At 69.9% G+C, this 57,344-nt stretch carries 53 protein-coding genes and 1 tRNA gene (1 of these 54 running past the window's edge); 25 read left to right on the top strand and 29 right to left on the bottom strand.

Annotated elements, in window-relative coordinates:
- Positions 1-853: the 5' portion of an ATP-dependent chaperone ClpB gene (gene clpB, locus AB0C36_RS09830; RefSeq protein WP_358351872.1), read on the bottom strand. 1,766 nt of this gene lie to the left of the window's left edge; the window shows 853 of its 2,619 coding nt (coding positions 1-853); it begins with the start codon at positions 851-853; its stop codon lies beyond the left edge, outside the window.
- 231 nt (positions 854-1,084) lie between these two features.
- Here clpB and AB0C36_RS09825 point away from each other — a divergent pair, with 231 nt between their 5' ends.
- On the top strand, positions 1,085-1,651 hold the full coding sequence (locus tag AB0C36_RS09825; RefSeq protein WP_358351869.1) for a pyridoxamine 5'-phosphate oxidase family protein: 567 nt from the start codon (positions 1,085-1,087) through the stop codon (positions 1,649-1,651).
- Between the two features lie 166 nt (positions 1,652-1,817).
- The gene (locus AB0C36_RS09820; RefSeq protein WP_358351866.1) at positions 1,818-5,264 is read left to right on the top strand and encodes a hypothetical protein; all 3,447 of its coding nucleotides are present in this window, start codon (positions 1,818-1,820) and stop codon (positions 5,262-5,264) included.
- Between the two features lie 88 nt (positions 5,265-5,352).
- On the opposite strand, the gene AB0C36_RS09815 is transcribed toward AB0C36_RS09820, so the two are convergent.
- The 5 genes from AB0C36_RS09815 to AB0C36_RS09795 form a co-directional block, all read right to left on the bottom strand.
- Positions 5,353-5,856, bottom strand: coding sequence for a heat shock protein transcriptional repressor HspR (locus tag AB0C36_RS09815; protein ID WP_358351864.1), 504 nt, complete (start codon positions 5,854-5,856; stop codon positions 5,353-5,355).
- Between the two features lies 1 nt (position 5,857).
- Positions 5,858-7,027 (bottom strand): molecular chaperone DnaJ, encoded by a 1,170-nt coding sequence (gene dnaJ, locus AB0C36_RS09810; protein WP_358351862.1) that lies wholly within the window; start codon positions 7,025-7,027, stop codon positions 5,858-5,860.
- Between the two features lie 55 nt (positions 7,028-7,082).
- Positions 7,083-7,718 (bottom strand): nucleotide exchange factor GrpE, encoded by a 636-nt coding sequence (grpE, locus tag AB0C36_RS09805; RefSeq protein ID WP_358351859.1) that lies wholly within the window; start codon positions 7,716-7,718, stop codon positions 7,083-7,085.
- Entirely contained in the window at positions 7,715-9,580 is a 1,866-nt protein-coding gene (gene dnaK, locus AB0C36_RS09800) for a molecular chaperone DnaK (protein ID WP_358351856.1), read from the bottom strand. The genes grpE and dnaK overlap by 4 nt, the downstream gene beginning before the upstream one ends.
- Before the next feature lie 304 nt (positions 9,581-9,884).
- On the bottom strand, positions 9,885-11,633 hold the full coding sequence (locus tag AB0C36_RS09795) for a hypothetical protein (protein ID WP_358351854.1): 1,749 nt from the start codon (positions 11,631-11,633) through the stop codon (positions 9,885-9,887).
- A gap of 242 nt (positions 11,634-11,875) precedes the next feature.
- Between AB0C36_RS09795 and AB0C36_RS09790 the strand changes: the two genes are divergently transcribed.
- From AB0C36_RS09790 to AB0C36_RS09780, 3 genes are all read left to right on the top strand, one after another.
- Entirely contained in the window at positions 11,876-14,176 is a 2,301-nt protein-coding gene (locus AB0C36_RS09790; RefSeq protein WP_358351852.1) for a (Fe-S)-binding protein, read from the top strand.
- A 245-nt stretch (positions 14,177-14,421) separates the two neighbouring features.
- Positions 14,422-15,444, top strand: coding sequence for a Yip1 family protein (locus tag AB0C36_RS09785; protein ID WP_358351849.1), 1,023 nt, complete (start codon positions 14,422-14,424; stop codon positions 15,442-15,444).
- A gap of 304 nt (positions 15,445-15,748) precedes the next feature.
- The gene (locus tag AB0C36_RS09780; RefSeq protein ID WP_358351846.1) at positions 15,749-16,390 is read left to right on the top strand and encodes a bifunctional DNA primase/polymerase; all 642 of its coding nucleotides are present in this window, start codon (positions 15,749-15,751) and stop codon (positions 16,388-16,390) included.
- 261 nt (positions 16,391-16,651) lie between these two features.
- Here the strand turns inward: AB0C36_RS09780 and AB0C36_RS09775 are convergent, their stop codons facing one another.
- Together AB0C36_RS09775 and dcd are read right to left on the bottom strand one after the other, a co-directional pair.
- Complete coding sequence (locus AB0C36_RS09775; RefSeq protein ID WP_358351843.1) at positions 16,652-17,149, bottom strand: phosphoribosyltransferase; 498 nt, start codon at positions 17,147-17,149, stop codon at positions 16,652-16,654.
- A gap of 83 nt (positions 17,150-17,232) precedes the next feature.
- Positions 17,233-17,808, bottom strand: a complete 576-nt coding sequence (dcd, locus tag AB0C36_RS09770) for a dCTP deaminase (protein ID WP_358351841.1) — start codon at positions 17,806-17,808, stop codon at positions 17,233-17,235.
- A 135-nt stretch (positions 17,809-17,943) separates the two neighbouring features.
- Here dcd and AB0C36_RS09765 point away from each other — a divergent pair.
- Positions 17,944-18,017, top strand: a tRNA-Gly gene (locus tag AB0C36_RS09765).
- 51 nt (positions 18,018-18,068) lie between these two features.
- Here AB0C36_RS09765 and AB0C36_RS09760 read toward each other — a convergent pair.
- The 14 genes from AB0C36_RS09760 to AB0C36_RS09695 form a co-directional block, all read right to left on the bottom strand.
- Positions 18,069-19,232: a tyrosine-type recombinase/integrase gene (locus AB0C36_RS09760; RefSeq protein WP_358351951.1), complete on the bottom strand. Its 1,164-nt coding sequence runs from the start codon at positions 19,230-19,232 to the stop codon at positions 18,069-18,071.
- 35 nt (positions 19,233-19,267) lie between these two features.
- On the bottom strand, positions 19,268-19,480 hold the full coding sequence (locus tag AB0C36_RS09755) for a helix-turn-helix domain-containing protein (RefSeq protein WP_235050738.1): 213 nt from the start codon (positions 19,478-19,480) through the stop codon (positions 19,268-19,270).
- 315 nt (positions 19,481-19,795) lie between these two features.
- Positions 19,796-21,424 (bottom strand): YfjI family protein, encoded by a 1,629-nt coding sequence (locus AB0C36_RS09750; RefSeq protein ID WP_358351838.1) that lies wholly within the window; start codon positions 21,422-21,424, stop codon positions 19,796-19,798.
- A complete protein-coding gene (locus AB0C36_RS09745) occupies positions 21,421-22,434 on the bottom strand; it encodes a bifunctional DNA primase/polymerase (protein ID WP_358351836.1) in 1,014 nt (337 codons plus the stop codon). The genes AB0C36_RS09750 and AB0C36_RS09745 overlap by 4 nt, the downstream gene beginning before the upstream one ends.
- An 11-nt stretch (positions 22,435-22,445) precedes the next feature.
- Positions 22,446-23,279 carry a deazapurine DNA modification protein DpdA family protein gene (locus AB0C36_RS09740; protein ID WP_358351834.1) on the bottom strand — a complete coding sequence of 278 codons (834 nt, stop codon included), beginning with the start codon at positions 23,277-23,279 and terminating at the stop codon, positions 22,446-22,448.
- A 162-nt stretch (positions 23,280-23,441) separates the two neighbouring features.
- A complete protein-coding gene (gene ssb, locus AB0C36_RS09735) occupies positions 23,442-23,906 on the bottom strand; it encodes a single-stranded DNA-binding protein (RefSeq protein WP_358351831.1) in 465 nt (154 codons plus the stop codon).
- 34 nt (positions 23,907-23,940) lie between these two features.
- Positions 23,941-24,192, bottom strand: coding sequence for a hypothetical protein (locus AB0C36_RS09730; RefSeq protein WP_358351830.1), 252 nt, complete (start codon positions 24,190-24,192; stop codon positions 23,941-23,943).
- A gap of 97 nt (positions 24,193-24,289) precedes the next feature.
- Positions 24,290-24,559: a hypothetical protein gene (locus AB0C36_RS09725; protein WP_358351828.1), complete on the bottom strand. Its 270-nt coding sequence runs from the start codon at positions 24,557-24,559 to the stop codon at positions 24,290-24,292.
- Between the two features lie 45 nt (positions 24,560-24,604).
- Complete coding sequence (locus AB0C36_RS09720) at positions 24,605-24,886, bottom strand: hypothetical protein (RefSeq protein ID WP_358351825.1); 282 nt, start codon at positions 24,884-24,886, stop codon at positions 24,605-24,607.
- A gap of 153 nt (positions 24,887-25,039) precedes the next feature.
- On the bottom strand, positions 25,040-27,211 hold the full coding sequence (locus tag AB0C36_RS09715; RefSeq protein ID WP_358351822.1) for an FtsK/SpoIIIE domain-containing protein: 2,172 nt from the start codon (positions 27,209-27,211) through the stop codon (positions 25,040-25,042).
- Between the two features lie 78 nt (positions 27,212-27,289).
- A complete protein-coding gene (locus AB0C36_RS09710; protein ID WP_358351819.1) occupies positions 27,290-27,667 on the bottom strand; it encodes an RRQRL motif-containing zinc-binding protein in 378 nt (125 codons plus the stop codon).
- The gene (locus AB0C36_RS09705; RefSeq protein ID WP_358351818.1) at positions 27,664-29,025 is read right to left on the bottom strand and encodes a hypothetical protein; all 1,362 of its coding nucleotides are present in this window, start codon (positions 29,023-29,025) and stop codon (positions 27,664-27,666) included. Before AB0C36_RS09705 ends, AB0C36_RS09710 begins: the two co-directional genes overlap by 4 nt.
- A complete protein-coding gene (locus AB0C36_RS09700) occupies positions 29,022-29,447 on the bottom strand; it encodes a DUF3307 domain-containing protein (RefSeq protein WP_358351815.1) in 426 nt (141 codons plus the stop codon). Before AB0C36_RS09700 ends, AB0C36_RS09705 begins: the two co-directional genes overlap by 4 nt.
- Positions 29,444-29,713, bottom strand: coding sequence for a hypothetical protein (locus tag AB0C36_RS09695; RefSeq protein ID WP_358351813.1), 270 nt, complete (start codon positions 29,711-29,713; stop codon positions 29,444-29,446). The genes AB0C36_RS09700 and AB0C36_RS09695 overlap by 4 nt, the downstream gene beginning before the upstream one ends.
- Before the next feature lie 447 nt (positions 29,714-30,160).
- Here AB0C36_RS09695 and AB0C36_RS09690 point away from each other — a divergent pair, with 447 nt between their 5' ends.
- The 6 genes from AB0C36_RS09690 to AB0C36_RS09665 all read left to right on the top strand — a co-directional run bounded on the left by AB0C36_RS09690 (position 30,161) and on the right by AB0C36_RS09665 (position 35,398).
- Positions 30,161-30,493 carry a putative quinol monooxygenase gene (locus AB0C36_RS09690; protein WP_358351810.1) on the top strand — a complete coding sequence of 111 codons (333 nt, stop codon included), beginning with the start codon at positions 30,161-30,163 and terminating at the stop codon, positions 30,491-30,493.
- Positions 30,483-31,721, top strand: coding sequence for a helix-turn-helix domain-containing protein (locus AB0C36_RS09685; protein ID WP_358351808.1), 1,239 nt, complete (start codon positions 30,483-30,485; stop codon positions 31,719-31,721). The genes AB0C36_RS09690 and AB0C36_RS09685 overlap by 11 nt, the downstream gene beginning before the upstream one ends.
- 209 nt (positions 31,722-31,930) lie before the next feature.
- On the top strand, positions 31,931-32,854 hold the full coding sequence (locus AB0C36_RS09680) for a hypothetical protein (RefSeq protein WP_358351805.1): 924 nt from the start codon (positions 31,931-31,933) through the stop codon (positions 32,852-32,854).
- 197 nt (positions 32,855-33,051) lie between these two features.
- The gene (locus AB0C36_RS09675; RefSeq protein ID WP_358351803.1) at positions 33,052-33,633 is read left to right on the top strand and encodes a hypothetical protein; all 582 of its coding nucleotides are present in this window, start codon (positions 33,052-33,054) and stop codon (positions 33,631-33,633) included.
- Positions 33,634-33,868: 235 nt separating this feature from the next.
- Entirely contained in the window at positions 33,869-34,282 is a 414-nt protein-coding gene (locus AB0C36_RS09670) for a hypothetical protein (RefSeq protein WP_358351801.1), read from the top strand.
- 144 nt (positions 34,283-34,426) lie between these two features.
- A complete protein-coding gene (locus AB0C36_RS09665; RefSeq protein ID WP_358351799.1) occupies positions 34,427-35,398 on the top strand; it encodes a DUF6602 domain-containing protein in 972 nt (323 codons plus the stop codon).
- Positions 35,399-35,680: 282 nt separating this feature from the next.
- Here AB0C36_RS09665 and AB0C36_RS09660 read toward each other — a convergent pair whose 3' ends face one another.
- Both AB0C36_RS09660 and AB0C36_RS09655 read right to left on the bottom strand, forming a co-directional pair.
- Positions 35,681-36,859, bottom strand: coding sequence for a tyrosine-type recombinase/integrase (locus tag AB0C36_RS09660; protein WP_435839014.1), 1,179 nt, complete (start codon positions 36,857-36,859; stop codon positions 35,681-35,683).
- A gap of 19 nt (positions 36,860-36,878) precedes the next feature.
- Positions 36,879-37,412, bottom strand: coding sequence for a hypothetical protein (locus tag AB0C36_RS09655; RefSeq protein ID WP_358351795.1), 534 nt, complete (start codon positions 37,410-37,412; stop codon positions 36,879-36,881).
- 389 nt (positions 37,413-37,801) lie between these two features.
- Here AB0C36_RS09655 and AB0C36_RS09650 point away from each other — a divergent pair, with 389 nt between their 5' ends.
- Complete coding sequence (locus AB0C36_RS09650; protein ID WP_358351792.1) at positions 37,802-38,482, top strand: chaplin; 681 nt, start codon at positions 37,802-37,804, stop codon at positions 38,480-38,482.
- A gap of 287 nt (positions 38,483-38,769) precedes the next feature.
- Here AB0C36_RS09650 and AB0C36_RS09645 read toward each other — a convergent pair whose 3' ends face one another.
- Positions 38,770-39,660 (bottom strand): DUF4394 domain-containing protein, encoded by an 891-nt coding sequence (locus AB0C36_RS09645; protein WP_358351790.1) that lies wholly within the window; start codon positions 39,658-39,660, stop codon positions 38,770-38,772.
- 569 nt (positions 39,661-40,229) lie between these two features.
- On the opposite strand from AB0C36_RS09645, the gene AB0C36_RS09640 reads away from it, so the two are divergent.
- The 6 genes from AB0C36_RS09640 to AB0C36_RS09615 all read left to right on the top strand — a co-directional run bounded on the left by AB0C36_RS09640 (position 40,230) and on the right by AB0C36_RS09615 (position 46,015).
- On the top strand, positions 40,230-41,021 hold the full coding sequence (locus tag AB0C36_RS09640; RefSeq protein ID WP_358351787.1) for a ferritin-like domain-containing protein: 792 nt from the start codon (positions 40,230-40,232) through the stop codon (positions 41,019-41,021).
- Positions 41,018-41,857, top strand: coding sequence for a ferritin-like domain-containing protein (locus AB0C36_RS09635; RefSeq protein ID WP_358351784.1), 840 nt, complete (start codon positions 41,018-41,020; stop codon positions 41,855-41,857). The genes AB0C36_RS09640 and AB0C36_RS09635 overlap by 4 nt, the downstream gene beginning before the upstream one ends.
- A gap of 184 nt (positions 41,858-42,041) precedes the next feature.
- Positions 42,042-42,482: a cupredoxin domain-containing protein gene (locus AB0C36_RS09630; RefSeq protein WP_358351781.1), complete on the top strand. Its 441-nt coding sequence runs from the start codon at positions 42,042-42,044 to the stop codon at positions 42,480-42,482.
- Between the two features lie 43 nt (positions 42,483-42,525).
- A complete protein-coding gene (locus AB0C36_RS09625; protein WP_358351779.1) occupies positions 42,526-42,963 on the top strand; it encodes a hypothetical protein in 438 nt (145 codons plus the stop codon).
- Between the two features lie 104 nt (positions 42,964-43,067).
- Positions 43,068-44,891 (top strand): alkyl/aryl-sulfatase, encoded by a 1,824-nt coding sequence (locus tag AB0C36_RS09620; protein WP_358351776.1) that lies wholly within the window; start codon positions 43,068-43,070, stop codon positions 44,889-44,891.
- 704 nt (positions 44,892-45,595) lie between these two features.
- Positions 45,596-46,015: a TOBE domain-containing protein gene (locus AB0C36_RS09615; RefSeq protein ID WP_358351773.1), complete on the top strand. Its 420-nt coding sequence runs from the start codon at positions 45,596-45,598 to the stop codon at positions 46,013-46,015.
- Positions 46,016-46,060: 45 nt separating this feature from the next.
- On the opposite strand, the gene AB0C36_RS09610 is transcribed toward AB0C36_RS09615, so the two are convergent.
- Positions 46,061-47,611: a hypothetical protein gene (locus AB0C36_RS09610; protein WP_358351772.1), complete on the bottom strand. Its 1,551-nt coding sequence runs from the start codon at positions 47,609-47,611 to the stop codon at positions 46,061-46,063.
- A 377-nt stretch (positions 47,612-47,988) separates the two neighbouring features.
- Here AB0C36_RS09610 and AB0C36_RS09605 point away from each other — a divergent pair, with 377 nt between their 5' ends.
- On the top strand, positions 47,989-48,510 hold the full coding sequence (locus AB0C36_RS09605; RefSeq protein ID WP_358351769.1) for an ATP-binding protein: 522 nt from the start codon (positions 47,989-47,991) through the stop codon (positions 48,508-48,510).
- Positions 48,511-49,065: 555 nt separating this feature from the next.
- Here AB0C36_RS09605 and AB0C36_RS09600 read toward each other — a convergent pair.
- Positions 49,066-49,548 carry a nuclear transport factor 2 family protein gene (locus tag AB0C36_RS09600; RefSeq protein ID WP_358351766.1) on the bottom strand — a complete coding sequence of 161 codons (483 nt, stop codon included), beginning with the start codon at positions 49,546-49,548 and terminating at the stop codon, positions 49,066-49,068.
- 143 nt (positions 49,549-49,691) lie between these two features.
- Here AB0C36_RS09600 and AB0C36_RS09595 point away from each other — a divergent pair, with 143 nt between their 5' ends.
- The 3 genes from AB0C36_RS09595 to AB0C36_RS09585 all read left to right on the top strand — a co-directional run bounded on the left by AB0C36_RS09595 (position 49,692) and on the right by AB0C36_RS09585 (position 51,317).
- Complete coding sequence (locus tag AB0C36_RS09595) at positions 49,692-50,696, top strand: helix-turn-helix transcriptional regulator (protein ID WP_358351764.1); 1,005 nt, start codon at positions 49,692-49,694, stop codon at positions 50,694-50,696.
- A gap of 280 nt (positions 50,697-50,976) precedes the next feature.
- Positions 50,977-51,117, top strand: coding sequence for a hypothetical protein (locus tag AB0C36_RS09590; RefSeq protein ID WP_358351761.1), 141 nt, complete (start codon positions 50,977-50,979; stop codon positions 51,115-51,117).
- The gene (locus AB0C36_RS09585; RefSeq protein WP_358351758.1) at positions 51,117-51,317 is read left to right on the top strand and encodes a TRIC cation channel family protein; all 201 of its coding nucleotides are present in this window, start codon (positions 51,117-51,119) and stop codon (positions 51,315-51,317) included. Before AB0C36_RS09590 ends, AB0C36_RS09585 begins: the two co-directional genes overlap by 1 nt.
- 309 nt (positions 51,318-51,626) lie before the next feature.
- Here AB0C36_RS09585 and AB0C36_RS09580 read toward each other — a convergent pair whose 3' ends face one another.
- Positions 51,627-53,975, bottom strand: a complete 2,349-nt coding sequence (locus AB0C36_RS09580; RefSeq protein WP_358351756.1) for an arylsulfatase — start codon at positions 53,973-53,975, stop codon at positions 51,627-51,629.
- Between the two features lie 105 nt (positions 53,976-54,080).
- On the opposite strand from AB0C36_RS09580, the gene AB0C36_RS09575 reads away from it, so the two are divergent.
- Together AB0C36_RS09575 and AB0C36_RS09570 are read left to right on the top strand one after the other, a co-directional pair.
- Positions 54,081-55,109: a formylglycine-generating enzyme family protein gene (locus AB0C36_RS09575; RefSeq protein WP_358351754.1), complete on the top strand. Its 1,029-nt coding sequence runs from the start codon at positions 54,081-54,083 to the stop codon at positions 55,107-55,109.
- Positions 55,110-55,195: 86 nt separating this feature from the next.
- Positions 55,196-55,555 (top strand): nuclear transport factor 2 family protein, encoded by a 360-nt coding sequence (locus tag AB0C36_RS09570; protein ID WP_358351752.1) that lies wholly within the window; start codon positions 55,196-55,198, stop codon positions 55,553-55,555.
- A gap of 71 nt (positions 55,556-55,626) precedes the next feature.
- Here AB0C36_RS09570 and AB0C36_RS09565 read toward each other — a convergent pair whose 3' ends face one another.
- Positions 55,627-57,165: an acyltransferase family protein gene (locus tag AB0C36_RS09565; protein ID WP_358351750.1), complete on the bottom strand. Its 1,539-nt coding sequence runs from the start codon at positions 57,163-57,165 to the stop codon at positions 55,627-55,629.
- Positions 57,166-57,344 lie beyond the last annotated feature (179 nt).

Raw genomic sequence — 57,344 nt, 5'->3', positions numbered from 1 at the left:
CCACGGTGTGCAGTTCGTCGATGAAGGTGACGACCTCGCCGTCGCTGTCCTTGATCTCGGTCAGGACGGCCTTGAGCCGCTCCTCGAACTCGCCGCGGTACTTCGCGCCCGCGACCATCGCACCGAGGTCGAGGGCGATCAGCCGCTTGCCGCGCAGCGATTCGGGGACGTCGCCCGCCACGATGCGCCGGGCCAGACCCTCGACGACGGCGGTCTTGCCGACGCCGGGCTCGCCGATCAGGACCGGGTTGTTCTTGGTCCGCCGGGACAGCACCTGCACGACGCGGCGGATCTCCGCGTCGCGCCCGATGACCGGGTCGAGCTTGCCGTCGCGCGCCTCCTCGGTCAGGTCGCGGCCGTACTTCTCCAGTGCCTGGTACGTGCTCTCCGGGTCCTGGGACGTCACGCGCGCGCTGCCGCGCACCTTGGTGAACGCGTCGAGCAGCGCCTGCGGCGTGGCCCCCTGCGCCCGCAGCGCCTCGCCCACCGCACCGCCCGTCTCGGCGATGCCGACGAGGAGGTGCTCGGTGGAGACGTACGCGTCGCCGAGCGCCTGCGCGCGCTCGCCCGCGTCGTTCAGGGCGGCCAGCGTCTCGCGCGCGAGCTGCGGCGCGGCCACCGTCGAGCCCTGCGCCCGCGGCATCCGGTCGAGCACCTGCTCGGCGGCGACCTTCACGCGCGACGGCTCGACGCCGAGTGCGGCGAGCAGCGGAAGCGCGGTGCCCTCGGGCTGTTCGAGCAGGGCCAGCAACAGATGCGCGGGCTCCACCTGGGGGTGCCCGGACGCCGCCGCCTTGCGTACGGCAGTGGAAAGACCCTCCGCGGCCTTCGTGGTGAGCTTGTTGGCATCCATGTGCGCGCTGCGACTCCTTCGCTACGACGGTTCTCTGCTACTTCTCTGTGCGACTGCGACGTTCCTACGGCATTTCCCGGGGCGTTCCGGCGCGGCGGCATGGTGCGTTCGCTTCCCGGGCGGCCCACCGGAGTCAACGGTGACAAAGTTGAGTCTATTCCACTCAACTTTCCGCAGGGGCGATTCGACCCCGCAGATCAGGCCCGGTTTCACGGCGGCTACCGTCGGGGCATGACCGCTGCCGGCCCCACATCGACACCGCTCACCAGCCCGCGCCCTGTCATCCCGCGCCCCGTCACCCCGCACCCGGTCGCGCCCGCGGCCCCCGTGACGGCGCCCGTACGGATACCGGCGGCGGGTCCGACGCTGCTGCCGACGCCGCTGCCGGACATGCCGCCGAGCGCATTCGCCGCGACGCTCGACGAGGCGTACCTCGCTTTCTGGCGCGAATACCACCTGTGCACGCTCACCACACTCCGTCCCAACGGCACCCCGCACGTGGTCCCGGTCGGCGCGACCTTCGACCCGGAGACCGGCATCGCCCGGGTCATCACCGGCCGCGACAGCCGCAAGGCGCGGAACATACGGGCGGCAGGCCCGTCCGGCATGCGCGTCGCGCTGTGCCAGATAGACGGGCGCCGCTGGGCGACGCTGGAGGGTACCGCCGTGCTGCGCGACGACCCCGCGTCGATAGCCGACGCCGAGCGCCGGTACGCCGCCCGCTACCGCCCGCCGTCCGCCAATCCGCTGCGCGTCGTGATCGAGATCCGCGTCGACCGCACGATGGGACGCGGCTGACCGGCACGAGCCCCGGCGCCTCGGCCTGAGCCTCGAACTGAGCGTTGGCGTGGGCACGCGCGGCGGCCCGGGCGTGCGTGCCGGCCCGGACCTGAGCATGCGCCTCGGCCTCTGCCTGAGGGAAAATCCCCGCGACCGCGCGCGGCCCGCTGCGGATACTTGGCCGATGGCACCCACCCAAGCGCAGTCCTCGGCCGACCATGTCAGGCAACTCCTCGAGGCACTCGACGCCCTGCCATACGCCGGACGGCGCGGCCTCGCCCGCGACACCGCGCGGCAGCTCGCCCGGACCGGCGAACTCACCGACGTCCTGGCCGAATTGTGGGCCATGGACCGCTTCGGGCGCGAGACCGCCCTGCACATGGCCATCTCGGTCGCGGACACCGCGTTCGTGACCGCCGCCCTGCACGCCCCCGAACCGGACCTCGCGCGCTGGGCCGTCCGCTCCGCCGCCAAGATGCCGGTTCCGGACGACGCCCTGGCAGAACTCCTCGACGACGCACCCCAGATACTCAGGTCCGAGGTGTACCGCGCGATCCGACGCGGCCGGCGTACGGCTCTCGCCGACCGCATCGTGGGCGACATCGCGGCGGCCTACGGCCCCGACGAGGCCGCGGTGCTGCTGCCCGCCTGCTCGCCCGACGCCGCGGCGGCCGTCCTGCCTGTGCTCCCGTTCACCCCCACGCTCTCGCGCGCGCTCGCACGGCGTACGCCCGACCTCGTCCTCGACGCCGCCGACCGCGAACTCTCCGACCTGCCCGCCTCGTTGCGCGCGGCGTGGTGGCAGCGGCACGGCCAGGCGGTGGGAATCGCCGCGGAGAGCCGACCGCTTCGCGTACTGGATCTGCTGGAACGCCATACCCGACAGGGCATGATGCCTTGGGGTGTCGCCCCCCGGCTGCACCTGCTCGTCGCCGCCGACCCGCGCCGCACGGTCGACGTGCTCATCCGCGCCGGCCACCACGGTCCCGCCCTGTCCCGCGGCGTGGCCCACCGCCTCGCCGCCGCCGCGACGGAGAACCTGGCCGACCTCGGGCGGGCCGTGCGCGACAACGAGGCCCTGTTCACATCCCTGCTGCGCGCCTTCCCGCCGAGCGCCCGCGAGGCGTTCTTCGACGCGGTCCACGCGGATGTCGACCTGTCCCAATGGGAGATCGACGAGGACGTCCTCGAACTCCTGCCCACCGCACGGCGCATCGCCGAGGCACGCCGCATGCTCGCGGTGGCCGAGGCAGAGGACGACACCGACGCACGGCAGCACATGCTCGCCCAACTGCCGTACGACGAAGTGCGCGGGGAACTGCTCGCCGAGTGCCGCCGCCCCGACGCGTACGACCGCGCGAACGGGTACCGCGCACTGATCGGGTGCGCCGCCCGCACCCGCGACCCCCGGCGCTTCGCCGCGGCCCTCACCGAGGACCTCGAACGGGTGCGCAAGGACCAGGACCCGGTGCGGTCCGCGGTGTTCGACGCGCTCGACGACGTCCCGCGCTGGTTGTTCACCGACGAGGCCGCAGATGCCCTGGACGTCCTCGGCCACCACGCGTTCGAGGCCGTCGACCTGTCCTGGGCGACCCGCACCAGGCTCCAGTCACTGGCCGCCGAGATCCTGGCAGACGTGACCAGGCGTGCCGGGGCCGCCGACTCCCGGCGGGCGGCCGACGGCGACCGGCAATCGCCCGGAGCCGACCGTCGGTCGGCCGAGGGCGACTCGCAATTGGCCGAATGGGCCCGGCGGACCCTGGGGCAGCCCTCGGTCGCCAAGGACTTCTGGGTCCCGAACGAATGCCTCCGCGGCATCGAGACACAGGTCTTCGACGCCCTGCTGCCGGCCGTCCGGGCCGCCGCCGACCGGCGCGACTACGCGCCCACCCTCGCGCTCGCCGGCCAACTCGGCCGGAAGGGCTGGGAGATCGACGCGCTCCAGGACCTGCTGGAGGAGGCCGTACGGCTCGGCGACACAAGCGTCGTCTCGTCCGCGGTCCCGCACCGGCTCGCCGACCCGCGGCACCGCGACGCGCGCACCGCGGAGGTCCTGGCCGCCGATCCGTCCACGTTCACACTGCCTTCGGTACGCGACGCGGTGCTGCGCCGCCGCACCGACCTGCTCGACCCCTACCTCACCGGCCAACGGCCGCAGGGCCGCTTCGCCCCCGCGTCCGACGTCTGGGTACCCCGCATCGGTCGCGACACCGCACGCCTGCTGCCCCGACAGCGCGAGGCGTACGCCCGGCTCGCCGCGGCGCAGGTCACCGACGAGACCCTGCCCGCCACCGAACGCGCCGCCTGGCTCGCCGACCTGGCCCACGTGCCGGGCGCCGGACGGGCGCTGGTGCTGCCCCACCTCGACTCCCCCGACGCCCTCGTGCGCGACGCGGTACTCGCCGGCGCGGCCCGGGTGGAGGGGCACGCCGAGATCCTTCCGGTGCTGCTCGCCCGGGTCTCCGGCGACGACACGCACGCGGCGATGTACACCGCCAGTCGCGTCAGCCGCTACGTCGCCCCCTCGCAACTCGGGCCGCTCCTCGACGCGTTGCTGACCGCACCGGCCGGCAAGGTCACCGTGCGCAAGGAAGCGGTGCGGCTCCTGGTCGAGCGCGGGGTGCCGGACGGCGTCGAGCGCGTCGCGGACACGGCCACGCGCGACGACGTGCACCGCGACGTCCTGCGCGCGGCCCTGGTCGCCCTGCTGTCGCGTCTGGATCGGCCGAGCTCCTGGGCGGTCGTCGAACGCGCCGTCGCCGGGCCGCGGGACGTCGCCACCGTGCCCGTCGCCGTGCACCCGCTCGACCTTGCCGCCGGTGACCGTGCGCGGTTCGCGACCCTGGTGGTCACCACGTGCGGGCACGAGCACGCCGCCGTGCGGCGGGCCGCGTACCAGGCGTTCACCCGGTGGTCGCCGTGGGCGCCGGGCGAGGTCGAGCGCGTGCACGCCGCGGTCCGCGACCTGACCGTGCGCAAGGGGTGGAAGGACGCCGCCGAGGCGATCCAAGGGCTCGTCAGGGACGGCTTCGCGGGGGACGAATTCCTCGCCACCGTCGACGTGTTGGCCGACGCGGCACACGCCGAGGCGGGCGGGCCGCTGGACGCCGTGGCGGGTCGGGACCGGCCCGCCACGCGGCGGCTCCGCCACCTCGTGAAGCTCACGCGCGCGTGGGCACGGCAGCAGCCGCCGTCCGTCACCGCGGCGGAGGTGCGGCGCCTGGCCGAACACCTGGCCGACAACCGCGGATTCCCGTACGAGGGTGTGCAATTGCTCGCCGAGGCCGTGCCGTTGCACGGCGACGAGGACGTGATCACCGCAGGACTGCGCGCGGTCGCGGTCCGGTGCGCCGACAGCCCGCTGCTGGCCTTCCGGGCGGGCCGCCGCCTACGCGCCCGGGTCACGAGCTACGTCGCGCCGGTGACACCGGACGAACTCCTCGCCCCGGTCGCCGCGTTGGCCGCGGACCGAACCGTGGCGACCGGGCTGCTCGCCCTCGCGCTGGCCGGCGAGACCGGCCCGCTGACCGGGTGGTCGTCCGAATGGCGCGCCCTGGTACGCGAATTGCGCGCGCACCCCGCGCCGGACGTCAGCCACGCCGCCCGAGCGCTGGCGACGGCGCGCGAGTAGCCGCCAAGGGCATCGAAACGTGTGTGGGCCCCGTACCGGTCCGGTACGGGGCCCACACACGTGCATGCCTGTTCGGGTCGTTTCCGCGTCAGTCCTGGCGGCCGCGCTTGGGCCGCCACACCACCAGGGCGGTGCCCTGCGGCTGGACCCTCACCAGGTCCCGGCGGTACGACGCGTGCACCGCGGCCTCGCGCTGCGCCTGGACGGCGCCCGCCTCGGCCGCGGCGGCCTCCAGTTCGGCGACGCGCATGCGCAACGCCTCGACGTGGTTCTCCAGTTCGAGGATGCGCTTGATGCCGGCGAGGTTGATGCCCTCCTCCTGGGAGAGCCGCTGCACCTCGCGCAGTTGCATAATGTCGCGCGCCGAGTAGCGGCGCCCGCGCCCGGCCGTGCGGTCCGGCGAGACCAGGCCGAGGCGGTCGTACTGGCGCAGTGTCTGCGGGTGCAGGCCGGAGAGCTGGGCCGCCACCGAGATGACGTACACGGGTGTGATGTCGCTCAGTTCGTAGCGGCGCCCGGGTGACCGGCCTCCGGAGGGGCCGCCGGGGAACCCGCCTGGCAGGCCTCCGGGGAGACCTCCGTCCGCTCGCATGTCACGCTCCCTTCGCCGCTTCCATCAGTTTGGCGCGCGGGTCCACTGATGCGGTCGCGGCCCGGTACGCCTCCAGCGCCTCGAGCGCCTTCGGGTCCAGGTCCTTCGGGACGGTGACCTCCACGGTGACCAGCAGGTCGCCGCGCGAGCCGTCCTTCCGTGCCGCGCCGCGGCCCCGCACGCGCAGGGTCGCGCCGTTCTTCGTACCGGCCGGGAGTTTGAGCGTCACCGGGGTACCGCCCAGGGTGGGCACGGTGACCTCGGCCCCGAGCACCGCCTCGGGGAATGTCACCGGGGCGGTGACGGTCAGGTTGTCGCCCTTGCGGCCGAACACCGGGTGCGGACGCACGTGCACGACGACGTACAAGTCCCCGGCAGGACCCCCGCGTTCGCCGGGGGCGCCCTTGCCCTTCAGGCGTATGCGCTGGCCGTCCTGCACGCCCGCGGGCACCCGCACCTGCATGGTGCGCGCGCTGCGGGCCCGCCCGGAGCCGTGGCACACGATGCACGGGTCGTCGACGAGCAGCCCGCGCCCCTTGCAGTCGCGGCACGGCTCGGAGAAGGCGAACCCGCCCTGGTTGCGGCTGGTCTGCCCGGTGCCGCTGCACGTCGGACACGCGCGCGGCATGGTGCCGGCCGCCGCGCCCGTGCCGTTGCAGTGGTGGCACGGCTCCGAACTCGTGAGCCTGATCGGCACGGTGGCGCCGTCCACCGCGTCGGAGAAGTTGAGGGTGACCTCGGACTCGACGTCCTGGCCGCGGCGCGGCGGAGCCTGCCGCGCACCGGCGCGGCCGAAGAGGCCGCCGAACAGGTCGCCGATGCCCCCGGCACCGCCGGGCGGCTGGCCCGGCCCTCCGGGCTGCCCGAACAGGTCGCCCAGGTCGAAGGGAAAGCCGCCGGCACCGGCCCCGCCCGGCGGGCGGAAGCCGCCGTTGCCGAACAGGGTCCGGGCCTCGTCGTACTCCTTGCGCCGCTTCTCGTCGGCGAGTACGTCGTAGGCCTCGGAGATCTCCTTGAACCGCTCCTCCGCCTTCGCGTCACCCTTGTTGGCATCGGGGTGGTACTCGCGGGCGAGCTTGCGGTACGCCTTCTTGATCTCCGCGGTCCCGGCGTCCTTCGGGACGCCGAGGACCTTGTAGAAGTCCTTCTCGAGGTAGTCCTTGGTACTCACGGCGTCCCGCCTCCCTCCGGTCTGGTCAGTCTGTCGCGTGCGGCCGTGCGCGGGCTCAGCTGCTGTCCGCTTCCGAGGCCGGGGCCTCGGTCGCCTCCGCCGGCTCGGCCACCGCGACGCGTGCGGGACGGATGACCCGCTCGCGGAACTGGTAGCCGGGCTGGAGGATTTCCACACAGGTCGGCTCGGTCACGTCCGGGGCGTAGCTGTGCAGCAGTGCCTCGTGGACGACGGGGTCGAAGGGCTCGCCCTTCTTGCCGAAGCTCTGCAGGCCCATCTTGGCGACGATGGACTCCAGCGACTCGGCCACCGACTTGAAGCCGCCCGCCAGTTCGCCGTGGTCGCGCGCGCGGCCGATGTCGTCCAGCACCGGCAGGAGCTCGGTGAGCACCTTGACCAGGGCCACCTCGCCCACCGCCTGGCGGTCGCGGTCGACGCGCTTGCGGTAGTTGGCGTACTCCGCCTGGAGCCGCTGCAGGTCGAGCGTGCGCTCGGCGAGCGCGTTGCGGACCTCGTCCAGCTCGGCCGAGGAGCCGCCGCCGGCCGCCGCGGTCTCGGCGGGGGCGGGACCGCCCTCGCGGGCGGCCCCTTCCTGCGCCGCGGTGGATCGGACCTCACCGGTCTGGGGATCGATCCGTCGCTTGTCGCGGATCACCGGCTCCTCGGGGAAGCCGTGCGTCCCCTCCGTCACGCAGCACCACCCTCACGCTTGTCCTCGTCGACGATCTCCGCGTCGACGACATCATCGTCGGGAGTCCCCGCAGTGTTACCCGCGGAAGCGCCCGCCGCACCCGCGGCCCCGGCCGCGTCGCCCGCCTGCGCGCCGGCGTACATCGCCGAGCCCAGCTTCTGGCTCGTGGTGGCGACCTTCTCGGCGGCGTCGCGGATCTTGGCGATGTCCTCGCCCTTGAGCGCGTCCTTCAGCTCGACGAGGGTGGCCTCGACCTCGGTCTTGACGTCGCCCGGGACCTTGTCGCCGTTGTCGCCGAGGAACTTCTCGGTGGTGTAGACGAGCTGCTCCGCTTGGTTGCGGGTCTCCGCGTCCTCGCGGCGCTTCTTGTCGTCCTCGGCGTGCTCCTCGGCCTCGCGCATCATGCGGGAGATGTCGTCCTTGGGCAGGCCCGAGCCGCCGGTGATGGTCATCGACTGCTCCTTGCCTGTCCCGAGGTCCTTGGCGGACACGTGGACGATGCCGTTGGCGTCGATGTCGAAGGTGACTTCGATCTGCGGCACGCCGCGCGGCGCGGGCGGCAGGCCGGTCAGCTCGAACATGCCGAGCTTCTTGTTGTACTGGGCGATCTCGCGCTCGCCCTGGAAGACCTGGATCTGCACGGACGGCTGGTTGTCGTCCGCCGTCGTGAAGATCTCCGAACGCTTGGTCGGGATCGTCGTGTTGCGCTCGATCAGCCTCGTCATGATGCCGCCCTTGGTCTCGATGCCGAGGGACAGCGGGGTGACGTCGAGCAGCAGGACGTCCTTGACCTCGCCCTTGAGGACACCGGCCTGGAGCGCGGCGCCGATCGCGACGACCTCGTCCGGGTTGACGCCCTTGTTGGGCTCCCGGCCGCCGGTCAGCTCGCGCACGACCTCGGCCACGGCCGGCATCCGGGTCGAGCCGCCGACCAGGACGACGTGGTGGATCTCGGAGAGCTGGATCCCGGCGTCCTTGATGACGTTGTGGAACGGCACCTTGACGCGGTCGAGCAGGTCCTGCGTCAGCTGCTGGAACTGCGCGCGGGTCAGCTTCTCGTCCAGGTGCAGCGGGCCCTCGGCCGACGCGGTGATGTAGGGGAGGTTGATGGTGGTCTCGGTCGAGCTGGAGAGCTCGATCTTGGCCTTCTCCGCCGCCTCGCGCAGGCGCTGCAGCGCCATCTTGTCCTTGGCCAGGTCCACGCCGTGGGCGTTCTGGAACTGCTTCACCAGGTGGTCGACGACGCGCTGGTCCCAGTCGTCGCCGCCGAGGTGGTTGTCGCCGTTGGTCGCCTTGACCTCGACGACGCCGTCACCGATCTCCAGGAGCGACACGTCGAAGGTGCCGCCGCCGAGGTCGAAGACGAGGATGGTCTGCTCGTCGCCCTTGTCGAGGCCGTACGCCAGCGCGGCGGCGGTGGGCTCGTTGACGATGCGCAGGACGTTGAGCCCCGCGATCTCGCCGGCCTCCTTGGTGGCCTGGCGCTCGGCGTCGTTGAAGTACGCCGGGACGGTGATCACCGCGTCGGTGACCTTCTCGCCCAGGTACGCCTCGGCGTCGCGCTTCAGCTTCTGCAGGATGCGGGCGCTGATCTCCTGCGGGGTGTACTTCTTGTCGTCGATGGCGACGGACCAGTCCGTGCCCATGTGACGCTTGACCGAACGGATGGTCCGGTCGACGTTCGTGACCGCCTGGCGCTTGGCGACCTCGCCGACGAGCACCTCACCGTTCTTCGCGAAGGCCACCACGGACGGTGTGGTCCGGGACCCCTCCGCGTTGGTGATGACGGTCGACTCGCCGCCTTCGAGAACGCTGACGACAGAGTTCGTCGTACCGAGGTCGATTCCGACCGCACGTGCCATGTTGGAGCCTCCAGGGGACTGCTCGGGGAAGTGTTGAGTGATACGCGCTCAAGGATGAACGCCCGATACAACGGCGTCAAACCGCTTGAGTATTCCTGACTCAACTTTACTGCCTGTAGCAGCGTCATACACGTAGGCGAACCAGGTCAAGCACCATCAACCCGACGCTCCGGGCCGCCCCCGGACCGACCGGAGGATCGGGTCGGATCCTCAGGGTCGGCTCCAGGGGCGGCCCTTGGAGTCGGCGCTCGGAGTCGGCGCCCGGAGTCGGTACTTGTGATCAGTTCTTGTGATCAGCTCTTGATCAGCTCGCGCCGTACATCTCCACGGGACGGGTCGCGTCGCTCGTGGAGAACTGCAGCACGCGGTTGTCCGGAAGGACGACGGCCAGGCCCTCGGGGTCCACGACGACGCCTTCCTTCGGGTCCGCCGCGCGCGTGGGGCCGGTTCCCGTGGCTCCGCTTCCCGATGCCGCGCCCGATCCCGCGCCGGGTCCCGCGCGCAGCACGTGCACCGTCGTCGGCTTCCCGTCCGCGGCGGCGAAGCGGATCACCTTGCCCTCACCGCCGTCGTACTTGCTGCCGCCGACGAGCAGGGTGAAGCCCTTCTCGTCCGCCTCGAGCATGCGCACGTAGCCTTCCATCCCCACGGACGCCGACCAGATCAGCTTCCCGGTGGTCAGGTCGAATGCTCCGACCTTCCCCTCGTCCTCGTCGGTGCCCATCTGCGTGTACAGGACGTTCCCGTGCACGAGGACGCCGCCGAGGTTCTCGTTGGGGTCGATGAAGTCGAAGCCGCGCTCGTCCAGTACCAGGCCGTCCTTGCCGACCGGGATCTCCGCGGTGGGCTTCGCGGTGCCGTCCAGGACAAGGGCCTTGGCGAGGTTGCTCGCACCCTCGTCGGCGTTGGGGTCGTCGTACTCGTCGAGCACGACGAGCGGCGCGGCCGAGAGCAGGGTCGGCCAACTGTCGTTGCCGTTGGCCAGCTGCGTGGATCCGCGGGTGGTGCCCTTGGCCGGGTCGAGCACCGCGACGCCGCCGATGTACTTGACGGCTCCCGACGCCGACGACTGCAGGGTCAGGGCCACCTGGTCGGCGCTGACGGCGAGGTCGGAGATGTCCCAGCCGGAGCCGCCCCTGGGGGGCGTGGCGGAGCTTGCCCGCCACCGCCAGCGTTCGCCGCCGGTGCGGAGGTCGACGGCGACGGCGGTGTCGTCCGCCCCGAGGACGGCGAGGTCACCGTAGGCGCCGATCGCCACCTCGAAGGAAAGGCCCTCCGAGAGGTCCTTCGCCGTCCACAGCACCGTGTTCTTGGCGAGGTCCACGGCGGTGACGTTGGCGCAGCCGCCGTCGGGCGATTCCCAGGCGAAGAGCCCGACCCCCTCGACGGGGGTGTCCTTGACGCTGCATATCTCCTCGAAGCCGGCCGGCATGGCCACCTTCGCGGACTCGGCACCGGTCGCCAGGTCGTGGACGGTGATGTCCTTTTCGCGCAGGACGTACACCTTGTCGCCGCCGACCCAGCCGCCGCGCAGCGACGTGTCCGACGTCGCCGCGGGCAGGGCCCACAGGCGGGTGAGGTCGACCTTGGCCTCCGACTCCTTGGGCGGCGTTCCACCGGAACCGGTGGTCTGCTGCCCTCCCGGGCCGGCGGTCGAACCGCCGCCGGTGGCCGACGCCTTGTCGTCGTCGTCCCCGGCCAGCGCGAACCACGCGCCGAGACCGGCGACCAGGGCGAGCGCGACGCCCGCCGCGACCATGGCGATCACCTTGCGGCGGCCGCCGCCTCCGCCCTGGGGTGGGGGCGGGCCGTAGCCGGGGGCGTACTGGTTCGGGTACGTGCCCGGATACGCGTTCGGGCCGGGAGGCGGGCTCGGATACGGGTTCGCATGCGGGTCCGGGGCGTACCCCGGATGGCCCTGGGGCGCGGTCTGCCCCGGGTATGGCGCAGGCGGTTGCGGGTACCCGGGCTGGGACTGCGGCGGCGGGCCGGGCGGGCGCTCGGGCTGCGGCGGAGGGAACGGCGGCGGTGGAGGAGTGGATCGGTCGGACATGTGCGGATGGTAGGTGGGCTCGGATATCCGCGATCGAGCAGCACCTGCCGGGATCCCGCGCAAGGACGTCCGACGCGGCATGGCAGCATGAAGTCAGGAAAACTGACGGGTCGTCATATGACAGTGATGGAGATCATCCGTTCAGCCGATAAGTTACTAGTCGGTAAGATCTACGCACGGCCGTACGCTGACGGCCGATACACGCCCCGGAAGGGACGTCCCACCGGAGGAGCAGAACCGCGATGCAGCTCGCCGCCATCGTCATAGCGCTGGTCATCAGCGTTGTCGGCTTCGCCCTGCTCGGGCGAGCCGCCGCGTACATCTATCAGTACGTCAAGCTCGGCCAACCGGTTCTCGGACGCTCGGGACCCGTCGGCAAGCGCCTCACCACCATGCTCACGGAGATCCTGGGTCACACCCGGATGCTCAAGTGGGGCATCGTCGGAGCCGCGCACTGGTTCGTCATGGTCGGCTTCGGCGCGCTGATCCTGACGCTCGTGAACGCGTACGGACAACTCTTCGACGCCGAGTTCCACCTGCCGATCATCGGCCACTGGGTGGTCTGGAACTTCTTCGAGGAGTTCATGGGCCTCATGACGATCCTGGGCATCCTCGTCCTGATCGTCATCCGCCAGCTCAACCACCCGCGCCTGGCCGGCCGCAAGTCGCGGTTCTCCGGCTCGACCTTCTGGCAGGCGTACTTCGTCGAAGGCGTCGTGCTCGGGGTCGGCCTGTGCATCATGACGCTGCGCGGCCTGGAGGGCGCGCTCAACGACGAGTCGTCGTGGAACGCGCACTACCCGTTCTCGTACCCGCTGGTGAAAGCGTTCGAGGGACTGTCGGTCGACAGCCTGGAGAACCTGATCTACATCGTCGCGATGATCAAGATCGTCATCTCGATGGCGTGGGCCGTCACCATCGGCGTCAACCCGAACATGGGTGTCGCGTGGCACCGCTTCACGGCGTTCTTCAACATCTACTTCAAGCGCGACCCCGACGGCGGCGTGGCGCTCGGCGCGCTCATGCCGATGACCTCCGGCGGGCAGCAGATCGACTTCGAGGACCCGAAGGACGACGACATCTTCGGCGTCGGCCAGGTCGAGCACTTCTCGTGGAAGGGCCTGCTGGACTTCGCGACCTGCACCGAGTGCGGCCGCTGCCAGTCGCAGTGCCCCGCGTGGAACACCGGCAAGCCGCTGTCCCCGAAGCTGCTCATCATGTCGCTGCGCGAGCACGCGTTCGCGAAGGCGCCGTACCTGCTCGCGGGTGGCGGCAAGGACATGGGCGGCGACGAGAAGGGCACCTCGGAGCAGCTGGCCAAGGTCCCGGCGGCGGCACTCGCCGAGGCCGAGCGTCCGCTGATCGGCACCGCCGAGGACGGCGGCATCATCGACCCGGACGTCCTGTGGTCCTGCACCACGTGCGGCGCGTGCGTCGAGCAGTGCCCCGTCGACATCGAGCACGTCGACCACATCGTCGACATGCGCCGCTACCAGGTGCTGATCGAGTCGGCGTTCCCGTCCGAGGCCGCCACGATGCTCAAGGGCCTGGAGAACAAGGGCAACCCGTGGGGCCTGGCCCCCAAGGCACGCCTCGACTGGGTCAAGGAGCTCAAGAAGGCGACCGGCATCGAGGTGCCGATCATGGGCGAGGACATCGAACCCGCCGAGGTCGACTACCTCTACTGGGTCGGCTGCGCGGGTGCGCTGGAGGACCGGGCGAAGAAGACCACCAAGGCGTTCGCCGAACTGCTGCACATCGCGGGCGTCAAGTACGCGATCCTCGGCAAGGAGGAGTCCTGCACCGGTGACTCCGCCCGCCGCCTGGGCAACGAGTTCCTGTTCCAGATGCTCGGCGCGCAGAACGTCGCGACGCTGAACATGGCGTTCGGCGAGGACGACGAGGACGAGTCGACCAAGCTCCCGGCGTCGAAGAAGCGGATCGTCACCACCTGTCCGCACTGCTTCAACACGATCGCGAACGAGTACCCGCAGCTGGGCGGCAAGTTCGAGGTCATCCACCACACGCAGCTGCTGCAGCACCTCGTGGACGAAGGACGTCTGGTGCCGGTCGGCCCCGTCGAGGGCCTGATCACGTACCACGACCCCTGCTACCTCGGCCGGCACAACAAGATCTACTCACCGCCGCGCGAGATCATCGCCAGGGTGCCGGGTCTGCGGAACGAGGAGATGCACCGCCACAAGGAGCGCGGCTTCTGCTGTGGCGCGGGCGGTGCGCGCATGTGGATGGAAGAGCGCATCGGCAAGCGCATCAACAACGAGCGCGTCGACGAGGCGCTGTCCCTCAACCCGGACATCGTCTCGACCGCGTGCCCGTTCTGCCTCGTCATGCTGTCCGACTCGGTCACCGGCAAGAAGCAGAGCGGCCAGGCGAAGGAGTCGACGCAGGTCGTCGACGTCTCGCAGCTGCTGCTGCAGTCGGTGAAGGTGCCCGAGCTGGTCGGGGCACCGGCGGAGGCGCCCGCGGGCGGGGCGGCCGGCGGGGCCGCGAACGAGGAGGCTGCGAGCGAGCAGCCGTCGTAGTCGACGCGCGGACGTCGCTGTTGCCTTGGGCGTCGCTGTTGCCTTGGGCGTCGCGGATGTCGTTTTCACCGCGGTTGTTTTGGTTGTCGGGTGATCCGGAGCGCCGGCGGACCTTCTCGGTCCCCGGCGCTTCGGCGTCCGGGCCGGGCGCGTCGGCGATGTCTCCAGATCTACCAATCCGTCCCGCGAAATTACGTCAGTCCTACGACAACACCACCCGGCGCACACCCGGTACCGTCAGGGGTGTGACCGGCAACGACCGCTACCCCTACGGACCGCAGTACGGCCAGGGACCGCAGTACGGCCAACCCGACCAGTACGACGAGTACGGTCGGCCGCTACCGCGCCCGCAGGACCCCTCGCCGTACGCGCAGCAGCAGCCCGCACCGCATGCGCGGCAGGCGCCGCCTCAGCAGCAGCCGCAGTCGCAGTCCCAGCACGGGCACTATGCGCAGCCGCAGCAACCGCAGCAACCGCAGCCGCGCCCCCGGCAGGCACAGCCGGGCGGGCAGCAGTCGGCGTACCCCGGTGGTCCGCTCTCGCTGCCCGACGAGACGAGCATCTACGTCTACGGCGAGACCCCCGACGGGTACACGCAGGTAGCCCCGGCCGTGCCGCCGCCCGCGCCGCGCCGGAGCGCGCAGAGCACGGTGTACCGCAACGGGCAGCCGTACGACCCCAACGCCCAGGCGGCGTACGCCCCCTACGCACCCACGCCGTCCCGCCCACTGACCTGGCAGGAACTGTTCGGCGGCCTGCTCAGCCGCCCGTTGTCGACGCTCGAACGGGCGCGGGACCAGGCGTTCTGGTGGCCCGCATTGATCGTCTCGGCGATCTGCGGCGTGCTCGCCATGGTCGCCAACGACAAGGCCCGCGACGAGGTCGTCACCAGCACCCTGTCCACCAGCGTTCCGGCGATGCTCATCACCGCCGTCGTGGTCCCGGGCTTCATGGTCGTGCTCGGCTGGGTGTCCAACATGCTGGCGCAGATGCTCGGCGGCAACGGCGACGCCGGGCCGTTCATCACGCTGGCCGCGCTGGTGGCGTGGTTCACCGACGCACCGCGTCTGGTGGTGTCGTTGTTCGCCAGTGACGACAACAACGCGGTCATGGTTGTCGGAGTGGCGTCCTTCGCGCTGACGGCCTGGCTGCTCACGGCAGTTGCGATGCGCGTGCACGAACTGGCCTGGGCGCGCGCGCTGGGCGCGGTGTCCGTACAGTTGATCGCCCTGCTCCTGGTGCTCAAGCTGCCGCTGACGTCCGCGTAGTCGGCGCCGCGCGGGACCCGCGCGGAAGTCCCACGCAAGGCCGCAAGAGGCCGCGCGAGGGCCGTACCAGTGCCGCACACGGGCCGGAACGAGCAAAGCGGACCACAAGCGGACCACCCGGACCACAAGCGGCACCATGTAGGCCCCGGATGGATCTTCCCGTCGCGTGCGCGACGCGGTTTCCTCGTCTCACGGGAACGCAACGAGACAGGAACTGCACATCCAGCGCACGCGACCACGCGGCGATCCCCGGTATCCCCCCACCGAGTCCGGGACGCACCACCGCCGCGGTTAAGGACCGGACATGCTCGTGCGGAGACGCACCAAAGCGGCGTTGCAGGCCGCCGCCCTCTTCTACGCGACGGATCGAGGATGGCCCGTACTGCCCGGTGCCTACGTCGACCAGGACCGCTGCTCCTGCCGATCGCTCCGGTGCCCGGAGCCCGGCGCGCACCCCGCCGACGCGGTGGACCTGGCGGCCGCGAGCCGGTCGTCCCAGGTCATCAGGACGTGGTGGAGCCGGCGGCCGTACTCGGTACTGCTCGCCACCGGCCTGGAGTTCGACGTACTCGACGCCCCCGCACACGTCGGCTACGCCGCGATCCACGAGCTGAACCACCTCGGCTTCACCCCGGGACCGGTCGTGCACCTGCCGTCCGACCGCCTGCTGTTCCTGGTGCGCCCCGGCGCGCGCGACGTGTACTGGTACACGATCGACCACAACGACGCCGCCCACCTCGACGTACGCCACCACGGCATCGGCCACGTCGTCCTCGCTCCCTCCGGCCCGTGCGGAGCGGACGGCCCCGAGCCGCGCTGGGCCGTGCCCCCGGACCCGGTCGACCGGCGACTGCCCGAGGCGGTCGAACTCCTGGGGACCCTGGTCCGCTCCTGCCAGCAGGACCCGGCCAGGCCCCCGCACGCGCGCGAGGAGGTGAGTGGTTGAGCGCTTCCCCTGCCCGCACCGCATCCGCACCGCACGGTCGTCGCCCGCCCGGCCACGCCGTCCGGGGACGCGGAAGCGGGCCGGACCCGGCCGACCCCCGCACTCACGGTCCCCGGGTCCCAGCAGTGCCGCACAGTGCCGCGCGAAGGCCCCGTCGCCACCCACCCGGCCACGGGGCCTTCGTCACGTCTGCTTCCAGTTGTCCGTCCGGCGGCTCACCCAACTGCCCGCCGCATCCGCGGTCCGGGGACTCCGGCTCCCCTACGCGTCGAGGATCTGGCCTTCCCGGGTGACCACCGGCGGCAGCACCGACCACGGGAAATTGATCCAGTCCTCGGTGTACTTCCACACGTACTCGCACTTCACCGACGACTGCGGCTTCTCGTAGATGACCGCGCAGCGCACATCGGCCACCGCACCCTCGCAGAAGTCGCGCACCAGCTTCAGCGTCTTGCCGGTGTCGGCGACGTCGTCCGCCACCAACACCTTCTTGTCCGTGAAGTCGATGACGTTCGGCACCGGCGCCAACATGATCGGCATCTCCAGCGTGGTCCCCACGCCGGTGTAGAACTCGACGTTCACCAGGTGCAGATTCTTGACATCAAGCGCGTACGCCAGCGCCCCCGCCGCGAACACGCCGCCGCGCGCGATCGACAGGATGATGTCCGGCTCGTACCCGTCCTCCGCGACCCGCTCCGCAAGCTCCCGCGTCGCGGTGCCGAGGAGCTCCCAGGTGAGGTTCTCGCGCACGTCGGTCATTGTCGGGGCCCTACCTACGTGTTCGGGCGGCGCCGCGCGCCGCTGTCCTGACTTCTGCACCTGCCGACCCGAGGCCGGCACCGTCAGATCTTCGTACGGTGGAAACTCTGGAACGAGCGCGAGGCCGTCGGCCCCCGCTGCCCCTGGTACCGCGAGCCGTACACCGACGACCCGTACGGAAACTCGGCGGGCGACGACAACCGGAACAGGCACAGCTGCCCGATCTTCATCCCCGGCCACAACTTGATCGGCAGCGTCGCCACGTTCGACAACTCCAGGGTCACGTGCCCCGAGAACCCCGGATCGATGAACCCGGCGGTCGAGTGCGTCAGCAACCCCAACCGCCCGAGCGAACTCTTGCCCTCGAGCCGACTCGCCACGTCATCCGGCAGCGTGATGACCTCGTACGTCGACGCCAACACGAACTCGCCCGGATGCAGAATGAACGGCTCGTCCCCCTCCGGCTCGATGAGCCGGGTCAGATCAGGCTGCTCCACCGCAGGATCGATGTGCGGGTACCGGTGGTTCTCAAAGACCCGAAAAAACCGATCAAGTCGGACATCCACACTGGACGGCTGCACCATCTCCGGCTGAAACGGGTCGATGCCAACCCGACCGGCGTCGATCTCCGCGCGAATGTCCTTGTCCGAAAGCAGCACAGACAGAGGGTAGTCGCTGCCCCCGGGATACACCCAAACGGCACCACCCCGGCCCGCCCCCACCCCAAAACACGCCTGCACCCCACCAACCGAATCAGGTACAGTGTGACCCGCGACCCCCACCAGGGCCGCAACGCGGGCGTAGTTTAATGGTAGAACATGAGCTTCCCAAGCTCAGAGCGCGAGTTCGATTCTCGTCGCCCGCTCCAGACGTAAGGCCCAGGTCAGGGACCTGGGCCTTGTTCGTTGTCTAGACCTATTCAGGCGCCGCGCACCACGTCCGCACCACCTGTGCCCTTCTTGCGCTCCTTACGAGCCTGCTTCGCGGCCTTCTTGCGCTGCTTGCGCACCATCTTGTCCAGACCGTCGGCGACCTCTTGTTGGCGCGTGTGGTCGGAGTGCTGATAGATCAGTGCGGCCTTCTCGGAGGACTGTCCGGCGCGCACCATCGTGTCCTTGAGCGTCGCGCCGGATCGGGTCGAGAGCGTGTGCCCAGTGTGCCGCAGGTCGTAGAAGACGAACCCCTCGGGCAGCCCGACCTTCTCGCGCGCTTTCCGCCACTTCCTGCCGAACGAGGATCGGCGGAACGGGGCGCCCTTCTCTCCTACGAACAGCAGACCGTCCGGCCCCTGCTCGGCGTACCAGTCGAGATGGTTGCGCACTTCGTCGCGCAAGAATGCCGGGAGCACGATCGTGCGCATACCAGCCTCGGACTTCGTCTCGCCGATCACCCGGCGTCCGGTGCTCAGTTCCGGGGCCGCCTGCCGAACGCGGATCGTCATCGTCTCCAGCCGCACATCCTTGCGCCGGAGTTCGGCCTGCTCCTCCGGACGCATCGGGCCGTAGGCGCCCAGGTACACCATGAGCCGCCAACGTGGGCCCACGGCATCGGCGAGGGCGTCGACTTCGGCGACGCTCGCGATTTCGCGTTCGCGGGCGGTCTCCTTGCCTGCTCCCCGGATGCGGCAGGGGTTCCGGCGAATCAACTCGTCATCGGTCGCGGTCTCCAGAACCGCCTTGAGGAGCCGGTACGACTTTGCGACGGTGCTGCCCGCCCCCGTGGTCTTGAGCCGTTCGGCTCGCCATGCGCGGACCTTGGGCGGGGTGATCTCGTCCACGTCCGACTCGCCGAACGTGGGGAGGATGTGCAGGCGAAGCAGGCGCTCGTACAGTTCCTCGGTTGTGGGTGCCACCCCGCGCTCGGCGACCCACTTGCGCGCGTAGTCCTCGAAGTTGACGGCGCCGGCGTCCGGGTCGCGCCAGTCCTTGCGGGTGATGTCCGCCTCGATCTGGGACAGCCAGATCTCGGCGTCCTCCCGAGTCGCGAACGTCTCGGGTGCCCGTTGGCGCGCACCGGTCGGGTCGAGGTAGGACGCGGTCCAACGGCCGGACCGGTACTGCCGCACCGCACCAAACCGGCGCATGGGCTTGCCCTTCTTGGGGCCACGCTTCTTTGCCACTATGCGGCCCTCCAGGTACGACGGCGCGGACGGAGCGGCTGCACCGTGTTCGCGTCGATGTACGCGATCACAACGCTCTCCTTGATGCGGACGTGAGAACCGAACTTGACGTACTGGATGCGGCGTTCAGCCACGAGGCGCCGGACGAAGCGCTCGTTGTCGAAGCCCATGCGCTCGGCGACTTCGGGAACCGACAGGAACCGGTCGGGCACGGTCCCGCTCCTTCCTGGGGCAAGTTGGCGTGAGGGGTCGCGGCTCGGGCGCCGCAGAAACCGCAGAATCCGCAGAAACCCGGGATCGGGGCTGTGACCTGCGGTGATGCGGTGGGCGGTGACCTCCGCAGAAACAGGGCCTTATTCCGCAGAAATAGCCGCGCGTGTGGTGCCGACCGGCCGCCGTGTCGCTCCCGCGTATTTCTGCGGGATAAGGGGGAGTTCTGCGGAACGGCGGCCGGTCGGGTATCGCCGCAGGTCAGACCGCATGCGCGGGCAGTTCTGCGGATTGTGCGGTTTCTGCGGCAGGGTTCGTCAGGCCCCAGGGCTGTGCAGGGACGGGTGCGTCTCGTACCGCGGCGACGGCGGCCGGCCGCGCCCCCGCCGCTCCGGTCCCGGTCCGGCCCTGACCCACCCGTGGTCTTCGAGCAGCGCGAGCGCCGGATCGAGGTCCGCGGTGGTGGGGAACTCGGCGCGGGACAGTCCGGTGAACAGGTCCCGCTTGCTGACCACGGCGGCCTTGCGGTGCCGCAGGTGGTCCAGCACCGAACGCGCGCGGTCGCGTGCCGGATCGGCGCCCATCAGGTCGAACACGGCGAGTGCGTGGTGGGTGAAGTAGTCCCCGATGCGTCCGGCCGCTTGGACGGTGTCCGCGTCGATCGGTCGGGTCCACGCCTGCTCATGCGCGGCGAGGTGCAGCAGTCCGGCGATCCGGACCGATGCACCGTCGACCTTGCCGCCCCAGTTGCGCACGTGCGCGAGCAGACCGCCGTCGGCAAGGCGCCGTTCGGTGTGCTCCTGCCGTTCCACGAGGGCCGCGTTCGCGTCGGGTGTGAGGGGTAGCACCGCGGGATCGGTCCAGTCCGCCAGCGCCAACACCAGCGCCCCCAAGCGGCGGGCGTAGGTGTCGGCGACCTGCTCGGGTACCGGGTCGGTCAGGATCTTCCGGCGCCCGACCAGCGACACCGGAAGCGAGTACAGGAACCGGGCGAGCAGGCCCCGGCCCTCGAACCCCTTGACTCTCGCGATGTCTTCCAGCACCGCAGGCTGCACCGCGAGCCCCATGGTGAGCGCGGGATGTTCGATGTACTCGCGTCGGCCCTGCCGGTTGACCTTCAACAGGTCCCCCGCGTGGCCTTTCAAGAACACTTCCATGTTCGGCGTTCCCGAGTAGCGCCCCGCGATGATGTCGAAGATCCCGCCCTCGGCGGACAACACCGCCAGACGCCCGCGCTGCTCGGCGAGAAGCGAGGTGACCGCCTCGGGCGTGGCGTCGTCGGCCACCAGTTGCGGACGCGCCGGGACAGCGACGCTCTCGGCTGCCTGCGCCAACGCGACCGCTTCCGCCGTGAGTTCGTCGCGCTTCCCGCCATCGGCGCCGGCGGCTTTCTGCGCGGCACGCTCGGCGGCGGCTTTGGCGAGCCGGGCGGTGGTCTCGGCTTCCACGATGGCGCCGATGGCGTTCTCGTCCATGACCTGCTCGGCCTTCAACAACGGGCCGGTCATGCGGGCGAACACCGCGGACTTGCGGTTCGCCGGCGGCAACGCCACCGCGACATATAGGTTCACCGGCTCACGCCACCCACCGCGCACGTCGACCACCGCACGTCCTCCGGCCGCCGTCGACAACGCTGCAAGCGCGGTGCACCCGGCAAGGTCCGCGGGGGTCTGCGTCTCCTCGGCGACCGCGGCAACCATGTCCGCTACCCATCCGGGCAGCGCATCCACGGGGAACTCGGGCAGGGTCCGGACCTGTCCGAGCGGTACCGGCTCGTCCCATACCGGGGGCGGGTCGAACGCGGCGAGCAGGTCATCCGGCGGGAACCCGTCAAAGGCACGGTCGAACACCGCGCCGTCGTGCGGCATCGGGGCGTCGGCGCCGGCCGGTGCGCGGTGGCCGGGGGAAGAGCTGCTGTTAGGGAAAAAGGGCGTAGGGCTGGTCATGCCGCCCCCCGACGCTGGTTGTTGGCGATGGACCAGTTCAGCGCGCTCCGGATGATCGCGACGCAGCGGGCGTCCTCCATTCCGGCCGCAGCCCCTTTTTCCCTAAGAGCGTCCTCCACCATCGGACGCGGCAGGTCGCCGGACGCGACGAACCGGCCCAGCGCCCGCGCGGCGCGCAGCAGCGTGACACCGCGCGTTCCGTCGGGCGCGCTCTCGACGTTGGCGCACTCGTTCTCGAACGCCACGGTGGCGTACCTGCTCGCGTCCCGCAGAACCGGCGTCGGCACCCGTCGCCGTGCCACCGGGGCAGGCCGCAGAATGGCGAACAGCCAGTCCGGCAACGGCGCCACAGGCACGTCACGAGTGACGGTGTAGGGGCGGTCGTTGCGGACGCTGCCTGCGGCGATGACGTACCCGCCGTTCGCGCGAGTGTCGACCTTCCACCCGTGCTTGCCCGACGTGCTCGGCAACGCCAAGCTGTCCGGAGCGGCGAAGTACAGGTGCGTTCCGCCTGCTTGGGTGGTCACGGTGAACGTGTGGTCCGGGAACGGCTCGCCGGCGCGTGCGGCAAGGACCGCGAGCACATCCGCCCCGCAGCTCACCTGCTCCCCCGCCCACTCATCCTTCGGCTTGTCGTCCTCGCTCTTCGGCATGTCCAGGTCCACGACGACCAGACCGGACGGCCCACACGCGATACCGATGTTGTACGGGCGGTGCTCCCAACAGCGGGCGATGCGCGCGGTGTCCGTCGCGGTGGCCCGGTTCGGCCAGTCCGTGACCGCGGACACCCGGCCGCCCGGTGTGATGGGGAAGACGTGCCATCCGCGCGCCGCGTAGGCGAGTGCCGCTGTCTTGAGCGGGTTGGCGTCGGGCAACGGCGGGGCAACCGCGCCGGGCGCATGTGCGGGGCAGAAGTAGCCGTTGGTGTATCGGCGCAGGCCCACGGTTTCGGGGCAGGGCTGTGCGGACCAACGCGAGCAGACCCGTGTGCGGTCATTCGGGGTCGTCATGGGTTCCTCCTTCACGCGGCAGCCGTCAATTCGGGCTGGTGCCAGGGCGGAAGGTTCTTCAGGAGCGCGTGGCGCCAGCGCAGGGCGTAGAGCTGGCAGTTCGCGCAGTTGCGGTGCGTGTGGCCCGTCATCGCGGGTTTGCGGCGCGCGTCGTACGACCAGGCAAGGGAGTCCGACGACGCGAGCGCGTGTGCGCAGCTGCGCAGGCCGAGCGTTTTGAACCCGAACCCGTGCAACCGCAGACCGAGCCCGGCCAGGGTGGTCACGATGCGGGTGGCTTCCTGGGTGGCCTGTCGGCGGCAAACCGATCCGAGGCCGACCAGCGGCTCACCAGTCAGGTCGATCCCGGCACGGCCGTACAGATCAACGCAGCGCAGGTAATCCGACAGCGTCCAGCCTTGCAGGACGGGCACCCACGGCAGTTCGGGCGCCAACGCACGCAACTCAAGCAGGTTGCCGACGGTGCGGCGCTGGTGCTCGGCGACGCTGAGCCCGGTCCCAGCGAACTGAATCGGCCCGGCAGTGCCGCCCCGGATGACGATCGGTTCGCACATCCAGTCTTGCGGTGCCACCCAGTCCATCCGCCCGATCTCCGCAGCGATGTGCCGCACTTCCGCGGCGTACTGCGCAGGCGTGTGCCGCCAACCACCGAAGCGTTGGAGTTCGGTGAACCCACCCGAGTCCATCGCCCACCGGGTGATCGCGCGCGGGTAGGTACGCCGACGCGGCCGGCGGGACTGATGGATGCGCGTTCGGGAGACGAACAGCGGGACGCCTGCGGTGGCGAGCCATCCGGGCTGGTGCGTCCCGAGGTAGAACGTCATCGCGGGCCGAGGAGTGGTCATGCCGACACCTGCGTCAACGAACAGGTAGTGACAGAGTCAGGGACTCGCGATCCGGTGGTGGGTCGGTGCATCCTGGGGTCTCCTGTCTGCCCCTGCTTAGGGGCGGCTTGAGACCCGGGGCGCCCGCTTCCGCCAAGAAGTGACGGGCGCCCCGGGGCGCGTCTAGAACGGGACTTCGTTGTTCGCGGTCGGGCCGTTCGTGGCCCACGGGTCGCCGGGGGCGGTGACGCCGTTGGTGGACGCGTTGCCGCGGGAGCGGTTGGCCTTGTCAACCTTCGCGGTGGCCCAGGTGAGGGACGGGCCGATGTCGTCCAGGTCGAGCACGACGCGCGAGCGCGGCTCGTTGGTCTCGGTGTCCTGCCACCGGTGCGTGGTGACGGTGCCGGTCGCAATCACGCGGTCGCCCTTGAACAGGGACTCCACGACGTGCTCGCCGAGCTGGCGCCACGCGGTGGCGTCCCAGAACGTCGTCTCGCCGTCGACCCACTGGCCCGACTGCTTGTCGAAGCGGCGCGGGGTGACCGCGATCGAGACGCGGGTGACGAACACACCGGATGCGGTGACGCGGCCCTCCGGGTCGCGCGTCAGGTTCCCGATGACGGTGATGTGGGTGGCGTTGTTGGCCACGGCCGTGCTCCTCTCACAAGGGAAGTGCAGGGGGTCAGAACGGCGGTTCGCTGGACCACGGATCGTTGGTCGGCGCCTGCTTGGCCCACGCCCGCGGGCGGTATCGGACCCGGAAGTGCGGACCGAACACGCAGGCGCACAAGACCTCGTCGGGGTCGTCGTGTTCGGTGGCGCCGTTCGTCCACCACATGCCCCGGCCGTCGCAGTCGGGGCAGTTCGGGTCGGCGCCACGTTCGATGTGCAGCGCGCCGGCGTCGCGGTAGATGAACCAGCGTCGGATGCGCATGGGCTGTGCCTCCCGAGCGGGAGACCGGACCGTCCGGCCGTCCCCCGCGACCCCGGACACCTCTCCGTGTCCGGAGCCACGGCGGGCGTCCGGGGGTTCAGCCGATGGCGTCGGTCAGGCCGTCCACCACGCTGGTGAACAGCGTGTGCGTGGACGTCGACAGCGATCCGGCGATGGCGGTGCCGGACAGTCCGACGCCCGCGAGGAACAGGAAGAACCCGGCGAGCTTCGGGGCCTTGCCGTTGGCGAGCAGCAGCGTCGCGAGGACGATGCAGATGACCGGCATAGCCAGGGTGACCGTGCCCCCACCGGGGGTCCCGGCGGGCGGCGTCTCGCCGGCGGCGAGGGTGAGGAAGTTCGTTCCCATGGCAGCCTCCTGAGGTTGCGTCAGGGATGGTGCGCGGGTGGGTGGTTAGCGGGTGCCGTCGTGGTGCAGACGGCGTCCGGCGTTGTGGATGCGGCGACCTATGCGGAGCCGGGCGCCGGTGCCCTTGCAGCGGCGACACGGCTTGCGGATGCGCGGGCGACGCTTGATCGGGGCGCCGTTGCGCAGCGCGCGGCGCTCGGCCCACGGGGTGTGGTTGCCGGTGCCGTCGCAGGCACGGCAGGGGCCGAACGGCGCGATCCAGCACAACAGTGCGTAACCACCGATGGCACCGAGGATGAGCAGCAACGCGAGCGTGTCGGGGGTCATCAGGGGCCTCCCAGAGGCGTTTTCGCTGGTTCCGGGCATGGCGGTGCTAGGGACTAGTGCACTGATCAGCGCGGGAATGGGTTGCTAGCAGGGCTGCTAGGTCTAGCAAGCGGTCGTGCTAGACCTAGCAGCGCGCGAGAGTCGGTCCGAGCCTCAGGAACCGTCACGCTTCGTGATGGATGCGGCGACGTCATCGCGGGTGATGCCGCGCCGGTTCGCGCCCTTACCGGTCGCGTCGTCGGTGCCCCAGACCTGACCGACCGGCACGCCGTACGGCTTGAGCGCGGTGGTCAGTTGCGCGGACTTCGCCTTGACGTCGAGGGCCGCCCAGGTGCCGTAGCCGTCCGGTCGCAGCTCGGCGAGCCGGTCCACGACAACCTCGTTCCACACCTTCGGCTCGGACGGCGGGATCACCGCGAGGACGTCGGCGAGCAAGTCGTATGACGGGCCGCGGTCTGTCTCGCTGGTCTGCCCGGCGGCGTAGCCGGTCAGGGTGCCAGCAGCTTCCCGTGCGGCTCGGGCGCGGTCGCAGATCTTGTCCGCAGCGTCGTTGTCGACCGCGTACGTCCGAGTGATCTGCGCGTCCGGGGCCGCACCGACGAGGTAGCCGATGCCCTTGTCCTTGAGCGTGAACGTCGTTGCCCGCAGACCGTTCTTGTAGGACGACGTCCCAAGGATCATGTCGTTCTCCAACTGCCCCATGACCTTCAGGCAGAACCGGATGCCGACGTTCGCCGAGACGCCCGTGGGCAACGACTCCTTGTCGGGACGCTGGGTGGCGAGCAGCAGGATGACGCCGAGCGCACGACCGCGCTTGATGACGGCGACCGCGAGGGTTTCGGCTTCCTTGCCGAACTTCTCGTGTGCGAAAAGTTCTTGGCACTCGTCGATCGCCAGCACGAGCGGGTGCAGCCGCAGCGACTTCTTCGCGGCGAGTTCCGGCGTCACCTTGTTCTCCGGGCACACGTTCTTGGGCAGCCCGGCGATGACCTTCGCGCGGCGCTCCAGCTCCTTGTAGACGTACCGCAGCGACCGCAACGCCGCTTCGCACGTCTCGTCGTCGGGGCCGGACCCGTAGTCCGCGGCGACCTTCTCAAGCGGCGACAGGTCCCCGGTGCCCTTCAGTTCCCACACCAGCAGTTCGGCCGTCACGTCGAGCGCTGCGGCGAGCAGCAGGATGCGGAGCGCGAACGTCTTGCCCATGCCGGGCATGGCGCCGATCAGCATGTTCGCGTACATCAGGTTGACCAGGATCTGACGTCCGCGCTGGTCGGTGCCGTACGGCAGGGGCTTGAACAGCGACGCTGCGCCGGACCGTGCGAGCGGCCATGCGGGCGGGGTGACCTGGTTCATGTCCTGATCCCCGACCCACAACACGAGGCGCCCCGTGTGCTCGTCATGGACCGGCTCCGGCCACACGCACCCCATCGGCCGGCGCAGACCGGACGCGAGCCGGTCGCGCCGCTCCATGATGTCGACCGCCGTCACGCCGTACGGCAGATCCACGTCCGCGCGCCAACCGGGGCCGTCTCGGGTGATCGGGGCGACGAACGCCCGCGGCCCCCACCCCTTCGTCATCGCCTGGTTGATGCCCGCGATGCCGAGTGCGCCGAGCGCACGCAGGACGATGTGCGAACTGAGCTTCTGGACCTGCGGCTTGACGACCGCGGGGCCGACCACGGGCCGGTCATCCGGGGCTCCGAAGAACCCGAGCCCACCGATGATGCCGGCGAACGCGAGCACCGCGCCCCAGGTCGGGCCCGCGAGGATCAGCGCGGTCAACAAGATGCCGACGGCGAGCGTGGCCGCGATCAGGATCGTGATCCGGAGCCGGATACGGCCGTCGCGGTGCTTGGCGAGCTTCAGGTACTCGGCGGCGTCCGCGCGCTGAATGGCGTTCGCGCGGACGGGCCTTCCGTCGGCGTCGGTCACCCATCGGAAGGCACCCCCGATGAGTCGCCCGGCACCCTGCGGCGAGCGCAGCGCGAGGGTGCCGGCGTAGACCGGCACGCGCACCGCGTGGAACGCGAACACGTGCATGTAGTGGTCCCACACCCATCGGACCTGTTCCGAGAGCGCGTCGCGGGAGAGCAGCCACGCGGGAAGGATCGGCTGCCGCTTCTCACCGCGTACCGACTCCCGCCACGACAGCCGCGCGGGTGCCGGCGCGTCGACCGGGACGGGGACCTCGTACGCATCCTCCGTCGGCGCCACGTCGGGCACCGGGTCAACGTCCGATACCGGCGGCTTGAGCTTGTGCAAGGGGATGACGTCGGCGCCCTGTTCCTGGTCGCCATCGGGGTTGAACGGATCGACGTGCGTCATGCTGGTGCTCTCCAATCGCAGTGTTGGGGAGCGGCCCCGGCGGTAGCTGCCAGGCGAGAGCCGGGGCCGCGTTGCACATCAGGCGGCGCTGTACGTGGGAAGCGCGTCCGCGCACGGCACACACACGCCGAGCCGGACTGAGATGACGTAGCCGCGATCGGTGCGGCAGGACGGGCACGTGCGGCGCGCGAGCATCGCGGCGGCGAGCGCCCGGGACTTCGGGCCGGTCATCGGCCGTACCGGCAACGCCCGATCGACGCGGTACAAGTACGCGACTTGCACCGTGCGCCGTCGTTGCCACATGACTTGCGCGACCGGCGATTGCCCGCCGGGGCGCAACCCGTCGGAACGAAGCTGACGACGAGTGGCCAGTCCGCCGGGGGCCAACTGCCACGGGTAGGTGGGGAGTCCGTACCGCTCCCCGGTCGGGTCCCAGAATCGGCGCCGGAACCTCACGCGACGCTCGCCGCGCCGGCGCCCGACTCGTCGTCGGACGCCCGCTCGGCACGCAGCGTGTCACGCAGGGTCCGAGCCGACTCGGCCGACGTACGAACCGACTTGCGGATGCGGTCGGCCGTCAGGTTCTCGGTCGGCCACTCGGCGGTGATCCGACGGGCATCGGTGAGGAGTTCGTCCGGCGTCCGCTTCGGTACCGTCGACTTCGCGGCCGACGGGACCCGACCGGTGGCCTTCCGCGGCGCCGGAGTCGGCCGACTCACCGCGTTTTCGTTTTGCGGTGATTCATCCGGAAAGTCCCGGTCAGACCCCGACCGTTCCCCCGACTCGTCGGCCGACTGCTTGTCGGCGTCGATCCCGATCAACTCCTCAATCGGGTACGACGCATCGAAAGCCACGACCACCGCGTCTCGTACCGCGTCGTGCGCGTCGGCAACGGTGCCGCCGGGCGCCATGTCCTGAAGAGTCGCGCTGAGCGGCTGAAGCGACTTGAGCCCGACTGCCGCGGGGTTCACGACGGGTGCCTTGTCGAGCAGGTCGCCGATGCGCTTGACCGACTTGTGGTGCTGCTTGAGAGTCCGGTGCGTCACGCCCGGATCGGCACCGTGCACCGACCGCCACGCGATGACCCACGCGGCACCCTCGTCTATCCCGGGCACCGCGGCGATCAGGTCTCGCGCACGTCGCGACACCTTCGGGTACCGCGCCTTTCGGTAGTAGTCGGCTCGGACCTGCGCGGAAGTCTTCCCGCCGTCCTCACCGCTCTGCGAGTGCGCGTACGCCTCCCACAGGAGCACGCCCAGCATGCTGGCGAGCGCGAGCACGCATGCGAGCGGGATGCTCCGGTGGTAGCTGTGAGCGAAGTTGAGCGCCGACGCGGTGAGCGCCGAACTCCACGTGATGGCCCGGTACATCCCGACCGGCCGACCATCCTCGATTGCCTTGGAAGCCATCGCGGCCCCGGCCCATGCGGCGCCCTCGGTCATCGCGGTGACCAGCACCGCGAGCACCGGGTTCATACCCATGCTCAGGTAGAAGCCCATCTGAGCCGGCCACGCCGTGCCGATCGAGGCGGCCATGACGACCGCGACGAGGACGAAGTCCCGTCGCTCGCGCACCGACACCAGCGACGCGTCCCACTTCGCACGGCGTTCGCTGCGACGGGCCGCCTTGTCCTTGGCAGTCTCGGCGCGCAAGTCGCGCTGCTCCTGCCGCTCGATCGCCGCGACCTGCGCGGCTGCCTGCGCCTGGACGACCGACGCAAGCGCGGTCTTCTCGGCCGCGGCGGCGTGCGCCTCGGCGATCCGCGCGGCGTCCATCTTCTTGCCGGCGCGCATCGTGTAGATGGTCTCGGTCACGACCCCACCCCCGCGATGATGACTGCGGCGACGAACAACCATCCGATGTGCCACGACTGGTCAAGCAGGTACGGGGCGTTTGAGTCGCGTTCCCACCAGGTGCCCTTGCCGACGCGCCGTGCCAACGCGGCGAGCGTGTGACGGCGGTCCGCCCAGATGTGCGACACGGTGTCCACGGCCATCCCCAGGACCACGCCGAGCGGCGCGAGCGGCAACGCGAACACCGCCCACACCAGCGTCAGGAACAGCGCCTTGACCACCGCGAGTCCGATGCCGTGACGGGTGGCGAAGTACCGGCCCGTCCAGTCGTTGCGACCCTTGTTCATAGCCTCGCTGTCGGTCTGCACCCAGTGGTCGCCCACCATGTGCGCCGCGTACAACGCGAACCCGACAGCCGCGAACGTGCCCGGGTCCGCGCTCACGCCGCCCACCGCCCAACGGCGGTACGCCGTGCCGGCAGCTCGATGACCTCCGCCGACTCGTTCATCAGGCTCTCGGCGTACGCCGCAAGCTCCGGGTCCTCACGCCACAGGTCCGTGAGCACGTCGCGCGCGGCGTCCAGCCGCGCGGCCCGCTCCATCGGCGTCTCGTCGGTGGGGCCCGTGAACAGCTCCGGGTCGATCCCCATCGCCAACTCGGCGAACTCGGAACCCGAGAACGCCATGTGCCCGGCGACAATGGTTCGCACGGTCGTACTCCTCTCTCGAAGGAGCGACCTACGGGACGACCGCCACCCCGCCAAGGACAGGCGGTCGTCCCGGCGCACGTCGGTGCGCCTCGCCACATGTGACGAGCGGTCATAGCCCCCGACCCACTCGCAGAAACGCTGCGGATCGAGGACCAAAAGCACTCGTAGCTGTGGTCTCTCAGCACTCTGTGGAGTTCTCAAGCAGCACGCCCGTAGCAGGCCGACGACCTGATCAGCCGTCTTTGCTGCCACCCCACCGACTTGCGGCAGCCCAAACCAGGAGGTCAGAGCCCCGTGCTTTCCGGTGCGGTGGCGACACGACGAACGTACTCGCAGAGATTCTGTGAGTCAAGAGAATCTGTTAGTCGCAGTACTTCAGCGACCGTGTCACACTTACTGACGTCTCTGTGAGTCCCACTGCACACGCCTGTGACAGGAGCTGTGACCATGGCGTTCGGCCTGGTAGTCCGCTTCACCACGCACGACGAAGACGCCGCCCGCGCGTTCGACGCGCTCGCCGCGGCGACCTTGAAGGAGATCCGGGCGAACGAGCCCGGGACGCTGATCTACGTGAACCACTCGGTCGAGGGTGAGCCGACGGTTCGCGTGTTCTACGAGCTGTACGCGGACCGCGCCGCGTTCGACCGGCATGAGGAACAGCCCCACGTCCGGCACTTCCTCGCCGAGCGCGAGCAGTACCTGAGCGGGGTGGACGTCTCGTTCCTGCACGAGATCGATGGCAAGGGCACGGCCGGCGAGGGGACTACCGATGGACGCTGAGGAGCGAAAGGCGTTCGGCGCGCGCGTCGCGCAGCTGCGCAAGCAACGGGGGATGAAGCAAGAAGAACTCGGCGCGGCCATCGGCCGTACGGCGAGTTGGGTGTCCCAGGTTGAGCGCGGGGTTCAGCCCGTCGTACGCCTTGACGTGCTCCAACTGCTCGCCGACGGACTCGGCGTCTCCATCCAGGTGCTCAGCCCGGACGCACCGACCGCACCCACCACGCCCCCGCCGGCCGACGTGGACGAAGCGAATGACCTCGACGAGGCGCGACTTCTGATCTCCGGGCACCCGGCCCTCGACGTGCTGCTCTCCCACGAGGCAGCCGAGCCGCCGGACCTCCCGGCGCTCACCAGCGCGGTGGATGAGGTCTGGTCACTCACCCACGCCGCACAGTTCGCCGAACTCAGTTCCCTGCTCGGCCGGCTGATCCCGCGCCTTGAGCGCGCCGCGCGGGTAGCCGACGCTGCCTCGAAACGCGACGCACAGACACTCCTGAGCGCGACCTACCAGGCCCTGTCCGCAGCGTTCGTCCGCCAGGACGAGGCAGACGCGGCGTGGCTCGCGGCCGACCGCTCGATCCGAGCCGCAGAGATGTCCGAGCAACCGCTTCAGGTGTTCGCTGGCATCTTCCGACTCGCGCAGGCATTCGTACGCCTCAAGCGCCTTGACCAGGCAGAGCACGCCGCGGCGAGCGCCGTGAACGCGCTCAAGCCGCACACCGCCGACGAGTCCGCCGAGCCCGAAGCCCTGTCGGTGCTCGGTTCTCTCCATCTCGTGCTCGCACTCGTGCACGCCCGCGCCGGTCAACGAGTGCAGGCACGCGAGGAGATCAGCAACGCCCGCGCCGTCGCCAAGCGACTCGGCGGCGACCGCAACGACTTCAACCTTGAGTTCGGCCCGACCAACGTGGAAATCCAGGCAGTCTCCACCGCCGTCGACCTGGGCGACGCCGGCGAAGCCCTCGACATCGGTCGCCAGATCGACCCGGCAAGCCTCTCCGCCGAACGTCGCTCACGCCTCTTCATGGACCTCGGCCGCGCACATGCCCAACGCCGCCACATCGGGGAAGCTCTGGACTGCCTGCTCAGGGCAGAGGAGTTGGCTCCGGAAACGGTACGAACGCACGTGGCCGCCCGTGCGACCATCCGCGAACTCGTACTCATTGGCGGGCGGGCCGCCCCACCCGCCCTGTCAGCACTAGCTGAACGGGCAAACGTCTTGGACTGAACCGTATGAAGACGCGGCGGCCGTTGGGCAACGGCCTGTGCGTTCCCTGCGGTGTGCGTTACCGAACTGTCTGCACGGCATCAACGTTGACGTGGTGGCCGATTGCACTGTCATGTCTAAAAACCGCATCGAGCCAAAACGTCTCGCTGATCGCCGTAGTCTCGGTACAGCAGCGACCCACCAAGCCCCTAGAAGCGGTGTAGACCTCGATGCCCTCATCCCCAATCCTGCGTGACGCTCTCCTGCTGTGGTTCTCAGCGCAAACCACCCCTGACGGTTCGACGGCACACCCGGCGACGTTCTTTGCCGAGTTCCAAGTCGACCGGTCAGCAGCCCGCTCGCTCGTGCACACACTCGTCCACGAGTCGCTGGTCCAGGCGGAGTTCGGTCTGGACGGCGACGTTCCCGATGGTCGGGTCACGGTGCGCGGCGAGGTCGCAGCGGAACGGCTTCGCGATCAGGGCAAGGACGATGTAGCCGTGGCGAGCCGTCTGAGGCGGGAACTCTTGCTGTGGTTGTACCGACGCGAACGCCAAGGCGACCGACACCCCAGGCTCAACGCGTTCGCCGAGACCGACGGTGCCTGGTTCGCGGGGACCAGGATCTCGACAGAAGCTATTCACAACGCCTCCGTCGATCTGCGCGAGGCCGGGTTCATCGAGGGTGTGGGCAGCTGGGGCGCAGGCATCCTGCGACCGCGATTGACGTCCGTCGGTCGCGACTGTGTGGAGGACTTCGGAGGCAACGTGACGGACTATCGGCGCGCCCAGCGTTCATCGGGGGGGACGCAGATCAACATCAACAACCCACAGGGTGGCCAGTGGGCTGTTGGTGACACGGTCACCCAGACAAACACCCTGTCGGGAGTCGACGCGCAGGCGATGGCCGTCTTCGCTCGAGCACTCCAAGCGCGTTTGCCCGAGCTGGGTCTCTCTCCAGACCAGGAAGCGGAGGCGCGTGACGCTCTTCAAGAGATTCAGGAGGAGACCGCGTCCGACACTCCGCAAGCGGCCCGAGTTCAGTCCAGGATTCAGCGGGTAATCCCGCTCGTCGCCTCGTCCGCATCCCCAGCCTTCGCCACGATGATGATGGAAGCCATCTCGCAGGTAGGCCAGTTGGCAGTCGGGGGCTGACGCGCTGTCGGTGCTGAACGTCATCATGGCTGCGCAACGCGGCAGCGACTCAAGGGGCTGTGATGCCTGCGCGGAAGAAGTCTGATCTCCCGGCGGGAACCCGGGTCGGCATCCACGAGGTCACAGGCCCCTCGTACCCAAAGCAGGTGCTAGGGCGCAGCGGTCGGTCGTCGACCCGTAACCGGTACTTCGTACCAATGCGCTGCGTCGCTTGTCGCAAGACGATCGAGGCCCGCGAAGATCGTCTGGAGGAGCTGAAGCGGTCCGCCTGCGGGTTCTGCTGCGCCAGCGTCGAGGGGGATCCGGAGGAACGGATTACCGTCATTCGTGTGTGGGGCGGCCGGGTACAGACATACGACAGGTACCGTTTCCACGGACGATCCCGCGACCGACTCCACAGCGTCTGGACCAATATGCGGGAGCGGTGTTCCAACCCCAGGTCACCGAAGTTCGCCCGCTATGGCGGGAGAGGCATCACAGTCACCCCTGACTGGGAAAACTTCCTTGCGTTCGCGCAGTGGGCAGAGTCCAGCGGCTACGCCGAGAGTATGACGATCGATCGCATCAACAACGATCTCGGCTATTCGCCCGAGAACTGTCGGTGGGTAACCGACCTAGAGAACCTTCTGAACCGCGGTCGCTACCTGTCAGCCTCGTTGCAGGAGGCCCTGAACGCCCGAGCGACGATGGACGGGGTGGACACATACACCGTGATTCGCCGTGCCCTTGAGATTCACCGGGAAGCACAGCGCGAAGGGGGTGGCGCCTGTGCCCGGTGACGCTCGGTCTCGCAGACCCAGAAGGCCGGCCGCCCAGTTGGGAGACGTCTACGGACGTCTGACAATCGTTGAGTTCCTGGGGCGGCGGCGGACCCCACGTGGCGAGCACGTGCCGTGGGTGCTGGTGGAGTGCGCATGCGCGTCGCGTACTCGCAAAGAGCTACGGCTCGCCAGCCTGCGTTCCGGAAATACCAAGAGCTGTGGATGTCTGGCACGCGAGGCGACCATCAAGCGCATGACGACTCACGGAGACTACCAAAGTCGGCTCTACGGCGTCTGGGCCAGCATGAAGCAGCGATGCACGAATCCGAACGGCCGTGCCGCCCATCGCTACGTCGGACGTGGCATTTCCGTCTGTAGCGAGTGGCAGGACTACGTGCCTTTTCGCAACTGGGCCTTAGCAAACGGCTATATGGACGGAAAGGAGATAGATCGGAAGGACAACAACCTCGGCTACACGCCGGAGAACTGCGTGTGGGTGACGAAGCTTGAGAACCTTGCAAACCGGTCCAAGTATCTGCCGCCTGACCTGGAGAACTGGCTTCGTACCCAAGCGGAGAGTGCGGGCATCTCGCCGTACGAGGTGATCAAGCAAGCACTCGAAGCGCACCTGGGTGTCTCCCGCACCGACGCCACCGCTTCTCCGTAGAGAAGCTGATCACCTTGTCAGGCAGCAACTGACATCCCGGCCCCTCTGCGGGAGATGCGCGACACATCGCGGTCTGCTGAAACGCGCGGGCGACCATGGCCAGCAAAACCTCAACACCAGCGCGTCATTGGAAGGACGAGTGCATTGCCCAGGCACGACCTCCACGACTTCTTTGAGCAGGCCAGCGCCGAGATGGCTGCCGAGTACCAACGGATCCGCAAGAAGCACAAGAACGACCACGGCACCGCCGGAGACGAAGGCGAAGAGAACTGGGCCGAACTTCTGAGCCGGTGGCTCCCAGCGGGCTACCACGTCGTCACCAAAGGTCAGATCATGGGCTCGGACGGGTCGACCAGCCCGCAGATCGACATCCTCGTGCTCAGTTCCGCGTACCCGCCTTTCCTTACCACCAAGCGGATGTGGCTCGCTGATGGGGTGATCGCGGCCTTCGAGTGCAAGAACACCTTGAAGGCCACCCACCTGATCGAGGCTGCTAAGACTGCGGCTGCCGTACGCAAACTGACCACCCAGCAGGAAGGCACCCCGTACGACGAATTGCTCGGTACCCCGCTGTATGGCGTCCTCGCCCACGCCCATTCCTGGGAATCCGATGACACCGAGGTAGTCGAGACCATCGAAAAGGCGCTGCAATCGGGGATGAACGCCGCCGCGCACCCCCGCGACCTGCTCGACCTGGTGTGCGTGGCCAACCTGTCCACATGGTGGGCAGCACGAATTCCCTGGCTCGGCGAGGGCCCTTCTCTCAACGTTGAGGGGCTGCCTCCTAAGCCCCCCGGACCGGGCCTCGTCTGGCAGCGCGTTGGCGAGTACAACCCCGAACAGCCGGATGGTGCGGTCGTCAGCAGTTTGAACCGCCACACTGGAGGCGCTTCGCCTCTGCTCTCCATGATGACGACGCTGCTGCGACGGCTGGCCTGGCACGACCCACAACTTCAACCCATCGCCCGCACCTTCGAGTCCGTCGATCCCACGCGGGGTGGCGGTCCCTGCCGGAACTGGAACCCAGACGTCTACAGTGACCACACTTGGCGCGCGATTACGCAGAATCGGATCGATGGTCTCGACTGGACCCCGTGGGCTGCCATGTTGATGTAGAGCCGCAGGCCGGGCTCGGAGGCGCCTCGCCCAAGGCTGAACCTTCATAGCAACTCGGCCGCACCACCTTCGCACCACCACCGGCGGATCACTGCGGTCAACGGCGGAGCAGGCGTCGACGGACTGCGACGCTGTCGAAGCACGTTCGTGCAGTTCAGGCGGTTGACAGGAGCAGGGCTACTCGGGTTTCCCAAGCTCAGAGCGCGAGTTCGATTCTCGTCGCCCGCTCCAAAGCAAAGGCCCAGGTCACAGACCCGGGCCTTCGTTGTTGTCTAGACCTCTCTAAGCATCACGTGCCCTAGCCGTGCCCTTAGCGTCCCCGTCACCGCGGTCCGTGCCCCTCCCCCGGTCCCGCTGCACCCGAGCGTCCACGCCCTCCGCAATCTCCCGCTGCCGCTCATTCGTCGAGTGCTGGTAGATCATCGCGGCCCGCTCCGTCGACTGCCCCGCGCGCACCATCAACTCCTTCACGGTCGCCCCTGCCTGCGCCGCGAGCGTGTTTCCCGTGTGCCGCAGATCGTAAAAGTGGAAGTGCTCGGGCAGCCCGACAGCCGTACGCGCCTTCCGCCACTTCCGCCCGGACGTCGACCGCCGAAACGCGCCGCCACGCTCCCCCACGAACAACAGACTCTCGGCCGACTCCTCTACATAGAACTCCAGATGCCGCGGTACGTCGGCATCCAGGAACTCCGGATAGAACACCGTCCGCTTGCCCGCTGCCGACTTCGGATCGCCAGTCACCCGCCGCCCGGTAGTCAGTTCCGGCGACGCCTGCGTGATCGACAGCGACCGCGCCTCGACGTCGACGTCCTCACGCCGCAACTCCGCTTGCTCTTCGGGACGCAGCGAGCAGTACGCCGCGAAGAACACCAGCAGCCGCCACCGCGGACCCATCGCATCCGCCATCGCGTCGACCTGGGCCACCGTCGCAATCGGCCGCTCCGGAGCCGACTCCTTGCCCGCACCCTTGATCCGGCACGGATTGCGCGGAATCAACTCGTCTTCCTCGAAGACCGTTTGCATGATCGCCTTCAGCAGTCGGTACGACTTGGCAACCGTGGTCGCCCCCGTCGCCTTGAGCCGCTTCGCCCGCCAAGACCGAACCTTCGACGCGTCGATCTCGTCCAGGTCGAAGTCCCCGAACGTCGGGAGAATGTGCAGCCGCAGCAGTCGCTGGTACAGCTCGTCTGTCGTCGGCTCGATCGGCCGCTCTTCGATCCACTTGAGCGCGTACTTCTCGAAGTTGACCGCTCCCGTGTCCGGGTCGCGCCATTCGCCGCCGCGGATCTCCGCCTTCTTGAGCGCGAGCCAGTCGTCCGCGTCGTCCCACTCGTCGAAGGTGTACGGCGGCGGCCGAACGAGGCTATCCGGACCACTCGTACCGCGTCTGGAACCCGACGGCAGCTTGCGAATGTTGCCGAACCGCCGAAGCCTCCCTTTGAGTTGCCTCCCATCAGGCACCCCACCGAGGCGACGCAGCTCAATCGCCTCGGTCGGCAATGCCCTCCAAAGCGGAGCGGACCTGCGCGTCGCACCGGGCCAAGAACGCCAGATGACGCACGGCGTGCGCCGCCACGTCCCCCACGCGAACGCGTGTCGGGGACGGCCTCGCGGGCCCAGTGCCACGCGCGACCGCACCGAGGTCCACAGCCACCGCCGGGAGTTGCGGGAACGGGTCCGGCGCCACGGCGTACATCAACACCACCTGCCCCGCGTCGTCGTAGCGCCAACTCGTCGAATGCACCACCAAATCCGCCCGCCGCGCCGCCTTCCGCGGCAGCCCGGCCAGCCGGACCGCCGCAGCATCCGGAGCCTCCGCCGGCAACGGCGCACCGCGCACCACCCGGTAGCCGAGCTGCGGCAACGCCCGTAGCAGCACCACCTCGACCGCTACCGGCCGACTCCCCGCCGGCGACAGCGGCGCACCTGACCGGGCCGCGGCAACACCTCGCCGCGGCAGTGACCGTCCGGACACGAGCACCCCTTCCCTCCCGAGTACGCCGACCTTCTGCACCGGAGGAGCAGTGCGATAGGGGTGCAGTTGCCCATTATTCGCAAGACCAGGGAACACTCCTGTGCGGTCCACCCGAATGCACCAGGCCACCCTGAGCGCTCGCCAGCCTCCGACGGGAGCGCTGTGGGCGTGGTGCTCCCCCGCGGCGACGCGCCCACGGACACCGCGGACTGGTCGGTCATCGCCGGTGGGGCAGACACACCCGATCGCGCGACGCCACTACCCGTATGGCCGCCATATCCCGGGGGTGGGGGGACAGGAGTGACGGAGGTGGGGCGAGTCCGTTCCTGCCCGGCTGCCGGCGGATCGACCTAGTTGTGGTTGGACCCGCGCAGCGACGCGTCGCGGATCGCCCGTGCCGCAAGTCTGGGAAAAACACGGAGTATCTCTTGAAGATTTTGAAGCGGGCATCCGTCGTCGCGGTCACCGGGGCCGCGCTGGTGGTGGGTGGTGCCGGCGCCGCGTTCGCCGGTTCCGGCGCCGACGGTGCGGCCGTCGGTTCGCCGGGTGTCCTGTCCGGCAACCTGATCCAGATCCCGGTGCACGTGCCGATCAACGTGTGCGGTAACTCGATCGGCGTCATCAGCGTCCTCAACCCGGCGTTCGGCAACTTCTGCGCGAACGTCGACGGCGGCTCCCAGCACAAGCCCGCCGAACACCCGAGCATGAACCCGGCGCACCACCAGAACGACAAGCCGGGCCACAAGCCGGCCGAGGAGCCGTGCGGTTGCCCAAGCGACAAACCGGCCCACCACCCGGGTGACAAGCCGGGTCACACGCCGGGACACAAGCCGAGTGACAAGCCCGGCCACAAGCCGGGTCACACGCCGAGTGACAAGCCGAGTGACAAGCCGGGTCACAAGCCGAGTGACAAGCCGGGTCACGCGCCGAGTGACAAGCCGGGTCACAAGCCGGCTGAGGAGCCGTGCGCGGTCCCGGGTGACAAGCCGGCCCAGAACCCGGGCCACAAGCCGGGTGCGAAGCCGGGACACAAGCCGGGCGGCAAGCCGGAGGCGAACCCCGGCCACGGCGGCGGCAGCCAGGGCGGCAACCACGGCAGCGGCTGGTAGGGACGCTCCGCCGCGGTCCTGGGGCAAGCTGCGAACCGGCGGGCTCGTTCGGCTCGCGGCTGCGGGGCCGGCAAGTGCCGGCGCTGTCCTGCCGGGTGGGCACCGGGAACCCCACGAACGGTCGTACTGGTTCGGGGGCTTCGCTTCCGCTCCGCTGGGCTACACCTGCGGGACGCCGTCGGCACGGTCGTGCGGGGACGGTCGAGACCCGAAGCCGGGGCCGGCGCCTTCGATGGCGCCGTCCCCGGCCGTTTGCTGTGCGTCGCAGCCCGGGTCAGTTGTCCCGGTCAGTTGTCCGCAAGGGGCAGGGCGACGTCGAAGACCTGGTGGTCGCCGGGGAACGCGCCCAGGTGCTGCGCGGATCCGTTGAGCAGGTTCACGGCGTAGAAGCCATAGCCGGGGCCGGAACGCAGAGCCGCGTAGCCCTGATTGGTGCCGTCGGCAGGCGAGTAGTAGACGTCGAAGCCGGCGCTGGGGCCCGCGTCCACGCCGAGGTTGCCGGTCGGGGCGAGGCTGCCCGCATTCGCCGGGGACTGGATCGACACGCGGTCGTTGGCGGTGTCGATGTCGAACAGCGTGGTGGCGGTGGCCGGGTTGAGGTCGTTGTTGGTGTAGCCGGCGCCGGTGACCCCCCTCGCCGTGGACGGCGGCATGGTGGGGTTGGTCAGGGTGCCGTCGTTGGCGGTTGTCCCGGCCGGCTCGGCGACGTTGTGCCGCAGGTTCTGTCCGGTGTCGCTGATGACGCGCAGTCGGTCGGCGGCGGGGTTGAAGTCCACCCCGAAGTGCGTGCCGTTCAGGGCGATGCTGAGCTGGGAGACCTTGGCGGCGACCGCGTCGGTGTCGACGGTGTAGATCCCGCCGGCGTCGCCGACGCCGTACAGCTTGCCGTCCTGGACCCGGAAGTCGATCCCGACCAGCCTGCTGTCCCCGGCCAGCCCGGTGACCTTGCCCGCCGCCTTGACGTGGCCGGGGTTGCGGGTGTCGAACACCACCAGGCACTGGTCCTCGGTCAACCCGACGACGCGCAGGCCGGCGTGCCCGCCGCGGTGGCCGCCGCCCTTGTCGGCCTTGCACGCGTCGCCCTTGGTGTCAGCGCCGACTCCGCCGGCCCAGGCGACGGCGGGAATCGACGCCGCGAACGCCGCGGCCGCAGCCGCGGCGATCACTGTTTTCCGCATGGTCTCTCCAAAGAGTCAAGGGCCCGGTCGCACCGGACCACGAATCGACCATAAGCGGACAAAAAAGAAGTTCCCGGGGGGACGATGCCGCCGAACGGCAGCGCGACGCGCCACCACCGCGTCGCCTGCGGGCCACCAGGTTGTGGGCCCTGGCGGAGGCGCCGCTGCTCATCGCGGACCCCGTAACGGCCGCCGCGACCTCCCGGCATCTGCGAACAGGCGGCCCCACGTCACCTCTTCGAGCGACCTCCACCCAGCACCGGCCCGCGCTCCCGGCCGCGGCCGCTGACAGCGGATGGGCAACACGCCTGTCACCTGCGCTCGTCCACCGTCCGGCGGCCCCGACTCCCCGCACCTCCACATCGCGCGTTCCGGCGGCTCCGGTGGCGCTTCGTCAGATGCCGGGCCATCCCGCCCCGATCGGGCGGGGTGGCGCGTGCGGTACGTGCCTACGCCACTCGCACGGGTGAATGCCGATCTTTTTGGGATACGCACCAATCCGCCCCGGAAGCGGGAGCGAAGCCCAAGTACCGGCCCGCATCCGGCGGGCGGAACGAAAGGGAGCCGTGGTGGCTGAGCCCATCGACACCCGGCTGTTGGCGGAACTCACCGAGCACTCCGAGGACCTCCACAGCGACGCGACCCGCATCACCCGCGCCTCACTCGACGAACACGCCGACGCAACGGCCGAGGAACAGTCCAGGACGCACCGTTGGTGGCGTCCGGCATTCCTCGGCGGCGCCGCCGCGGGCGCGGTGCTGCTGGGGAGCAGCCGCGCGGCGGCGGCGAGTGTCGCGGACGACGTGATGGCGTTGCAGACCGCCGCGTCGCTGGAGAACCTCGCGGTGAACGTCTACACCACCGCGGCGGGGCTGCCGTTCATCCAGTCGGGCAACGCGGTGGTGAAGGCGTTCATCGAGAAGACCACCGCGCAGCACAAGGCCCACGCGCAGGCGTTCAACGCCGCGGCGGTCAAGGCCGGCGGCAAGGAGCAGACCGGGCCCGACCCGAAGTACGCGGCGATCGTGCAGCAGGCGCTCCCGACGATCAAGGGACCGGCCGACGTGGTCAAGCTCGCGATCACCCTGGAGGACGTCGCCGCCCAGACGTACACCAAGAACGTCTCGCAGGTCTCCGACCCCGCGCTGCGCCGCCTGTTCGGCTCCGTCGCCCCCGTCGAGGCCCAGCACAAGGCCGTCCTGCTGGCCGTACAGGCGCTGCTGGCCGGGAACCTCGCCGACCAGATCAAGCTTCCGCCGGACGCGGCCGCACTGCCCGCCGCCGCGGGATCGGTCGGGTTCCCCGACGCCTTCTACCCGACCAAGGACGCCTCCCCGATCACCGAAGGGGCCGTGAAGTGAAGCGCGACCACAGGCAGTTCGAGGGCACCGAGGCGGAACTCGCCGCGCTGACCCGCGAGGTCGACGAGGCCCACCACGCCACGCTGCCCGCCATGTACGCCGCAGCCGCCGAACTCGGCAACCAGACCCGCGAGGGCGGGCGCGCCGCCCGCCGTGAGCGCGAAGCGCTGCCGGATGCGGGCCTGGACCGGCGGCGGTTCCTGCGCGGGCTCGGCGTGGTGGGCCTGTCCGCGTTCGCCCTGGCGGCGTGCTCGGACGACGACGGCGGTTCATCGTCGAAGTCGTCGCCGTCCGCGTCCGGGCAGGCTGCGCCCCCGGTATCCGGTGGCACGTACACCGGCGACCTCCTCGTCGTCGCACTCGCAACCGCCCTGGAAAACCAGGCCGTCGGGGCCTACCAGGCCGCCATCTCGGCCGCCGGGGCGGGCAAGCTGGGCACCGTACCCCCGGCCGTGGCGAACTTCGCGACCACCGCGATGGCCCAGCACGCCGACCACGCCAAGGTGTGGAACAACGTGCTCACCCAGGCCGGGAAGCCGCCGATCACCGGCGTACCGCTCAAGAGCCAGGCCGCGGTCACCGACGCCCTCGGCAAGGTCACCGACGTGCCCGGCGTCGCGAAGCTGGCGCTGCAACTGGAGGACCAGGCCGCGCAGACCTACCTGTTCGCACAGTTCAACGTCACCACGCCCGCCGGGATCGAGACCGCCGCGACCATCGCCCCGGTCGAGGCCATGCACGCCGCGATCCTGCGGTACCTCCTCGGCGAATACCCCGTACCCGACGACTTCCTGCCCGTCGACAAGGCCGCCAAGCCCGACGACCTGACGGTCTGACGGCTCGGCCCCGGCCGAGGGTTCACCTCGCCGGGACGTGAACCCCGTCCGGGACGGTCTGCTGGAAGCCCCGTCCCGGGCGGTCACCCGGGTGGGCGGCGCCGTACGCCAACCGGCCGCCCACCCGGGCCGGACACACCCCGCTGCGTCGCGCCGCCGGCGCACCCACTCCATCGAGGTTTGCGTGAACCGCACGACCCCCCGCTCGGGGACTCGTCGACGCCGTCAGGTGGTCGGGCTCTTGGTCCCGGCGCTGTTGGTGCTGGTGACGGCCTGCTCCAGCTCCTCCGACTCCTCGGACGGCTCCTCAACGAGCCCGGCAGCCCCGCCGTCCACCGCGCCCGGCAGCGTCGTCCCGCCGCCCGCGACAGGCCAAGTCGTCCTGACCATCTCGCAGTTCGACTTCGCGCCCAAGCCGCTCACCGTCGCCCCGGGAGCTGTGGTCACCGTCGTCAACAAGGACGACACGCCGCACACCGCCACCGCGGTCAAGGACAAGGCCTTCAACACCGGCACCATCGAAGGCGGCCAGACGGGCACGTTCACCGCCCCCACCACCCCCGGCACCTACAACTACATCTGCACCATCCACCAGTTCATGACCGGCACGCTGATCGTCAGCTAGCACCGCGACCACCACCGCCACCGCCACTTTGTCCGGGACCTCGATGACCCCACGCGCGTGCGCCAACCCGCGCTGCGAACGGCCCCTGCCCACCCAGGCCGTGCCCACGCAGCTGCACTGCTCGGCCGCCTGCCGCCAGGCACGCCACCGCGACCGCCGCCGCCCCGCCCCCAGCGACGAGCAATACCTCGCCCTCGCACAATGCTTCCGCCAGACAGCCGAACTCCTGGCCTCCGCCGCCCAGGCAGCCGCGGCGGCCGGCCCCGAAGCACTCACCGCACACATCCCCGCCCTCGCCGCGCTCCTGGACTCCCTCACCGCCACCGCGGTCACCCACGACCGTGAACGCGGCGACACCTGGCCCGTCATCGCCACCCGGTTGCACCTGGAACCCGAGACCGCCCGCCGCCGCCACGTCAACCGGCGCCGGCTCGTCCCCGACCTCCACGCCCAGACCACCCGCGCCCCCGCGCGCGCGTGATCCAGCCGACGCCGGCCCCCGCCCACCGCCCACTGCCCGGCGACCATTGCCAAATTTGTCCGATTCGTTGATTAACTTACTGATTGTCGGGTTATTCGGTGTGCATGACTGCACTGGATTTCGCGGACCGGGCCGACTTCGACGATGCCGAGCGGGGGTTCGTCGCGGCGTTGTCGCCCGCGGTGATCCGGTCCGAGGACGGGCGGGTGATCTGGGACGGGGAGGCGTACACGTTCCTGGACGCGGACTGCCCGGACACCGCGCACCCGTCGCTGTGGCGGCAGAGCCGGCTGTGCAACAAGCAGGGCCTGTACGCGGTTACCGACGGGATCTACCAGGTGCGGAACCTGGACCTGTCGAACATGACGCTGGTCGAGGGCGACACCGGCGTGATCGTCATCGACCCGCTGATCTCGGCGGAGTGCGCGGCGGCGGCGCTGGCGCTGTACCGGGAGCATCGCGGGGACCGGCCGGTGACCGGGCTGATCTACACCCATTCGCACGGCGACCACTTCGGCGGCGCGCGCGGGGTGGTGCCGCACGGGCACGCGCCGGTGCCGGTGATCGCCCCGGCAGGGTTCCTGGAACACGCGGTGGCGGAAAACGTGTACGCGGGCGGTGCGATGACGCGCCGGGCGGTGTACATGTACGGCGCCGAGCTGACCAAGGGGCCCGCCGGGCAGATCGGCGCGGGGCTGGGCATGACCACCTCAACCGGCACGATCACGCTGATCCCGCCCACGGTCGACATCACCCACACCGGTCAGGAGGAGACCGTCGACGGGGTGCGGATCGTCTTCCAGATGATGCCGGACACCGAGGCGCCCTCGGAGATGAACTTCTACTTCCCCGACCGACGGGCGCTGTGCATGGCAGAGAACGCCACCCACAACATGCACAACATTCTGACCCTGCGCGGCGCGGTCGTGCGTGACACCCGGATCTGGGCGCACTACCTGAACGAGACGATCGCCCTGTTCGGCGACCAGGCCGACGTCGCCTTCGCCTCCCACCACTGGCCGACCTGGGGCAAGTCCCGGATCGTGGAGCACCTGGCCGGACAGCGGGACATGTGGGCGTACCTGCACGACCAGACCCTGCGGCTGACGAACAAGGGCCTGACGGGCATCGAGATCGCCGAGCAGCTCGAACTGCCGCCCGCGGTCGCGAACCGCTGGGCCAACCGCTGCTACTACGGCTCGCTGTCGCACAACGTGAAGGCGATCTACCAGCGCTACATGGGCTGGTTCGACGGCAACCCCGCGCACCTGTGGGAGCACCCGCCAGTCGAGCAGGCCAAGCGGTTCGCCGCCGACTACGGCGGCGTCGACGCGCTGACCACCAAGGGCAAGGAGTACGCCGACGCCGGCGACCTGCGGTTCGCCGCCACCCTGCTGGGCCACGCGGTGTTCGCCGACCCGACCAACACCGCGGCCAAGGAAGCCCTCGCGTCCGTGTTCGAGAAGCTGGGGCACGGCGCGGAGAACGGCACCTGGCGCAACTTCTACCTGATGGGCGCCCAAGAGCTACGCGGCCACATCGCGCACACCTCGATCAAGACCACCAACCCCGAGATGGCGATGGCGCTGACCGTCGACATGCTCATCGACTCCCTCGCCATCCGCGTCGACGGCCCGCGCGCGTGGGACGAGAAACTCACCATGGACTGGCACCTGACGGACGAGGGCCGCACCTGGCACATCGCCCTGTCCAACGGCGCCCTGACCTACCGCGACAGCACCAAGAACGGCTCCGGCAACGGCGGGAAGGCCGACCTCGCCCTGACGCTCACCAAGCCGCAACTCCTCGGCGTCCTGGCCGGCAAGGGCCTCGACGGCGTGCAGGTCGACGGCGACCCGCAGGTACTCGCCCGACTCAACGCATTGCTCGACACCCCCAACCCGGACTTCCCCATCGTCACCCCGTGACCCCGCCCTCCCCACCCGGCGGCGCCCCCCGACCGGAGGCGGCGCCGCCGAAGTCGACGGCGACGCCCCGTGGTGAATCATCACAACGCCGACCACCGCCGGGCTGCTGCCAATACACCGGCCGTGAATTCGGTGCGCTCGCAGCCGAGTTCGGGGTCCGGCTCTCGGTTGGCCGCACCGGTCAGTGCTGGGACAACGCACTCGCCGAGTCGTTCGTCGCCAATCAAGAACGACCTCGACACCGGCCGCCCTGGCCCAACAGGGCCACAGCCCGCACCGACCTCTTCGAGTACATCGAGACAGCAGCCTCGGCTACCGCACACCCGTCGAATACGGAGTCGCAATCGCGGCCTGACTGCCACAACGACGGCGTCCGTCAAAGCGGAACAAGCTCAAGGCTCAGAGCGTGAGTTTGGTGTGCGGCGTTCGCTGTAGGTGTGTGGGGGATGGGGTTGGTTGGGTTGTGGCCAATGGGTTTGCGGGGTGGGGTAGTTGGTGTGTTGTGCGGTCGTGGACGGCGAAGTGACGCCCTGTGGGACGAGGGGGCCGGTTTGGGCTTGTCTTGTGGGGGCGGGCGGGGAGGGCGCCGAGTGGGTGATGCTGTCGGGGTGGCACGTGCGGGGGTGAGGGGTCCGCATTAGCGTGGGTTTCGGTGTGGCCAGGCGGCCTGCCGACCGTTTCGATCGACCGTGAGGCGTTCCCACATGAGCCTGAGCATCCGCAATCAGATCGCCGGCACCGTCACCGCGGTCACGCCGGGCGAGGTCATGGCGGCCGTGAAGGTACGTCTGGTCGGGGGCCAGGAGGTTACGGCCGCGATCACGCTCGAGGCGGTCCGGGACCTCGGTCTCGCGGACGGGTCCGCGGTCACCGTTCTCGTGAAGTCCACCGAGGTCTCGCTGGCCACCGGGCCGGTCGGGGGGCTGTCGATCCGCAACCAGATCCTCGGCACGGTCACCGACGTCGTCACCGGCGGCGCCATGGCCGCGGTCAGGGTGGCCGTCGAAGGCGGCGAGTTGACCGCGTCGATCACCAAGGACGCCGTGACGGACCTCGGCCTGGCCGCGGGCTCGACGGTGACCGCGCTGATCAAGTCGACCGAGGTCGCACTTTCGGCTGCCTGATTGTCCCTTGCCGAGCACGGAAGGCGGCGCGGGCGCCAGGGGGTGTCAGGGGGCGGCGAATGCCTGGGTGCCGTAACCGATCGGGGTGATCCTGGTGACGAGCATGCGGCCGTCGGCGATGGTGATGATCGAGTCGGCGGACACCGGGAACTGCATGTTCAAGGGCGATGCCTCGCTGAGCATTGTGACCTGGCCGTCGGCGGCGGCGTAGGACTCCACTCGGACGCGGTCGTAGGAGGCGTTGACCACCACGAGGCCGTCCTTGTCCGCCTCGACCAGGACCAGTTTGTCCATGTCGGCGCTCGGGACCTCCCAGCGCAGTTCGCCGCTGGCCAGATCGAAGGCCACGACGCCCGGCCGGCCTTCGCTGCTGAAGGGGTCACGCCTGGTCATGCCGTACAGGGTGTCACCGGAGACGCGGTACGGGAGCAGCACTTGGCCGTGGAGGGTACGCGAACCCTGGTAGTCGACGGGGCCTTGCTGCGCCGCGAGCGGGAACGAGGCAACCTGGGTGCCGTCCCGGTCGAAGCGGAGCAGTTGCGGAGGAAGTTCGTCGCCGAGGTCCGGCGCGAACATGACGGTGATCGGTGCCGCGGAGACGATCTCGGCGTTGGTGTCGGGCACGGGGCCCTCGAACGGGGTCGGCTGCGCGCCGATCTGACGGCCGGCGGCGTCCAGGGTGACGAGTTCGAGGTCGTACCCGCCGCCGGACTGGCTTGCGTCGCTGATCACCGCGACGACATCGGGCCCTGTCTTCATGGCGGTGTTGACGACCGGGGCGATCAGCATGGTGTTCGGGAAGACCGAGGGGTCCTTGGAACGGTTCTCCCAGGTCCACGCGGTGCTGCCGTCGTCCACGCGGAACGCGACCACCGAGGTCGGCGTCAGCGCGGCGACGATGTCCTCGCCGACGAACCCGATCCTCGACTCGTAGTAGAACCAGGGGCTGCCGTCCTTGCGCTTCCTCCCGGCGAACTCGGTGGTCCGCAGGACCTTTCCGCCGTTCCGGGCGTCGACGAAGGAGAGCTTCTTGCAGGCGCCGTCGCTGGACCCGTCGTCGTAGACGGTCCAGGCGATGGCGCCGATACCGTCTTTGTTGACCGCTTCGGTCATCGCGCAGGGCTTCATGCCGCGGCCGGGCGGCGCGACGCTGCCGAGTTCCTTCCCGGTCTGCATGTCGAACATCTTCATCGCCGTTCCGCGGCCGACGAACAGCGTGGAACCGACCTGCCATGTGCCCAACGCGTCGTCGCGGGGGACGTCTTGGCCCTTGCTGCCGTTGGCGCCGGCGTTCCCGGTCCGGGACTCGTTTTCCGGCGGGGTGTTCCAGGCGGGGACCACGTGCGGTGGCAGCGGCGGCGCCTTCGGCTTGGGCGACGGGGACGCCTCGGACGAGGGTGCCGACCCGCGGTTCGGAGCCTCGGAGTTCTTCGCGCCGGCGGAACCGCCGCTGTCACAGGCGGCGACTGCCGTGCTCGCGATGACGACCGCGACCACGGCGCGGAGAACACCGCGGCGCCGGTGGGCGGACGCCGTACGTGCGCCAGGTGCGCCAAGTGCGCCGGGTGACGGGGGAACAGCGGGTATGGCGGTCATGAACGTGCCCTTTGAGACGGCTGTCGGGACGGACGTGCGGCTTCGGACCAGCCGAGGACGGCATCGTGTGGAGCACCGATGCGCCGGCGCTCGTGAAGCGCGCAGCGGTGTTCGACGGGGCGTCTCCTGCCTCGACGCCCCGTCGGGTTCCGGACCGAATACTCAGCATGCTAGGCAGCGGGAAAGACGGGAAACTACGGCTTTCGCGCACCATTTGCCGCCCGCCGAAGGGCTCCGGTGCACAACACGAACTGTGGGACGTAAGCGGGTGCCGCCTTTGCGGCCCACACGATTTCGGTGTGCACGCAAGCGGGGAATCGGGCGCGGTGTACGTCGGGACCAGCGGCAGAGCACGTACCGCATTACCGTCGTTGTCCATGATCGTGTGGCTGAACGGCACCCATGGCGCAGGCAAGACGACGACGAGCGGGCTCGTGCAACCGCGGATCCCGGATTCCCGCGTGTTCGACGCCGAGAAGGTCGGCGAGACTCTCATGGACATCACGCCAGGGTTGCCCGAGACGGACAACTTCCAGCACTGGCCGCCGTGGCGCACGCTCGTGGTCGAGACCGCCCACCGCGTACTCGACTACACCGGCGGCATTCTGGTGATCCCCATGACCGTCCTCGTCGAGCAGTATTGGCGCGAGATCAGCGCGGGCCTGGCCCGACATGACATCCCGGTACGGCACTTCGTACTCCACGCCGACCAGGACACGCTGCGCGGGCGCATTCAGGGCGACACCGTCATGGGCCCGTCCGAGTTCCGCTTCAAGTACCTCGAACCGTACGCCGAAGCGGCCCGCACGTGGCTGCACGCCGAGGCCGAGGTCGTCGACACTACACACCTCACCCCCGCACAAGCTGCCGCACAGATTGCGGATGCCGTCAAGAGCTGACGTACGCGCGTCACGCGAAGTTGCCTGCTGCACACGCCCGTTCAGCAGCGACACGCTCCCTCACCGACCGCCACCGCCGGAGTCTCCGCGTAGTCTCCGCACATGCCGATCCGGTACGCCCTCCCCGCCGACGCGGACGTCATGGCCGAGATCACCTGTGCCGCGTTCAGCGCGTTCGACGACTTCGACGTCACCCGCGAACAATCGGCTGCCAACTGGCTCCGCAACCTCCTTGCCGAGGCGTCCGAACGGCCGCGGCCGCACCACACCAGAGTCGCCCAACTGCGGAGCCCTCGCGGGCGAGGCGCCGCCCGACGAGGTCGTCTACTCCTGGCCGCGAATCGCCGTGCTCCGCTGATCCGCCGAGCACGGCCGACCGCGGTAGGGCGAGCGTGCTCCACTCTCCGGGAGTTGTGATCCGGTTCCAGACCGCGGTGACGACCTCGCCTTGGAAGCCGACGAGGACGGCCCGGGGGCTCGATGTAGCCGACGAAGTAGGGCCAGTGGCCGGAGTGGCGACGGCGACGGCGTTGTCGACGTCGGCGCGGGGTCGCGTCAGCGCTGCCCTGCCTCCGCACGTGCGTAGAACGCGGCGAGTTCGGTCGGGTCTTTCGTGAAGACCTCGATCCTGCGCACCAGACCGCCTTCGACGTCGTGGGCCTCGACCATGGTCAGCGGGAACTCCTCGCCCGTGCCGTGGGCCGTGAGTGTTCCGGTGAGGCGTCCGACGACGCCGGCCGGCCCCTCGAACACGTCGGCATCGGTGATCGCGACGGCGGCGTAGCCGAGCATCGCACCGAGGACGGAGTGCACGAACGCCTCGCTGCCGTGGTGCACGCCGCCGTACGGCAGCTCGCGCGGCTCGTCGACGACCACGTCCTCGGCCAGCCGGGCCAGGACGCCCGGCACATCGCCGGCGGTCAGGGCGGCGTACAGCCCTCGTACGACGTCCGCGGGAGTTTCCGCGTGCGTCCCCGTCCCCCTCCCCGTCCCCCTCCCCGTCGCCGTCGCCGTCTCGTCTAGTTGGTCGTTGCTCATCTCGTCCGCCCTTTCGCTCGGTTGCCGGGTGTCTTCCGGGCACGTCCTCATGCAACGGGGCACAGTCGCGCCGAGGGAGCCCTTGCCGTGAGGGGTTCTGGCAGGGACCCCCACCGGCCGCACCGGCTGCCTACTCTTTGATCGTGGACACCAGCGCGGACAACCCGGCAGGCAATCGCGACGCGGTCAGCGCATTTCTCCGCTCCCGGCGCGACCGGATCACGCCTGAGCAGGCAGGTCTGCCGACATACGGCCGACGACGGGTGCCCGGGCTGCGCCGGGGCGAGGTCGCCACGCTCGCCGGGGTGAGCGTCGAGTACTACACCCGTCTCGAACGCGGTGACCTCAAAGGCGTCTCCGACTCCGTGCTGGGCGCCCTCGCGCGGGCCCTGCGCCTCGACGACACCGAGCGCATGTACCTGCAGGACCTCGCCCGCGCCGCCGGGCCGGCTCCCCGCGGCCGGTCCCGGCAGCCGGCCGCGCGGCCGACCGTACGCCCGAGCCTGGCACGCATCGTCGAGGGCATGCCGCAGTTGGCGGCAAGCGTGCTGGACAACCGCCTCGACGCGCTGGTCACCAACCCGCTCGGCCGGGCACTGTACGCGGAGATGTTCGACGACCCGGCCTGCGAGGCGAACGTCGCCCGATTCACCTTCCTGAGCCCGGCCGCCCGGCGCTTCTACGTCGACTGGGAGGACATGGCCCGCTTCACCCTGGGCGCGCTGCGCGTCGAGGCGGGACGGAACCCCTACGACCGCGAGCTTTCCAACCTGATCGGCGAACTGTCCACTCGCAGCGACGCCTTCCGCGTGATGTGGGGGTCCCAGGACGTACATGCGCTGCGTGCGCGGACGAAGCGCATCAACCATCCCCTCGTCGGGAACCTGGAGCTCGACCAGGAGACGGTGGTCCTGCCGGACGACAGCGGCCTGCGCATGATCGTCTACAGCGCGCCGCCCGGGACGGCCGCGGAGGACGCCCTGAAGCTGCTCGCGACCTGGACCGCCACGGCCGCAAGAGCCACGGACGCAGCCGCATCCGCAGACAGTGCCGCAGTCACCGGCGTCGGGCCTACCGAGCCGGCCCGGCGCGGCACGGCAGCCACCGGCAGCCCGTCCACCGGAAGCCCGTCCGCCCGCCGCCCCTGACCGTCGCCGCCCCGCCCACACCTCTCACATCCCCACGGTCGGCACATCCTGCGATCCGGCGTGTCCTTGTCGCCATTTGTCAATCTTTCGGGTGTTTTGATCGAAGCCGCAGCACTTCACCATGCGTCCGCACGAGGATCAGCGCACGGTGCCGACGGATGGGGAGGTACGCGGCGCGCGAAGCCAGGCTCTGCATCCCGCTCAGCCGCCCCGCGGGCCGCGGGCCGGGTGGGGCCGGCGAGGAGGCACCGCGAGCGGTTCGCGACTCGCCCTGGAGGAGGTGTCCTTCTGGTCGTTCCAGCTCACCGGCGGATCGACCTTCATCAACCTGGGTGCGGCCACCACCAACGCCCTCAACGGCGCGCTGCTGGCCCGGCGGCCGGACCACTACAAGACTTCACCGTCGTCGGCGTCCTGCTGATGGCCCTGCTGGGCGGCATCGGCGGAGGGGTGAGCCGCGACGTCATCGTCAACCGCGTCCCGGCCGCCTTCACCAACTCCTCGTACATCGCGCTGTGCCTGATCGCCGGGGTGATCGGGTACCTGATCGCGTACGACAAGGGCCCGCTCTTCCGCGAGGGCCTGTTCCAGTTCGTCACCTCGTTCGCGCTGCCCTGGTAAGCGATCGTCGGCGCGCAGACCGGCGTCGACGCCGACCTGCCGATCCTCGGCTGCCTCGCGCTCGCCGTCATCGGGCCCACCGCGCGGTGCGTACCTACACGAGGACGGCCGGCCCCTGCTGGGCCGCAAGCTCGCCTGCCTGTCACAGCGCGAGCTCCGGCTGCTCGGCCTGGACCCCGACCACCGCCCCGACCAGCCCCCGGACGACGACGGCCGCAACCGCGACTGACCGGCCGGCCGCACCCGCCGCACGCCGCTAACCCGCGTGCGGCGGGGCCTCCGGAGCCGCCGGCCGTCGGACGGGGGTGCCTACTGGTGGCGGAGTGCGGCGGCGAAGTGTTCGGCGGGGTCGACGAGGTGGCTGTGGTCGTCGTCGCCGAGGTCGACCTGGGCCCAGTTGATGGTGGCGGTGAAGGCGCCGTGCGGGGCCGTGTAGTCCTCGTACACGGGCATGCCGGTGTCGCGGCCGACGTCCAGGCCCTCGTCAAAAGAGAAGTAGAGCGGGTGGGTGCGCTCGACGCGTCCTTCGGCGAGTCGGGCGCCGTCGAGGTAGAGGGTGACCTTGCCCCCCTTGCCGATGCCCCCGCCGTCGTACGCGAACTCGGCGCGGACCTGGTGGGTTCCGGATGGCAGCGGGTCGGGCGCGGTGGTGGTGCTGCGGAGCAGGCCGCAGTAGTTGTAGTGGAAGGCGAGCCTGCCGTGGTCGGCCATCAGGACCCAGCCGCCGGTGCGGCCGCCCTGGCAGACGATGACGCCCTCGGCACCGCCGTCGGGGATGTCGATCTCGGCGGTGACGTCGAAGGACTTGTTCTTGATGTTCAGGGCGACGTTCTCACCGATCCGGGTCATGCCCGGGTAGAGGCGCAGTGTGGTGCCCTGGAAGAGGGTCGGGCGTCCGGCGATGTCGGGGTTCATGCGCTCGGCCGCCCGGTCGTCCATCGGCAGGACGTTGTGCCGGACCGCCTCGATGAGGAAGAGTTGCTGGAGTGCGGCGAGTTTGTCCGGGTGCTCGGCGGCCACGTCGTGGGCCTGGGTCCAGTCCTTGGTGGTGTCGTACAGCTCCCACTTGTCCGAGTCGAAGTCGGTGCCGTGGGCGAACAGGTCCCAGGGCACGCGGTGTTTGGTGACCGCCGTCCAGCCCTTGTGGTAGATGCCGCGGTTGCCGGCGAGTTCGAAGTACTGCGTGTGCCGCACCTCGGGCGCGTCCTGGTCGGTCAGGCTGGCCGCGAACGACTTCCCCTGCATGGGGACTTGGGTGACGCCGTTGACGGTGTGCGGTTCGGCGATGCCGGCCAGGTCCAGGATGGTCGGGGCGAAGTCGATGACGTGGTGCCACTGGTGGCGTACCTGGCCGCCGTCCGGGACGCGGGCCGGCCAGTGCACGATGGTGCCGTTGCGGGTGCCGCCGTAGTGCGAGGCGACCTGTTTGGTCCACTGGTACGGAGTGCACATCGCGTGGGCCCACCCGACCGCGTAGTGGTTGTAGGCGTGCGGGCCGCCGACCTCGTCGAGGTGCTCGCTCCAGAACTCGGGCGTCTCGAACTCCGCGCCGCCGTTGGCGGCGTTGGTGACCATGTACGCGCCGTGCATGCCGCCTTCGGCGGAGGCACCGTTGTCGCCGATGATGTACATCACCAACGTGTCGTCCAGGACGCCGAGTTCGTCAAGTGCGTCGATGACGCGGCCGGTGTGGTGGTCGGCGTATTCGAGGTACGCGGCGTACACCTCCATCTGCCGGGCCAGGATCGGCTTCCAGGACGGGTCGAGGTCGTCCCATGCGGGGATCTCGGCCGGGCGCGGGGTCAGGGTTGCGTCGGCGGCGACCACGCCCAGTTCCTTCTGCCGGGCGAACGTCGCCTCGCGCAGCGCGTCCCAGCCCTGGTCGAACTTGCCGCGGTACTTGGGGATCCAGTCCTCGGGGACGTGGTGCGGGGTGTGCGTGGCGCCGGGCGCGAAGTAGACGAAGAAGGGCTTGTCGGGAGTGAGCGACTTCTGCTGGCGGACGTACGCGATGGCCTTGTCGGCCAGGTCCGGCATCAGGTGGTAGTCGGGGTCGTCCGGCGGCTCGATCGCGGTCGTCCCGTCGATCAACGCGGGCGACCACTGGTTCGTCTCGCCGCCCACGAAGCCGTAGAACTTCTCGAAGCCGCTGTTGACGGGCCACCGGTCGAACGGCCCGGTGGGGCCGGACTCCCAGGTGGGCACCTCGTGGCACTTGCCGAACTGCGCGGTGTTGTAGCCGTTTTGGCGCAGGATTTCGGCGAGCGGGGTCGCCGAGTTCGGGCGGGCCGAGGTGTAGCCGGGGGCGGCGGTGGCCGTCTCGGTGATGTGCCCCATCGCGACCGAGTGGTGGTTGCGGCCGGACAGCAGCGCGGCACGGGTCGGCGCGCAGAGCGAGGTGGTGTGGAACCGCGAGTACTTGAGGCCGCCGTCCGCGAGCCGGGCCGCGGTCGGGGTGTGGACCGGGCCGCCGAACGCGCTGGAGGCCCCGAAGCCGACGTCGTCCAACAGGATCAGCAGGACGTTGGGGGCCTGCTTCGGCGGGCGCTTCACCGGGATCGGCGGCAGCGGCTCGTCCAGGTCGCGGACGTCCACGGCCAGCGGTCCCTGATAAGGCCGGTCCGGCACCGGAAGACTCGTCAAACGTTCGTCCGCCATGGCTCGCCGTCCTTCTGTACGGACCCCGCAAGGTCGTCGTGAATGCGCTCGCTTCAGGGGGACATTAGCCATAAGTCAGACAAATATTTAGGAAGCGGGCTCGGCGTGGCACTCCCGCCTCGCCTCGGCGGACTGGGAATCATGGCCGACATGACGCCGAGCACCGCGGACGCCGACACGCCGATAGCCGTCCCCGTTGCCCCACCCGCACCTGGCCCGCGGGCGGTTCCCAAGGGCATGGCCTGGATCCCCGGCGGCACCTTCGCGATGGGCAGCGACGCCTTCTACCCCGAGGAACGCCCGGTCCACCCGGTGACCGTGGACGGTTTCCTCGCCGACGTGCATCCGGTGACCGTCGCCGCGTTCCGCCGCTTCGTGAAGGCCACGGGCTACGTCACCGTCGCCGAGCGACCGCTCGACCCCGCGCTCTACCCGGACGCCGACCCGGCGCTGCTGGTGCCCGGCTCCCTGGTGTTCCGCAAGACCACCGGCCCGGTCCCGCTGGACGACTACCGCCGCTGGTGGCACTACGTCCCGGGCGCGAACTGGCGCCACCCCGAAGGCCCGGGGTCCACCCTCGACGGCCGCGACCGGCACCCCGTGACACAGGTCGCCTACGCGGACGCGCTCGCGTACGCGCACTGGGCCGACAAGGACCTGCCCACCGAGGCCGAGTGGGAGTACGCCGCCCGCGGCGGCCTCGACGGCGCCGTCTACAGCTGGGGCGACGACTTCCTCCCGGGCAGCCGCCGCATGGCCAACACCTGGCACGGCGACTTCCCCTGGCGCGTTGACACCCCCACCGGACGTCCGGGCACCACCCCCGTCGGCCGCTACCCCTCCAACGGGTTCGGCCTGTACGACATGGCCGGCAATGTGTGGGAGTGGACCAGTGACCACCACACCGTCCGCCACCCGGACGCCGCCGCCGGCTCCTGCTGCATCCCGCGCAACCCGCGCGTCGAACACCGTCAGGACAGCGCCGCCGCCGGGTTCGCCCGCCGCACGATCAAGGGCGGCTCCCACCTCTGTGCTCCCGAGTACTGCCTGCGCTACCGGCCCGCCGCGCGCCAGGGCGAGACCGAGGACACCGCCACCGGCCACCTCGGCTTCCGCTGCGTCCGACGCCGGTAGCCCGCCGCCCCGCGGCGCTGCCCGGGCATGAACGAAGGCCCTGGGACCGGCGGTTCCGCGGCGGGCCGCGGTGGTAGGACTGAGAGATGCAGGAGAACACGGCGCGGTCGGCCATCGACATGTTCATCGCCGCCCTCAACACCTCGTCCGACAACCACGCCGTCGAGCTGCTCTCACGGGCGCTGACCTCCGACGTCGTCTTCTGGGGTCCGTTGGGCCGCAGCGACGGCGTCGACGCGCTGGAGCGGTTCGTCCTGGACATGCGGCGGCATCCGGCCGGACCGGGGACCATGCTGCGGTGCTCGGAGGTCGACGCACCCGGCGAATGGGCCCGCTACCAATGGCTTTACCGCATGCCCGGGGACGGCACACAGCTCACGGGCACCGACGTCGTGCACCTGCGCCGCGACCGGATCGACCAGATGATCGTCTTCGCCGGAGCGTAGCCGCCGACACGTGTCGGCGGTCGCCGGCTCATGTCGGTCACCTCCGGCCCGCCCCGGTCGTCAGCAGCCTGTCACTCTGCTCCTCGCGCTAGTGGACCACCTGGACGGCGCGCGAGTGTGTGTGCGCCGATGCCGAGCAGTGCGGCGGCGAGCAGCAGGCCGAGGCGACGGGTGTCGGCCGCCGGGTCCCATCCGAGATGGCCCACCTCGGGTACGACAAAGCCGCTGTACAGCAGCCAGCACACCACCGCGACGCCGACGGCGGCAACAGCACGTGCGGGAGCGCGGTACGTCACCACGGAGGCGAACACGCACAATGCCAGGAACGCCCAAGCCGTGTGCCGCGCCGCACCCGAGACGTCCATGGCCGCCACCACCAGGACACCGCCGAAGAACGCCACGGCGATCACCGCGCCGGTGGACGCTGGCGTACGCACCACACGGGTTGCCCGCACGACCCCGACCGCCGTTCGGCTGTCGCGGCGACGGTCCCGCCGACGGCACAACGCCCGGTACGCCGGGCGCTCCACCACGACTGTCAGCACCCACCCGACCACGATGCCGGTGGCGATGAAGCCGAGGACCTGCACCACCGGCCCGGCCCCGGCCTCGTACAGGTAGCGCATCGTGAGGATGCCGAGTGAGAAGTGCGCCAGGTACGCGCCGTAGCTGATACCCGCCAGCCAACGTACGGCCCGCTGCCCGGACTTCGGCAGCACCCTGTCCCAGTCGGGGCCCCAGGCCGCCACATGGACGCCCATGACGGCGAGCAGGATGAGCACCGTCATGACAACACCGCGCAGTTGCAGCCACTGCTCGAACAGGCCCGCCGCGGTGAGGGCGGCGCCGTGCACGCGGCCGATGCGCCCCGTCGCGACCAGGAACACCGCGACGCCGACGACGAACAAGTGGGCACGGTGCCACCCGAGTCCGTCGTGCACCATGCGGAACGGCTCCCACGCGGTGTACGTGCGGATCGGCCACAACGCGAGCTCCGCCGCGAGCACGGACCACAACCACACCGCGGCACGCGGCCCACGGCGCCACGACCGCACCCGGACCACCACCAACACGGCGGTGAACGCCGCCAGTTGCACGGGCAGCGTCCAATAGGACAGGTCCACGAACGGATAGGTCTGCGGCTTCCACTGCCACAACATCAGCAGGTTCGCACCGATGTCCGACCACGTCGGGGCCCACCACCCGTCCCGGGCAAGGGTCCGCTGAAGGTAGCCGGTCACCAGCACCGCGGCCCAGAACGCGGGCAGGAGCCGGAACAGCCGTCCCAGCCACCACCGCCACGCGTCCTGCCGCGCCACCGCGACCGCGGCGAAGTAGCCGGACACCACCAGCAGCGTGCTCGCCCCGACCGGCCACCCCCACGTGAACGGCCGCTCACCCAACTCGGGGTGCCATGCCACCGCCAGCGACGTCCCGTGGAAGAGCATCACCAACAACACCGCGGCCACCCGGACGACGTCCCAGCTCAGCCGACGGCCGGACGACCGCGCCGCGGGCCTGCGCGGACCGTGCGTACGCCCGGCGGAGGTGTCGCGGTCAGGCACGTGGTCGACGGACACATGGCGGGCAGGCAAGTGGTCAGCGGGCATGGCGTACGCAATCTCCGATCGGTTTCGGCGAACCCTTCGCCGGCTCCGCGCTCGACGCGGGCATGCCGGGACTCGGCACCCTGCCCTAGGGAGTGTCTTCAAATTCGCGTCGGATAGCCCGCGGGCCGTGGTGCGTGCGCTCGCAAGGCGCGGGCCGCAGCTCGGCCTGGGTTTGGCCG

The organism is Streptodolium elevatio (assembly GCF_040649515.1).
Lineage (GTDB): Bacteria > Actinomycetota > Actinomycetes > Streptomycetales > Streptomycetaceae > Yinghuangia > Yinghuangia elevatio.
Note: the sequence above shows the minus strand (reverse complement) of the source record. Positions and strands in the feature narration are given on the sequence as shown.

Excerpts from the sequence above, each read along its gene's own strand:
- AB0C36_RS09625 (WP_358351779.1), top strand. The coding sequence starts at position 42,526 with ATGACCCCACGCGCGTGCGCCAACCCGCGCTGCGAACGGCCCCTGCCC.
- AB0C36_RS09605 (WP_358351769.1), top strand. The coding sequence starts at position 47,989 with ATGATCGTGTGGCTGAACGGCACCCATGGCGCAGGCAAGACGACGACG.
- AB0C36_RS09685 (WP_358351808.1), top strand. The coding sequence starts at position 30,483 with ATGGACGCTGAGGAGCGAAAGGCGTTCGGCGCGCGCGTCGCGCAGCTG.
- AB0C36_RS09585 (WP_358351758.1), top strand. The coding sequence starts at position 51,117 with ATGGCCCTGCTGGGCGGCATCGGCGGAGGGGTGAGCCGCGACGTCATC.
- AB0C36_RS09620 (WP_358351776.1), top strand. The coding sequence starts at position 43,068 with ATGACTGCACTGGATTTCGCGGACCGGGCCGACTTCGACGATGCCGAG.
- AB0C36_RS09790 (WP_358351852.1), top strand. The coding sequence starts at position 11,876 with ATGCAGCTCGCCGCCATCGTCATAGCGCTGGTCATCAGCGTTGTCGGC.
- AB0C36_RS09615 (WP_358351773.1), top strand. The coding sequence starts at position 45,596 with ATGAGCCTGAGCATCCGCAATCAGATCGCCGGCACCGTCACCGCGGTC.
- AB0C36_RS09745 (WP_358351836.1), bottom strand. The coding sequence starts at position 22,434 with ATGACGACCCCGAATGACCGCACACGGGTCTGCTCGCGTTGGTCCGCA.
- AB0C36_RS09600 (WP_358351766.1), bottom strand. The coding sequence starts at position 49,548 with ATGAGCAACGACCAACTAGACGAGACGGCGACGGCGACGGGGAGGGGG.
- AB0C36_RS09730 (WP_358351830.1), bottom strand. The coding sequence starts at position 24,192 with ATGCGCATCCGACGCTGGTTCATCTACCGCGACGCCGGCGCGCTGCAC.
- AB0C36_RS09645 (WP_358351790.1), bottom strand. The coding sequence starts at position 39,660 with ATGCGGAAAACAGTGATCGCCGCGGCTGCGGCCGCGGCGTTCGCGGCG.
- AB0C36_RS09725 (WP_358351828.1), bottom strand. The coding sequence starts at position 24,559 with ATGGGAACGAACTTCCTCACCCTCGCCGCCGGCGAGACGCCGCCCGCC.
- AB0C36_RS09815 (WP_358351864.1), bottom strand. The coding sequence starts at position 5,856 with ATGCGAGCGGACGGAGGTCTCCCCGGAGGCCTGCCAGGCGGGTTCCCC.
- AB0C36_RS09720 (WP_358351825.1), bottom strand. The coding sequence starts at position 24,886 with ATGACCCCCGACACGCTCGCGTTGCTGCTCATCCTCGGTGCCATCGGT.
- AB0C36_RS09690 (WP_358351810.1), top strand. The coding sequence starts at position 30,161 with ATGGCGTTCGGCCTGGTAGTCCGCTTCACCACGCACGACGAAGACGCC.
- AB0C36_RS09740 (WP_358351834.1), bottom strand. The coding sequence starts at position 23,279 with ATGACCACTCCTCGGCCCGCGATGACGTTCTACCTCGGGACGCACCAG.
- AB0C36_RS09750 (WP_358351838.1), bottom strand. The coding sequence starts at position 21,424 with ATGACCAGCCCTACGCCCTTTTTCCCTAACAGCAGCTCTTCCCCCGGC.
- AB0C36_RS09775 (WP_358351843.1), bottom strand. The coding sequence starts at position 17,149 with ATGACCGACGTGCGCGAGAACCTCACCTGGGAGCTCCTCGGCACCGCG.
- AB0C36_RS09670 (WP_358351801.1), top strand. The coding sequence starts at position 33,869 with ATGACGACTCACGGAGACTACCAAAGTCGGCTCTACGGCGTCTGGGCC.
- AB0C36_RS09780 (WP_358351846.1), top strand. The coding sequence starts at position 15,749 with ATGCTCGTGCGGAGACGCACCAAAGCGGCGTTGCAGGCCGCCGCCCTC.
- dnaK (WP_358351856.1), bottom strand. The coding sequence starts at position 9,580 with ATGGCACGTGCGGTCGGAATCGACCTCGGTACGACGAACTCTGTCGTC.
- AB0C36_RS09820 (WP_358351866.1), top strand. The coding sequence starts at position 1,818 with ATGGCACCCACCCAAGCGCAGTCCTCGGCCGACCATGTCAGGCAACTC.
- AB0C36_RS09610 (WP_358351772.1), bottom strand. The coding sequence starts at position 47,611 with ATGACCGCCATACCCGCTGTTCCCCCGTCACCCGGCGCACTTGGCGCA.
- AB0C36_RS09795 (WP_358351854.1), bottom strand. The coding sequence starts at position 11,633 with ATGTCCGACCGATCCACTCCTCCACCGCCGCCGTTCCCTCCGCCGCAG.
- AB0C36_RS09760 (WP_358351951.1), bottom strand. The coding sequence starts at position 19,232 with ATGCGCCGGTTTGGTGCGGTGCGGCAGTACCGGTCCGGCCGTTGGACC.
- AB0C36_RS09570 (WP_358351752.1), top strand. The coding sequence starts at position 55,196 with ATGCAGGAGAACACGGCGCGGTCGGCCATCGACATGTTCATCGCCGCC.
- AB0C36_RS09580 (WP_358351756.1), bottom strand. The coding sequence starts at position 53,975 with ATGGCGGACGAACGTTTGACGAGTCTTCCGGTGCCGGACCGGCCTTAT.
- AB0C36_RS09715 (WP_358351822.1), bottom strand. The coding sequence starts at position 27,211 with ATGACGCACGTCGATCCGTTCAACCCCGATGGCGACCAGGAACAGGGC.
- AB0C36_RS09565 (WP_358351750.1), bottom strand. The coding sequence starts at position 57,165 with ATGCCCGCTGACCACTTGCCTGCCCGCCATGTGTCCGTCGACCACGTG.
- AB0C36_RS09675 (WP_358351803.1), top strand. The coding sequence starts at position 33,052 with ATGCGCTGCGTCGCTTGTCGCAAGACGATCGAGGCCCGCGAAGATCGT.
- AB0C36_RS09825 (WP_358351869.1), top strand. The coding sequence starts at position 1,085 with ATGACCGCTGCCGGCCCCACATCGACACCGCTCACCAGCCCGCGCCCT.
- AB0C36_RS09680 (WP_358351805.1), top strand. The coding sequence starts at position 31,931 with ATGCCCTCATCCCCAATCCTGCGTGACGCTCTCCTGCTGTGGTTCTCA.